Here is a 57,671-nt window from a genome sequence, read left to right on the forward strand (position 1 = left end):
GTCGCCAGAAGCGCCGCCCCCTCTCGTTCGGTGAGGCGGGTTCTAGTCCCACTCTAAACTCAAGTCAACATGGCTCGTGTCAAAAAACTGTCGTTTTTCTTATCTTATTGAAATATAATCGTTAAATTGAAAAAATCGACCGATCGGCCTTTCCGGCAGCTGGCGGGACTGCCTGTCCGACATCGATGCAGAAGCTTTACCGCCCGCGCTCGCCAGCAGATTGACGCCCATCGGCTCCGTACCCGCAAACGCCACCCAAGTGATCCGCAGCGTTGGTGTCTGCGATACGGTCTGGGGCGCAGGCGGGCGTGCCTTATATATACATATATACCAATCGGCGGCGCATTCAGCCTGGGCTTCGCGCACGAGCCCTCAGGCAAGACTCGCTTTGGGACAAAGGCGGCAACACGCAATTTCCATTTGTCTCCACAGCAGAGCTTGTCTATCACTAAGGCGTCTGCATCGGATGAAGTCCGCGACCCGGCGTCATCGGAAGCAGACGCCTCTATCACGCGACGGTTCCGCCCGACCCAATCGGGAAGGCGGATGAAAAGGGAATACGGTGAGGACGACCCAACAGGGGCCGAAACCGTGGCTGCCCCCGCAACTGTGAGCGGCGAGCGACGTCCAAAATGCCATTGGTTCGACAGAACTGATAAGGCGGACCAAGCTTTGACCCGCAAGCCAGGAGACCTGCCGTCGCTTCCGCCACAAGACCCTGTGGCCATTCACCAGAACCCGCGCGGTGGGCGCGGACGGAAGGAAACGACAATGCATATTGAACCCGGCATCGTGGACGGTGCCAAGATCGCCCTGAGCTTCGCAACGGCTGCGGCCTCTTTCGGGCTTGTAGCGAAGATGTCCCTGGACACGATCCGCAAGGACGGCGGCGTGACGGCCTTTGCCACACGCAGCCTGATCTCCGCCGCACTTGTTTTCAGCTTTTTTGAAGTGTTGCCGCACTATCCGGTCGGTGTGTCGGAAGTGCACCTGATCCTTGGCTCCACCTTATACCTGATCTTTGGTGCGGGCCCGGCGGCATTGGGCCTGGCTGCAGGTCTTTTGACCCAGGGGCTGTTTTTCGCCCCCTTCGACCTGCCGCAATATGGCATCAACGTCACCACGCTGATTGTCCCGCTTTGGGCTGTCAGCCAATTGGCCAGGCGGATCATTGCCCCGCAGACACCCTATGTCGACGTCACATATTGGCAGGCTTTGTCGCTGTCGACAGCCTATCAGGGCGGAATTGTCGCGTGGGTGGCCTTCTGGGCATTATACGGACAGGGTTTCGGCGCCGATAACATCGCCAGCGTCTTTTCCTTTGGCGGCGCCTATATGACTGTGATCATTCTGGAACCGCTTGTGGATCTGGCCGTATTGGCGATTGCAAAGACGTTCGCCAACCAAACGAAAAATCCGGTCTTCAACAGCCGACTGCATAGCGCAGCCAGCTGACCAGGTTCACGCCTCAATCGAGAAGACAGGGCGCGCGGCTTCAGTCGGGCGCCCTGTTTTTTGAACAGCATCTGCGACGCAACAGTTGACGCGACGCACAGCGCTGCTATCGGAGGGGACTTGGTGATCACATGCCGGGACCGTCAGGAACCGCCTTTGCTGGAAAGGACATGCCTTGCGCATTCTGCCCGAAGCTCATTTCCCCGAACTGCCCAATTACTATCATGGCAAGGTCAGGGACAATTATGATCTGCCCGACGGTCGACGCATCATCATTTCCAGTGATCGGTTGTCGGCGTTTGATCGCATCCTCACCTGTATTCCATATAAGGGAGAGGTGTTGACCCAGACGGCCCGCTACTGGTTCGAGGCAACAAGCGATATCTGCCCCAACCACGTGCTGGAATATCCCGATCCCAATGTTGTTGTCGGTACACGACTTGATATCTTGCCGGTCGAAGTGATCGTGCGCGGATACCTTGCCGGAACCACGGGCACATCGATCCTGACCCTCTACAAGGCAGGCCAGCGTGACATGTACGGCTTCAGTTTTGCCGACGGCATGCAGGACAACCAGAAGCTCGATCAACCGATCATCACCCCCACCAGCAAGGCCTTCGATGCCGGTCACGATGAGCCCTTGACGGCTGCCGAAATCGTTTCAACGAATTTGCTGACAGCCAAGCAGTGGGAGACAGTTTCAAGCTATGCCCTCGCTCTGTTTGCCCGCGGCCAGAAAATGGCGGCCGAGAAAGGCCTCATTCTGGCAGACACGAAATATGAGTTTGGGACGGATAAAGACGGCAACATTCTTCTGGCCGATGAAATTCATACGCCTGATAGCAGCCGCTACTGGATGGCCGACAGCTACGAGCAGTGCGTCGCAGAGGGAAAACGGCCCAAGAGCTTCGACAAGGACTTTGTCCGCTCATGGGTTGCCGAGCGCTGCGACCCTTACAAGGATGATATCCCTGACATCCCGGCCTCGCTCATCGAAGAGACCTCTCATGTCTATCGCAAAGCCTATGAAATGATCACGGGAAAACCGTTCACTCCAGACGAAAGCGGGGCAACTGTCCTCGACAGAATCCGCAAGAATTTGTCAACTTACTTTGCCTAGGCTTTCTACAGAGTGTGGATGATTCGCAACGCTGCCCGGGAATGTGAATTTGGTGGCTGTTTTCTTTTGGAACGAATTGCTAGTTTACCATATGAAAAAAGAGCGATTCCGGGCTTCCAGCCGGATACTCAGGCAAGCCGCCGGTCAATCTGACATGGCGGCAATTGTATGAATACAGGATTATATGATGATATCCCGTCAAGCTGCCCCCATACTTGGACTGCTCTTCCTTGCAGGCTGTGTCTCCGGTCCCGACCATGTCGCACCGGAAACGGTGTTGCCCGCGAAATTCAGTGAAGGCGGCTCGGCGAGCGCCGGCGATGTGTCACTGGTTGCCTGGTGGACAGCCTTTAATGACAAGCGGCTGACCGGCCTGGTCGATCAGGGGATATCGCAAAACCTGTCCGTGCTTCAGGCGATGGAGCGCATTACCTCTGCGCAAGCCAATGTCGTGAGCGCCGGTGCAGGTTCGCTGCCCAGCCTGACGGCCTCTGCTTCCGAATCGGTGAGCGGAACGGACGGAAGTGGCGACTTCGGCACCAGTTCTCAGGATACAAGGTCGACGTCTGCAGGTGGCCTGAACGTCTCCTGGTTGCTTGACCTTTTCGGACAATATCGCCGTGCGAAAGAAAGTGCGAATGCATCCCTCGATGCCGCCTATTCGAGTGTAGACGTCGCCAAGCTTTCCTTCATTTCGGATCTGACGACATCCTATATCAATGCGCGCTATTATCAGGCCCGCATCGCCATCGCGCGCCAGAACCTCAAATCGCGTCGCGAGACACTTGATTTGACCAAGCTGCAGCTCGACGCCGGTGCTGCATCGCGTCTTGACGTTGTGCAGTCTGAAGGCTTGGTAAACTCGACGCTCGCTGATCTCCCGGGTTTTGAGACAAACTTCCGCAAGAGCGCACATCATATCGCGACGCTTCTGGGTCTGCCGGCATCGACCTTGATTGCGGATCTGCAAAAAGGTGCCCCGCAGCCGGTTGCACGTCGCAGCGTAAAGACCGGCGTTCCTGCGGACCTCATCCGCAATCGTCCCGACATCAAGGTTGCGGAACGCAACCTGGCAGCAGCCGTCGCCGAGATCGGCGTTGCCGAAGCACAACTTTATCCATCGATCACGCTGAGCGGTTCGATTTCGCCTTCCTTTATTTCGACGAGCGGCGCGAATGGCGGTGTCACATCTTGGTCGTTCGGGCCGAGCCTTTCGCTGCCAATTCTCGATGGCGGCAGGCTGCGGGCGAACGTGACCTCATCCGAGTCCGAAGCTCGCCGGCTTCAACTTGTCTGGAAGCAGACAGTTCTCGATGCCGTAGAAGAAGTTGAAAACGCTCTGGCTGCTTATAATCGCGATAGCCAGACGGTGAACGCATTGCGGGCAACCGTTCAGTCCTACAATGAGGCGCTGGAGCTTTCCACGGCAAGTTACAAGGACGGCGCGTCTTCCCTGCTCGACGTGCTGGATGCGCAGCGGTCCGTGTCGACGGCACAGGCGAGCTTGGCTGCCGCCGTGCAGCAGATGGCAACCGACTTCGTTGCGCTCAACATCGCCATCGGCGGTGGCTACGACTTCGACAAGAGATAAGCCGGCAATTCAATTGTCGAAGATCAAAGGCCTTCCCGCGGGAAGGCCTTTTTTGTTTGTCGAGAGACCGATCAGAACGACGCCGGTGTATTGATCCAGATAAGGACCGTCTCGCCATCCGAACGGTTTTGCCAGGAATGCGGGCGTCGACTCTCGAAATAGAAGCTGTCACCCGTGCCGAGTTGAAAAAACTGGTCGCCGTCGAGAATGATTTCCAGACTGCCGGAGAGCACAAAAATGAACTCCTCGCCTTCGTGCTGGTAGGCACCCTCGCTCGAGGCTCCCGGAGCGAGCTGAAAGCGATTGCATTCCATCTGGTTGCGGCCTTCGGCGAGAACCTGAATTGCCACGCCGGATGAGCTCGTTGGCCATTCCGGCCACTTGCCGTCTCTTATCAGCGATTCTGCTCCCGCGCTTAGTTCCTGGCCGCTGAGCGATGCAATCGTGGTGCCCAGAAAATTGGCAACCAGATGCAATGCCGTAAAGGACAGTCCCTGCGACGTGCGCTCGAATGTGGAAAGCTGCGAAATGGCCACGCCGGTGGCCTGTGCTACGGCGTCAAGCGTGTGCCCGGCATCACGTCTCAATTTGCGGATTTTCAACCCGACGGGTAGTTCGCCCGGATAGCCACTTTCGTCTCCTGTGCTATCCTCACCCGATCCGACCCCGTCCACGCCTTCGTCGCGCAGGTTTTCGCGTATGGCAGCCGGGTTCAGGCCTTTTTCGCTGCGCAGCCAGGCAATGGTCTGCAATTTGTCGACAAGCGCTCGATCATACAGTCGCTGACCGGACGCGGTTCGGATTGGCTGCACCAGTTCCTGTGCTTCCCAAAGCCGGAGAGTCGATGGCGAAACGCCGGCCATCCTGGCGGCTTCTCCGATCTTGAAGAGGATTTCGTCCATCGGGACAGTGCCTTTCCGCCATTCGCCTTTGCCACGACTGATAAATGCGACAAAGCATATTGCAAGTCTACTGAAAAAATGTAGGAAATATATACGCCTTGTGCTCGCCGCGAATGGGACGCCGAGGGCCAACCAATCATCAAGGGAATTTCCGCAATGAAGAACTCCGAAATTGCAGTTCGCAAGAACGATGCCATCTCCCGTGGCGTCGGCATGACGACGCAAATCTATGCAGAGAAGGCCGAGAATTCGGAGATCTGGGACGTTGAGGGTAACCGCTACATCGATTTCGCAGGCGGCATCGCGGTTCTCAATACAGGCCATCGACACCCGAAAGTCATCGATGCGGTCAAGAAGCAGCTCGATAGTTTCACACACACCTGCCACCAGGTCGTGCCATACGAAAACTACGTCTACCTCGCTGAGCGCCTGAACAAGCTGGTTCCCGGCGATTTCAAGAAGAAGACGATCTTCGCGACCACGGGTGCCGAGGCCGTTGAAAATGCGGTCAAGATCGCACGCGCCGCAACTGGCCGCTCTGCCGTGATCGCCTTCACCGGAGCGTTTCATGGACGTACATTCATGGGCATGACGCTGACCGGCAAGGTTGTCCCCTACAAAGTTGGCTTCGGCCAGATGATGGGCGATGTCTTCCATGTCCCCTTCCCGCTCGAGCTCCACGGCATCAGCGTTGAGGAATCGCTCGATGTGCTCGACAAGCTGTTCAAGGCCGATGTTGATCCTGCGCGCGTCGCCGCCATCATCATCGAGCCCGTACAGGGCGAAGGCGGATTCTATCCGGTTCCGCGCACACTGATGAAGGCTCTGCGCGACATCTGCGACCAGCACGGCATCCTCTTGATTGCCGATGAGGTGCAGACGGGCTTTGCCCGTACGGGCAAGATGTTCGGCATGGAGCATTACGATGTTGCAGCCGATCTCGTGACCATGGCCAAGAGCCTTGCCGGCGGCTTCCCGCTATCCGCGGTCACTGGCCGCGCAGAGTTGATGGATGCGCCCGGCCCCGGCGGCCTCGGTGGCACCTATGCCGGCAATCCGCTCGCCGTCGCAGCCGCCAATGCCGTGCTGGACGTGATTGAGGAAGAAGATCTGATCAATCGCGCCAATCAACTCGGTGGCCGACTCAGGCAACGCCTTGAGGCCCTTCGCGCCGATGTAGCGGAAATTTCCGATATTCGCGGACCGGGCTTCATGATGGCGGTCGAATTCGGCGAACCCGGCTCCACCAAGCCAAATGCGGAATTCACGAACAATGTTCGCCTCAAGGCGTTGGAAAAGGGACTCATCCTGCTCACCTGCGGTGTCTACGGCAACGTTGTTCGCTTTTTGGCACCGATCACCATCCAGGATGACGTCTTCAACGAGGCGCTCGACATCATCGAGCAGTCGATCAAGGAATGCAGCGCAGAGGCGAAGTAATGACGATTTCCAAGACACTCACCGCGAAACTGAAGGATCCAGGCCTTGCGACCGACAAGGCGCTGGTTGGGTCCGACTGGATTGCCAAAAGCGACACTGGCGCAACATTCGAGGTCACAAACCCGGCCAATGGCGACGTCATCGCCACGCTCCCAGATCTCGGCAAGGCCGAGGTCTCCCGTGCGATTGATGCGGCAGAGATTGCCCAGAAGGCATGGGCGAAGAAGACCGGCAAGGAACGCGCCGGAATACTGCGCAAACTCTATGACCTGATGGTCGAGAATGCAGATGATCTTGCCACCATCCTCACCATGGAGATGGGCAAGCCCTGGGCAGAAGCACGCGGTGAAATCCTTTACGGTGCCTCTTATGTCGAGTGGTTTGGCGAAGAAGCCAAGCGCGTCTATGGTGACACCATTCCCGGTCACCAGCCAGACAAGCGCATTCTCGTCATCAAGCAGCCGATCGGTGTTGTCGGTGCCATCACGCCGTGGAACTTCCCCAACGCCATGCTTGCCCGCAAGATGGCACCGGCTATTGCCGCTGGTTGCGCAATGGTTGCCAAGCCTGCAGCGCAGACCCCGCTTTCCGCATTGGCCATTGGAATTCTTGCCGAACGCGCTGGCTTGCCCTCAGGGGTCTATTCTGTGCTCACAAGCACGGATGCCGCAATGGTCGGCAAGGAATTCTGCGACAATGACAAGGTTCGCAAGCTGACATTTACCGGCTCCACCAATGTCGGTCGCATCCTGATGCGTCAGGGCGCGGACCAGATTATGAAGCTTGGCCTGGAACTCGGTGGCAACGCACCCTTCATCGTCTTCGATGACGCAGATCTCGATGCGGCTGTCGAAGGTGCGATGATCTCGAAATATCGCAATGCCGGCCAGACATGCGTCTGCGCCAACCGTCTCTACATTCAGTCTGGAGTTTACGACGCCTTTGCCGCCAAGCTGGCAGAGAAGGTCAAGCAAATGAAGGTCGGCGACGGCTTTGGAGAAGGCGTGACAACCGGTCCTCTGATCGACGCAAACGCCTTGAAAAAGGTGAAGGAGCATGTCTCCGATGCCACGTCCAAGGGTGCAAAAATCGAAGTGGGGGGCGGCGAATCGGATCTTGGCGGTCTGTTTTTCCAGCCAACCATCCTGACCGGCGTCACTTCGGAGATGAAGGTTGCAACCGAAGAAACCTTCGGTCCTGTCGCCCCGCTCTTCAAGTTCGAAACCGAGGAGGATGTGATTGCCATGGCCAACAATACTGAATTTGGCCTTGCCTCATACTTCTACTCCAGGGACCTTTCGAAGGTGTTCCGGGTGGCGGAAGCACTCGAATACGGCATGGTCGGCGTCAACACCGGTTTGATCTCCACCGAAGTCGCCCCCTTCGGCGGCATCAAGCAATCCGGCCTCGGCCGCGAAGGCTCGAAATACGGTATCGATGACTATGTCGAGATGAAGTATCTCTGCCTCAGCATCGACAGCTGATAGCTGAAACGAAAAGGCCCCGGAAACGGAAGTTTCCGGGGCCTTTTTGCGTATTACGGTCTCAAATCAGCTCTTGGCGCGCTCGACATAGGAATTGTCTTCGGTCGCGATGACGACGCGAATACCGGCATCCACATGCGGTGGCACCATGGTGCGCAGGCCATTGGAGAGGATTGCCGGCTTGTAGGAGGACGACGCCGTCTGGCCCTTGACGACCGGCTCGGTCTCAACGATTTCGAGCGTGACATGGCGCGGCAACTGCACAGCAAGCGGAATACCTTCGTGCATCGACAAGACGCAGGTCATCGCTTCCTGAAGATAGGCCTTCTGATCGCCCATGGTCTCAATGTCCACGACAACCTGGTCGTAGTTTTCTGGGTTCATGAAGTGGAACCCTTCGCCGTCTTCATAGAGAAACTGGAAGTTCAGGTCTTCGACGAATGCGCGCTCGACCTGCTCGGTCGTACGCCAGCGTTCGGAAACCTTAACGCCGTCGGAGATCCGGCGCATGTCGACCTGGGTAACAGGCGTACCCTTGCCCGGGTGGAAATTCTGGGCGGTAAGCACAACGTATAGCTTGCCGTCGACATCGATAACATTGCCCTTGCGGACAGACGAAGCGATCACCTTGACCATTGGATTTCCTTGTAACTGCGAGTGACACGTCGTAAAGGACGACCCCAATCGTCCCGGACGTATCTCAATTATTCTGGGGCGCAACTAACCTAAATTTGGCCAATTGGCCAGCCCTGTTGCGTAAACGCCGGAGAATGCGCCTCTTGCCGGATCAATATCCGCCCAGTGCCAGATGGTGGACACCGTCAAACCACACCGATCGCAGACCGTTCCTGATCGGCCGCAATGCGATTCAGTCCGCCATGCGTGCCTTCTTCGCAAAGAATAACTTCATCGAAGTCGATACGGCAACGCTGCAAATCTCACCGGGAAATGAAGCGCACCTGCATGCCTTCACCACCGAAGCGATCGGCAATGACGGCGCTCGCCATCCTCTCTACCTGCACACCTCACCCGAATTCGCCTGCAAGAAACTGCTGGCCGCCGGCGAGCCGCGCATCAGCTGTTTCGCACATGTCTATCGCAACAGAGAGCGCGGCCCGCTGCATCATCCCGAATTCACCATGCTGGAATGGTACCGCTCGGGTGAAACCTATGAAACACTGATGCGCGACTGTGCTGATCTTCTGGCGCTTTCGGCGGAAACCACCAAAACGAAGCAATTCACCTATCGTGATATGACGGTTGATCCTTTTGCCGCGCCGGAGCGCCTGAGCGTTGCGGACGCTTTCCAGCGCTATGCAGATATCGATCTGCTTGCCTCGGTATCTGCTGACGGATCGACGGACGAGAGGCATCTGCGCGCGGAACTGGACAAGGCCCGGATCAAGACGGCAACGGACGATACATGGGCGGATATGTTCAGCCGGGTTCTGGTGGAAAGGATCGAGCCGGAACTGGGCCGGGGCCGTGCCACGATCCTGGATCGCTATCCCGTCTGCGAAGCCGCACTCGCACGACCGGCGGCGGATGATCCAAGGGTCGCCGAACGCTTCGAGCTTTATGCCTGTGGCGTGGAACTCGCCAATGCCTTTGGCGAACTCACCAATGCCACCGAACAGCGCCGCCGCTTCGAGATCGAGATGGCAGAGAAACAGCGCGTCTATGGCGAGACCTATCCTCTGGACGAAGATTTTCTGGCAGCGCTCGACGATATGCCCGAGGCCAGCGGTATTGCTCTTGGTTTTGACCGCCTGGTGATGCTGGCGACCGGAGCACTGCGCATCGATCAGGTCATGTGGGCGCCGGTGGCAGAGGTCGCCAATTGACGGATCGCGACATCCGATCCGTCGACGCGCTGGTTAAAGCGGGTTTGACAAGCAAAGCCAGCGGTGACGTGCTGGGCACGGTTGCAGCGCGCTATGCTGTGGCGATCACACCGGCCATGATTGAGCTGATAGACAAATCTGCGCCCGACGATCCTATCGCCGCACAATTCGTGCCCACAGCTGCGGAACTGCTCACAACGCCCGACGAACTGGCCGACCCGATTGGCGACGAGGCACACAGTCCGGTCAAATGTATCGTCCATCGCTATCCAGATCGCGTGTTGCTGAAAGCCGTCGGCGTCTGCCCGGTCTATTGCCGCTTTTGTTTCCGCCGCGAGATGGTGGGTCCTGATGGAGATGGAAATCCGACTGCAGACGAGCTTGAGAGCGCATTGGCCTATATCGCCAGCCACGACGAAATCTGGGAGGTCATCCTGACTGGCGGAGACCCTCTCGTTCTGTCGCCTCGACGCATGCGCCAGATCACCCACGCGCTCGCCGCAATCCCCCATGTGAAAATTCTGCGCATTCACAGCCGTGTGCCGGTGGTTTCACCCGACAAGGTCACCGACGAACTTGTAGATGCACTCAACGCCTCTGGCAAAACTGTCTACCTGGCCCTGCATGCCAATCACGCACGGGAAATGACGGAACAGGCGCGCGCCGCCTGTGCCCGCCTCATTGACGGAGGCGTTGTCATGGTCAGCCAAAGCGTGTTGCTGAAGGGTATTAACGACAATGTCGAGGCGCTCGCCTCCCTGATGCGCGCCTTCGTCGAGACCCGCGTCAAACCCTACTATCTTCATCACCCGGATTTAGCGCCCGGAACCAGCCATTTCCGACTGACAATCGCTGAAGGCCAGACGTTGATGCGCGCCCTGCGCGCCCGTGTGTCCGGTCTATGCCTGCCGGCCTATATCCTCGATCTCCCTGGCGGATACGGTAAAGTTGCGATCGGCGAGGGCAATTTGTCTGCCACCGAAAGCGGCAATTATTCAGTGATCGACCGCGAAGGGCGAACACGGTCTTATCCTTGAGAAGGCCGGCGATTGCCTAGTCGCATGTAAATGCTTTCGCTCAAATTGTCGCGGTGCCGGTAGGTTAGATTTATTTAACTACGGCATTTAGCGGAATCTTATGCTTTCCCAGATAGAAATCCGTCCCAACAAGGAACAAAAATGACGTTCGGGAAGGATAAACCATGAACGAGACTATTCGTGCCCTGCTCTCCAAGCTTGGCGGTTTGCCCGTATCGGTAGAGACCCTCGATAATACAAGTGATCTCTACGCAGCTGGCCTGTCATCATTCGCCTCGGTTCAACTTATGCTTGGAATCGAAGATGCGTTCGATATCGAATTTCCAGATCACATGCTGAACCGCAAGTCTTTCCAGAGCGTTGCGGCCATTGAGCAGACGGTCAAGACGATTCTTGAGGACAGGAAGGTCGCCTGATGGACCTTTCAGCCAACGCCCTCGACCAATCCGTAAAGGCACGGGCAGCGCGCGTTGCAAGTGTCGCCGCAGCCCATGCCGATGATGTTGATCGTGGTGGCCGCTTCCCCAGGGAAGCTGTCGCGGCCATGAAGTCGGAAAGGCTGCTCGCGCTGATGATCCCGGCGGAATTTGGCGGCGAAGCTTTGTCCTATGCCGAGATCGCAGAGGTCTGCACCACGTTGGGACAGGCTTGCGCCTCCAGCGCAATGATCTTCGCCATGCATCAGATCAAGACATCCAGCCTGATCGAGCATGGACGCGGCGCGACCTGGCATGAAGGCTTGATGGCGCGGCTTGCGGCCGAGCAGCTTCTGCTCGCGTCCGCGACGACCGAGGGCGGTATCGGCGGCAATCTGCGCAATTCGATCTGCGCGATTGACGTCAAGGACGGTCGTTGCAGCCTCGAAAAGGACGCGACCGTCATTTCCTATGCCAAGCATGCCGACGCCATTCTGGTGACGTCGCGCAGCAACAAGGACGCGGCGCCATCCGATCAGGTGATGACGGTTTTTCTCAAAGACCAGTATACGCTTGAGCAGACCCACACCTGGGATACGCTTGGCATGCGGGGAACCTGCTCCGATGGATTCCTGTTTCGGGGGGAAGCGTCGGCCGAGCAGATCTTGCCGCATCACTTTGCGGAAATCGCCGCACAATCCATGCTCGCCGCGTCGCATCTGTTATGGAGTTCCGTCTGGTACGGCATTGCACTGGATGCATTCGTGCGCGCGCAGAGCTTCCTTCGCGCCGCAGCCCGCAAGGCGCCCGGCAGCCAGCCGCCCGGTCTGGTTCAACTCGCAGAAATGTCGGCTTCGCTTCAAACAATCCGTTCGACGGTTGTTGCCGGCCTCTCGACGTTTGAAAAAGCGCATCATGACGCCGACCGCTTGTCTTCAATGGCATTCGCCGTTGCCATGAACAATGTGAAGATCGCAGCCTCAGAGGGAATTCTGCCAATCATCCATCAGGCCATGCGCATCTGCGGCATCCTTGGCTACAAGAATGGCACGCCTTTCAGCCTCGGACGGCATCTGCGCGATGCACATTCTGCCGAGTTGATGATCTCCAATGACCGCATTCTCGGAAACACGTCGCAGATGCTCCTGGTACAGAAGCAAGACACAAGCTTATTGGGGTAAGCCATATGGATATGCAGACAACATTTCTCGACCGCCTCTTCGATGCCGGTCTTCTGATCGATACCGGGGTGGATGGTCTATATGGTCGAAGCGGCCAGTTCGAAGACGTCATTGCCGCGTTCGAGCGCCTTGTCGATCGCTTTGGCGGCGATGATGGCGCTGAAGCCATTCGCTTTCCACCGGGCATGAACCGCGCCTTTTTCGAAAAGAGCGGCTACATGAAAAGCTTCCCGCAGCTTGCTGGCACCGTGCACAGCTTCTGCGGGTGCGAACTTGACCATGTCAGCCTGCTGAAGTGCATGGATGAGGGAGGCGATTGGACCGGCGAGCAGAAGGCAACCGATATCGTGCTGACACCAGCCGCCTGCTACCCGCTCTATCCAACGGTCGCAAAGCGCGGAAACCTGCCTCAAGCCGGCGGCCTCTACGATCTGCAATCCTACTGCTTCCGCCACGAACCATCCCAGGATCCGGCGCGCCAGCAGCTCTTCCGTATGCGTGAATATGTCCGCATGGGTACGCAGGCAGACGTCACCGAGTTCCGTCAATTGTGGATGGATCGCGGCGTCAAGATGATGGAAGAGGTCGCCCTTCCGGTCGAAATCGACGTCGCCAACGACCCGTTCTTCGGGCGCGCCGGCAAGATGCTCGCCAACAACCAGCGTGACCAGAACCTGAAGTTCGAATTGCTCATTCCGATCACCTCGACAGCCAATCCAACGGCCTGCATGAGCTTCAACTATCATCAGGATGCGTTTGGCACCAAATGGGACCTGAACCTTGCAGACGGCTCGGTCGCCCATACCGCTTGTGTCGGCTTCGGCCTCGAACGCATCGCGCTTGCGCTGTTCCATCATCACGGTCTGGACGTGAAGGACTGGCCGGAGAAAGTGCGCAAGGCACTCTGGGGCTGATGAGGGAATGACAGCTGTTTTTGCCGGCCTCGATCCGGACACATACCGTCCGCATGCGCTCCATTCAGCCGAGCGTATGTGGCCCGAGACCAATTGCTATGTCGATTTGTGGATAGAGGTCCTGGCAACCCATGGCGTTGCCCCTGAAGCCATGCTCGGCTTCACCTTGACCCAGGACTTCGAGGGCGACCAGTTCACTTTCTTCAAGGTGCCGCTGGAAGACCTGGAAGCGCTTTATGGTGTGGTCTCGACCGAGCTTGCCATCTTTGACAATGTCGAACATCACGTCCTCACGCAGATCGAACGCGGTCGGCTGTGCCTTGTCGAAATGGACAGCTTCTACCTGCCGGACACGCGCGGCATCGGCTACCGGCAGGAGCACGGCAAGACGACCGTCGCGATCAATCGTCTCGATATTGATAATCACCAGATGGACTACTTCCACAATGGTGGCTATTTCCATCTGGAAGGCGAAGATTTCGACGGCATTTTCCAGCGCAATCTTGCCGAAGGCGCCCTGCCCTTCCTGCCCTATACGGAATTCGCCAAGTTTCCAGCAGCGACTGCCACATTAGATCATCAACGCGACATTGCCTCGGCATTGCTCACGCGCCACTTCAATCGCCGCCCCAAGACCAATCCCATCGCAGCATTTTCGGCCGTTTTTCCGACACAAGTGGAAGCCGTCGCCGAACGTCCCTTTGGTTTCTTCCACAAATATGCCTTCAATACGCTTCGCCAGTTCGGTGCCAATTTCGAACTGCTGGCAAGCCATCTTGAGTGGCTCGATCGCGGTGATCAATACGGATCCGCCCGCAGCCATGCCCTGAAGATTTCAGAAGCGGCGAAGTCGGTGCAGTTCCAGCTTGCACGTGCTGTCACACGCAAGAAATTCGACGCATTGAAATCAGCACTGGACCCGGCAGCCGAAGCTTGGGACAAGCTGATGGATGAACTTAGCCAGACAATTTCCTGAGGCGACACCATGAGCGCCTCCATCCGCTATTTGGACGCAGATACCCGACCTCTGGAGGCAGGCTGGACACTGCTGGTGACGGAGGCTGGACGCTATGCGTCACCAAAGGACGTACACCGCCCCGCGGCCAGAATACCGGCCATGGTACCTGGAACGGTCGCCGGTGCGCTGACAGCCGCGGGCTTGTTTGATCCGAAGCACCCGCACCCTCTTCATGACAGGGACGCCTGGTATTTTCGCTCGCTTGAGGGCGAAAAGTCCGGGCATGCGATTCTGCGCATGGAGGGGCTCTCGACCTTTGCCGAAGTCTATATCAATGGCGAATTGCGGCTCTCGTCCGACAGCATGTTCCACAGCCACGATGTGGATCTGGTCCTGAGCGGCCACGACGAAATCGCGATCTGCTTTCGCGCGCTTGAACCGCATCTTTCAAGAAAAGGCCCCAGAGCACGCTGGCGCCCGCAAATGATGGATCATCAAGGGTTGCGGCTGGTGCGCACAACGCCACTCGGTCACATGCCGGGCTGGTGTCCCGAAATCCACCCCGTCGGACCGTTTCGCCCCATCAGCCTGATCCGCAGCACAGGCATTGCGCTGTCAAACCTCGATCTGATTGCAGACCTCGATGAGCAAGGCACCGGCCTGTTGAAGCTCGCCTTTTCGATCGACCGGTCCGAAAGCGATATGGCACTCCAATGTGGAGTTCATAGCGCTCCATTGATCGCCAACGCCGATGGCATCTGGCAAGCGTCGCTCGACATTCCCGATGTCGCGCCGTGGTGGCCACATACGCATGGCAAACCTGATCTCCACGAAGCAAAGCTGGTGATCGACGGCAAGCCATACACGCTCGGACTTGTCGGATTTCGTCGTCTAACAATCGATCGCGGGTCCGATGGTCAGAACTTTGCGCTACACGTGAATGGCGAAAAAATCTTCTGCCGCGGGGCCGTCTGGACGAATGCCGACATCCTCAAATTGTCGGGCCAGGCTGAAGACTATGCCCCCTGGCTTTCCCATGCCGTGAACGCCGGCATGAACATGATCCGCATCGGCGGCACCATGACCTACGAAAGCGCAGACTTCTTCAGGCTCTGCGACCGCTTGGGCATCATGGTCTGGCAAGACCTGATCTTTGCCAATTTCGATTATCCGATTGCCGAAGAACCATTTATCCAATCGGTTCGACGCGAGATAAAACAGAGACTTGGCGACACCAACGGCTCTCCCTCTCTCGCCGTCCTTTGCGGCGGCAGCGAAGTCTACCAGCAAGGCGCGATGCTGGGTCTGCCGGAGCGGATCTGGAAAACCTCGCTGTTCGACGACACGCTGCAACATCTGTGCGCAGAAGAACGCCCGGACGTGCCGTTTGTGGAGAATTCGCCATCGGGTGGAGCAATGCCGTTTTCACCCGATAGCGGCGTCACCCATTACTACGGAGTCGGCGCCTATTGCCGGCCACTCGAAGATGCCCGTCGCGCCAATGTCCGATTTGCGGCAGAATGCCTGGCCTTCGCCAATGTCCCCGAACAACGCACCCTGGATGAACACCTACCCGTCGCCGCTGTCCATCATCCGGACTGGAAGGCGCGTGTGCCCCGGGATCGTGGCGCGTCCTGGGATTTCGAGGACATTCGCGACCATTATATTCACACGCTCTACGATGTTGACCCGGCGCGCCTGCGCCGCGAGGATCCGGGTCGATACCTTCAGTTATCCCGTGCCGTGACGGCAGAGGTGGTGACGGACACCTATGCCGAATGGCGACGGCACGGCTCCAGTTGCAATGGTGCGCTCGTCTGGACGTTTCAGGATCTCCAACCCGGCCCAGGCTGGGGCGTGATCGATTCGACCGGGGAACCCAAATCGATCTGGTACGCGCTTAAGCGCGCGTTCAGACCCATTCAGGTTCTGCTGACGGATGAAGGCACCAATGGGCTCGACGTGCATGTATTGAACGAAACGCCGGTGGCCATAGAGGCCGAGCTGGACATCATCTGCCTGCGTGATGGTCGCCAGCGGGTCATCTCCGGCAAGCGCTCGATCACCATTGCACCCCGCAGCAGCCAGTCAATTCCAGCCACGGATCTGTTCGGGGCCTTCTTCGATACGCCCTACGCCTTCCGCTTCGGCCCGCCATCCCATGAGGTAACGATCGCCAGCCTTCGACATGCTGGCGAAGACGCGCTGCTGGCGGAGGCATTTCACTTTCCCCGCGGCCGAAAGACTGCAGCCTTCCCGGCACTGGTGACGGCTGAACTGATGGAAAAAAAAGGACAGTGGTTCCTCGACATTGAAAGCGAGTGCTTTGCCCAGTCGGTGCACATTGCATCCGACCAGGTGCGTGCAGCTGACAACTGGTTTCATCTGGCCCCCGCACGCAAAAGGCGTATCCGTCTGATCTCCAGAGACGGACAGGCTGGCAAACCCGAAGGCGAAATTACAGCCGTCGGCAGCGGACAGATAATTCGCTTTTGACGTGATTACGGTGCGGCATTCAAGGCCACATCGCGAACGGCCTCGATATAGCGCCGGCGAGCGCTTTCCGGCGTTAAATTGTGATCGCTGCCGGGAATAAAGCCCAGCTCCACATTGGGATATTTCCGCAATCCTGCACCATCCTTGCCGAAATGGCGGATGAGATGATCGCAGCCGACATCATTCTCGCTATAAAGCAGGGTCAGTTTCACATCGCGATCGGCGAGCGTCCGAAACGAAGAACTGACGCGGCGATGCTCGTCGCCATAGCCCGGAAGAAGGTCCAGCAATGGGCGCGCGACATGAGACAACCGCTTGCCGACTGCCTTCATGATATTGACCAAGGCCTGGCCGACATCGATCCGCCCGCTGATCAATCGCCGAAACGTCTCCGCCTGAAACAGCCTCTGCTTGTAGGTATCAAGCGAACGTGGCGGTGCGGTCAGAGCCTCATCGACATTTCTGCCGGGATCCCACTCAAACACATAGGGATTGACCAGGACGGCGCCCCGAAATTTCTCGTCGCCAACAGCCGCCCTGAAGGCTTGATATCCGGCACTGCAACGGCCCGCCAACACGGACGGACCAGGCAGTTTGTCGTCAAGAAATTCCTTGGCCTCGCGAATATCCAGGAGTTGAGACGCGTTATAGAGAACCTGCTCGCTTTCGCCTTCGCAAGGCGGGCTGTCAGCAATATTGGCTGCATCGAAACGCAAGGAGGCAATGCCATCGCATGCCAATTGCCGCGCCATAGTTACACCCATTCGCCCCCAGCCGGCACTGCGATCATAGGCTGTTCCAAGCAGAATCGCAGTCGCGCCGCGTCTTTCGCCACGCGGTTCACACAGCACGCCAAAAAGGCGATTGTTTCTGCCAAATGTGACCGGCGTTTCCCGATACGTATCGTCGCCCACTGGCAGCGCGATCGGAACGCTTGAAACTGCGTGCTTGCCGGCTGCCTCCTGCTCTCCCGCAATCGCGGCAGTCCAGGCGACAACGTCTTCGACGATCTGCAAGGGCACCCTGGACACAGAGGGATTGGAAACCATGGCGTCATAGCCGCCATATTCGATTTCCTCGACTGTCGATCCCAGCGCCCTTAACTGTCCGGCAAACGCTATGTCGGCAGGACGATCGCCACGGCAGCCAACAAGGCATTTCGGCACGGCAAATTCAGCCAGCGTCGTCAGATTGATCTTGCGCACATCGGCCGCGATTTCGGCAGGAATGGTGAGGCCGGCAATCGATACGCCGTCCGTTTGGCGCTGATCATCGGTAAGCCCGAGCCCGTCGTCGATCATTCTCGACCAGAATTGCAGCTCTCGAACATAGGCGCGACCAGAGATGACCGGCGCGAGAAAGGCGATGGCCTCGACACCCTTGAGGCGTTTTGCGATGAGGGTCGCAATGGCTGCTCCCAGGCCTTGAGAGATAAGGACGATCCGCGTGCATCCCGAGAGGGTTTTCAGTTGATCGCCAGCGGCCACCGCGCTCTTCGCCCAGGTCTCAATACCCTCTGGATAGTCTGGCAGATCCAGTGCATCGCCGGTGCCGGGATAGTCAAAACGCAGGCTGGCAATACCCTGGTCGGCAAGCGCTTCCGCCATTGTCCGCCACACCTTGCGCGTAAACATCTCCTCCAGCCCCCATGGGCTTAGAAAAAGAACAGCAACAGAGGCGGATGATAAGGTAGATGGCTGAAAAAGCCCGATAGTGTTGTCGAAGGTCACCGGATGGGCCGCTGACCTCGCCTTTGCCATGTGATCGATCGTCTTCAACTCAATCCCCCTCCCCCGACTTAGCCTCTTTCGTCCTGACTGCCCGGTTTGGCCACCAGAAAGCGAAGGAGGACAAGGGCTGGCCGCGGCAAACGCCTGGCAATCTTTTCGAAACTCTCAAGGTCTTCCCGCGCGATCGCACGCACCACCCGCAGCGCAATGAGGTAGGTGATGGCACCGGCGATGATTGCCAGTATCAGTCCGCCAAGACCCGACACCAGTTCAAGCACGACATAGGCACTGCCCGCACAGGATGCCGCAGCAACAGCCACCCGTCCAAGCGACAGAAACATCGGGATCATCGAACCATCGAATTCTATCTTTCGGAAGATGAGAATGGTCATCGCAAGGAAAACGATAAAGCGAACGATGGCCGCACCTTCACCGCCCAACAATGGTACGAGAACGAAGCTTCCCGCGATCATCAGCGCTGCGCCGACGATACCGACAACGAGCCGTTGGCGGACAAAGTCGAGCGAGAACATATACTGCGTGCCGAGCAGGCAGAACACAAATATGGGTGCACCAAGCGCCAGAACGGTCAGGATACTGCCCGCCGGCTCAAAGGCTTCACCGAAAACTGTTGTCACAAGGCGTGGTGCGATGACGGCAAGACCGAAGCTGAGCGGCATGGTGATATAGGCAAGGTTGCGCGCAACGCTCTCGAAGACAGACACAGCCAGGCGGCCACCGCCCTGCGATTGGAGCGTTTCCGAATAGTAGGGCAAGAGGCTGCCCGTAAGCTGCACCGGGAGCTGAAGTGCCAGATTGGCAAGCGACAGCGCCGCCGCATAATAGCCAACCACTTCGACGCCATTATATTGCTGAATGAACAGAAGTTCGATGCGGTTCAGAAAGACCGAATCGATCAGGAACTGAATGGAAAGCAGTAACGACGAGTTCACAAGATATCGGTTGGATATCCCGCAGTCATTGCCGCGGCGAAACAGAATGCCGAGCGCGTATAAAAACTGAACGACAAACCCTGGAACATAGCCTGCCACCGCACCGGGGATACCGAAAAAGACAGCCCCCGCGATCACGCCTGAAAATTGCAGCAGACCGGCGACCGTCGACATCTTGAAGAATGTGCCGACACGTTGCTCACCAATCAGATAGTTCTTGGAAAATGATCCGATCGATTGAATGACGATCAGGATCGCGGTGACATGCACCACGCTGGGTGAAGTGCTCGCCCAATGGTGTTCGTCTGCTTCTGCGAAGAATAACAGATAGAATGCGAGAAACACCAGGGTCGCGACCGATACCGGTCGCAGCATCCGCGCCGCAAATCCTCGGCGCGCCTCGGCATCAAAGCCGTCGCCTTTGAGCTTGGGCAGGATCCGCAGCAGGGTTACGCCGGTTCCAAGTTCAGCGAGAAGCGATGAGGTCACCGCAATCCAGAGCGAAAAAGCTATGATCCCGTTTGCTTCCGGCCCCAGAAGACGGGCAGTGACGATCGAGCATGCGAAACCAAACAGCAACAGCGACATACCTGCGGCTGCATTCAAGACGGAATTGGTAACAATGCGATTGGCCATGAAAGATGTTTGCTCGACTGTGACGCGGCTATGGGAAACCGCGCATCGGCAGGCTTCCTTTCGTTGATAGACCGAAATCCTTAAGATTCAGACGGCCCTTTGACTGTCGTTCACACCGTATCAGCAGAATATTCGATCAACCGCCTGGTCCCAACTGTGGATTGACTGGGGATCGATGCTCTGCCTGTCGAATGCGGCGGCAGCGTCGAACGCGCCCAATAGCGAAGCCTCGTCGTCGGCGTCGTATCCCAGAACATGGTCTCGGCCGGCGGCCGCAAAACGAGGCGCCACGATTGGAAGACGGCAGTAGCTGTACTGAATCATCTTCAGGCTCGACTGGCTCAGATAGTCCGCGCCCTCGCCCGAACGGTACAAAGCAAGCCCAATATCGGCGAACTTGATAAAGGGTACGATTGTCTCGAACGGCACTTCGCCATGGACCACGATATTTCCGCGTTCGACCTCAGGCCGTGCCTTCTTGCCGAAGAGATGAAATGTCCAGTCAGGCTTAGCCTCTGCCAATATATCCAGGCGTTTCGCGTCAAACAGCATGTCGCCGACGCTGACAGCATTTGGCGCGGAGCCGTAGGGACTGATGACCGCTCGATCGAAAACAGATTTGCTGATGCCGTGCGGTAGATAAAGGACAGGGGCATCGGCCGGAAAGTCTTCTCGCATGGCCTCCGCCATGATGTGCACCAGATCATAAGCACCAATATCCCGGTTGAGGGCATCCTCGACCACCGGGTGAACATTGATCGTCTTCAGCCGGTCGGCAGCGTGATAGATGATCTTCGCAGACGGTGCGTGGCGCCTGATCCTGCGCGCCAGCAGTGGCGATGGACCACTTTCAATCAGCACATCAGTATATTCGGAGAGGCGGTCAACGACTGTCCCTGGCAGCAATCCGGCGTAGCGACGAAAGAGCGGCGTGGTCAAAGCGTTGGCGAAGGGCTGCCGCAAATTCATTGGATGAAAGGGCGCATACCAGATGAACTCGTCCAGGCCATCTGCAATGCGTCGCCACTGGTTGAGCGGCTTCTGTTTCGCATAGTCCCATCTTCCGTCCTTCAGGAACCGGCTGACGAAGCTGAGGCGGCACACAAGAAAGTCGACATGGTGACCGCTCGCGCGCAGGGAATCGGCAATGAAGTGCAAGTCGACCTTGCGCGGCGCATCTGCAAAATGCTGCCCTGTCACGATCAGCACTCTCTTCCGTTCAGACGTCATCAATGGTCCGCCTTCCCACCTGAAGCTGTGCCAAGCAGTTGTTGATACACATCCGCATAACGATGGATCACATGATCCCATGCATAATGCTCGGCATATTCCATCATCTGCCGGCGCAGACCCTCAGGATCATGCACAAGAGATGCATATGCCCGTTCGATCTCGTATGCGGCATGCGCGGGTTTGCTGAAATCTGCCAGATGGATCTGAGAATGGGTGTTCGCCAGTTGACGATAGGCCTCGTTGGTATGAAGGACGGGAACAAGTCCCGCACTCATGGCCTCCACGGCGACAAGGCCAAACCCCTCATAGTCTGAGGCAGAGACAAACAACGACGCTTTGGCAATGCGCTCCTTGATAATTTCCAGAGGAGCCGACAAAAAGAGCGCGACCCGGTTCTGCAGACCACGCTCAGCGATTGCACGCCGAACATCCTCTTCGCGCCAGTCCGAAGGGCCTCCAATAATGTCCAGCGACCATTCCGGCGAAAGCGCCGCCACGGTGTCCAGCAGGCGGTCCAGACGCTTGTTGGATGAAAAACGGCCGATTGTCAGAAGATGGCGCTGGGGCACATTTGAAGCAAGGTCTGCAAACTTCCGCGTATCCACGCCGTTCTCGATCAAGACCGACCGGCGCGCAGAAATTTTCGCAAAAAGCTGTTTGTCTGCCGCACTACAGCAGATGAGAGCGGCATAGGCGCTGGCAGATAACCGTGTCGCGGTGCTGAACCAGATCTTCTTCAGCAGTGCAAATTTCGGCGTGTGAAAGAAGCCGCCATGCGTGGTAGCCACCAGCCTCTTGCCATGGAACGGTTTTGCAAGCGCCAGTGCATCGAAGAAAAAATCGATGGCGTGGACATGGACAATGTCGGCGTCTTCAATGTGGCGAAGCACCTGAGGGGCAAGCGGATACCGGCTGCTCCCTCGCCAGGGAATACGGATTACCTCGACGTCGTCGACGATTTCGCGGTGCGGCAGCAAGGTGGATCGATCTGTGAACAAGCGGTCAAGGGTGACGACACGCACGCGAAACCCCTGGGCTGGCAGCGTGCCACACAGATTGGCGACAACATCTTCCAATCCGCCCCGGCTTGGTGCGTATTGGCGAACGACGTGGACCACAAGCGGGCGCTGATCATCGCTGGACGCGCCGAACGCGCGCGCTGCATCATTGGGCTTCATGCCGCACCTCTCCCACCGACCCTCAAAGGCCGATTTTCAACACCTACGAAAAGCCATGTAATGATTAAGATCGCGTGCAGATAGCTGGGCCGTTCGGTATGTGGCTGATGTTTCGTAAACGACGACAAGCCCGGTCGTCTATTTACGGGCATGGCGCGCATTCATTCCATCTCATTCAAGAAATATTTCCCTTCAGGAAATTTAATTTCCCTTTGTTGATCAAGTCTTTGTTCTCTGCTAATTCGATACTGCTCTAAACAATGACAGGGATGAAATTGATGTGCGGCATCGTGGGACTGTTCCTGAAAGACAGGACGCTGGAGCCAAGACTGGGCGAGATGCTGTCCGAGATGCTGATCACCATGACGGACCGTGGTCCGGATTCCGCTGGAATCGCAATCTACGGAAACCCACGCAGCGGGCAGATGAAATTCACCGTGCAATCGGGGGATCCGGATCGTGACTTCCCCGCACTTTCCACGCGGATTGAACAGGAGATCGGATCGAACGCCTCTGTCGAAATCAAAAGCAGCCATTGCGTGATCGGCGTCGACAAGGCGCAAGCAGACCAACTTCGTACCATCCTTCAGCACTTTGGACCGAGTGTTCGCCTGATGTCGAGTGGAGAAGCAATCGAGATCTACAAGGAAACCGGACTGCCAAAACACGTGGTTGAGCGTTTCTCGGTCAAGGCGATGTCAGGCTCGCACGGCATCGGCCACACTCGTATGGCAACAGAATCGGCCGTCACCACCCTGGGGGCCCATCCCTTCTCGACGGGCGCAGACCAGTGCCTTGTGCACAATGGCTCCCTGTCCAACCACAACAATATGCGCCGGGAACTCAAGCGCCAGGGCATGGCCTTCGAGACGGAAAACGATTCCGAGGTCGCCGCCGCCTATCTCACGGCGGAAATGGCTGAAGGCAACAATCTCGGAAAGGCACTCAACAACGCCATCCAGGATCTGGACGGGTTCTTTACATTCGTGGTGGGCACGAAATCCGGCTTTGGCGTTCTGCGGGACCCGATTGCCTGCAAGCCCGCGGTCATGGCCGAAACGGACCGCTATGTGGCCTTTGGTTCTGAATACCGCGCTCTCGTCAATCTTCCGGATATCGAGAACGCGCACGTCTGGGAGCCGGAACCGGCCACCGTCTATTTCTGGGACCATGCGACTGCTGCCTGACAGGACAAAGCCAATGCCGACCTTCGATCTTGCCAATGTTCCTCTACGCGATCTCAATCAAGCGCTGCATGCCATTCCCGCAGGCAGTAACGACAAGGATTTCGAAGTCCTCAATCCAAGAGGAGCCCATGCCGTCGCTGTCGGCATCGATGCTCCTGTCATTGTCGAGGTGCGGGGGAATGTCGGTTATTATTGCGGCGGCATGAATGCCGAAGGCAAGATCACCGTTCATGGATCGGCTGGGCCGGGCGTCGGCGAAAACATGATGTCCGGTTCCATATTCGTCAAAGGGGATGCCAGCCAGTATGCGGGCGCCACAGGACATGGGGGCCTGCTGGTGATCGACGGCAATGCCTCCTCGCGTTGCGGCATCTCGATGAAAGGCATCGACATCGTCGTCAAGGGCTCGATCGGCCACATGTCAGCATTCATGGCCCAGTCCGGCAATCTCGTTGTGCTGGGCGATGCCGGCGATGCACTCGGAGACAGCCTTTACGAGGCGAGGCTGTTTGTGCGGGGCGAGGTGAAGAGCCTTGGCGCCGACTGCATCGAAAAGGAGATGCGGTCCGAGCATCTGGATATTCTGACTGACCTCCTGAAAAAGGCCGGCGTCGAAGACATAAAGCCTGAAGACTTCAAGCGCTACGGGTCGGCCCGCAAGCTCTACAATTTCCACATCGACAATGTCGACGCCTACTGAGGAAGGGACGGTTCATGTCCTACCAGAATCCACCGACAACACCGCGCAAGTCAGCCACCTTCGATGATTATACGCTCTCGGAAATCCGCCGTGCCGCAACCACCGGCATCTATGACATTCGCGGCGGCGGCGCCAAACGCAAGGTCCCGCATTTCGACGACCTGCTTTTCCTTGGTGCTTCCATTTCCCGTTATCCGCTGGAAGGCTATCGCGAGCGCTGCGATACCAATGTCGTGCTGGGCTCACGCTTTGCAAAAAAGCCGATTGAACTGAAGATCCCGATCACCATTGCCGGAATGAGTTTCGGGTCTCTATCCGGGCAGGCCAAGGAGGCTCTCGGGCGCGGTGCATCTGCGGCCGGCACCTCCACCACGACCGGCGACGGTGGCATGACGGAGGAAGAACGCGGCCACTCATCGATCCTCGTCTATCAGTACCTGCCTTCGCGTTATGGCATGAACCCGCGCGACCTGCGCCGCGCCGACGCCATCGAAGTGGTTGTCGGCCAGGGTGCCAAGCCCGGCGGTGGCGGCATGTTGCTGGGCCAGAAGATCTCCGACCGCGTAGCCGACATGCGCACCCTGCCCAAAGGCATTGACCAGCGCTCGGCCTGCCGCCATCCCGACTGGACCGGCCCGGATGATCTGGAGATCAAGATCCAGGAATTGCGCGAAATCACCGATTGGGAAAAACCCATTTATGTCAAAGTCGGCGGCGCCAGGCCTTATTACGACACAGCGCTTGCGGTGAAATCGGGTGCCGATGTCGTGGTGCTCGACGGCATGCAGGGCGGCACGGCCGCAACGCAGGAAGTCTTCATCGAAAATGTCGGCCTGCCGACGCTTGCCTGCATACGCCCGGCGGTGCAGGCCCTTCAGGACCTCGGTCTTCATCGCAAGGTGCAACTGATCGTCTCCGGCGGCATTCGCTCGGGCGCCGATGTTGCAAAGGCACTGGCACTTGGTGCGGACGCAGTATCGATCGGAAGTGCTGCACTGATCGCCATCGGTGACAACGACCCGCGCCTGGAGGCCGAGTATAACGCTCTGGGCACCACCGCCGGCGCCTATGACGACTGGCATGAAGGCCGCGATCCCGCAGGTATCACCACCCAGGACCCGGACTTGTCGGCGCGCCTCGATCCCGTCGCAGCCGGACGGCGCCTTGCCAATTATCTGAAAGTCATGACGCTGGAGGCGCAAACAATCGCCCGGGCCTGCGGCAAGAACCATGTCCACAATCTCGAGCCGGAAGATCTCTGCGCGCTCACGATCGAGGCATCCGCCATGGCTCAGGTGCCTTTGGCCGGAACCAGCTGGATACCCGGAAAGGGAGGTTTCTGACCACCCGTTTCGACATCGCCAAAGTGTCTCGAAAAAATCCAAAAGGGGAACGACATGACACTGGATCTCGAAAGCTACGCCAAAGAGCGTGGCATCAAGTATTTCATGATCAGCTTCACCGATCTTTTCGGTGGGCAGCGGGCAAAACTCGTCCCCGCTGCAGCGATCAAGGGCATGCAGGAGGATGGAGCCGGCTTTGCCGGTTTTGCCACATGGCTCGACATGACACCGGCGCATCCGGACCTCTTCGCCCTGCCCGATGCGTCCTCCGTCATCCAGTTGCCGTGGAAGAAGGATGTCGCCTGGGTCGCTGCGGATTGCTATATGGAGGGCAAGCCGGTCGAACAGGCACCGCGCAACATTCTGAAAAAACTGCTCTTAGAGGCCCAATCTGAAGGTATGCGTGTGAAGACCGGCATCGAGGCCGAGTTTTTTCTGATCACGTCTGACGGAAGCGCCATTTCGGATAACCGCGATACGGCAGAAAAGCCCTGCTACGACCAACAGGCAGTGATGCGCCGTTATGACGTGATCGCCGAGATCTGCGACTATATGCTCGAGCTGGGCTGGGGCCCCTACCAGAACGACCACGAGGACGCCAACGGCCAGTTTGAAATGAACTGGGAGTTCGACGACGCGTTGAAGACGGCCGACAAGCACTCCTTCTTCAAGTTCATGGTCAAATCCATCGCGGAGAAACATGGCCTGAGAGCCACGTTCATGCCCAAACCCTTCAAGAGCCTGACCGGCAACGGCTGTCATTGCCACATCTCGGTCTGGGATCTGGATGGGAAGACGAACGCCTTTGCCGACGACGACGCCGAGTTCGGCCTCTCCGGCCGCGGCAGAAATTTTCTTGGCGGCATCATGGCCCATGCCTCGGCAATTGCGGCGATTACCAATCCAACAGTCAACTCCTACAAACGCATCAATGCGCCGCGCACGCTATCCGGTGCCACCTGGTCGCCCAACTCAGTGACCTGGACCGGAAATAACCGCACCCACATGGTCCGTGTTCCAGGGCCAGGGCGCTTTGAACTGCGCTTGCCCGATGGTGCAGTGAACCCTTATCTGTTGCAGGCCGTGATCATCGCCTGCGGCATCAACGGCATCCGTTCCAAAGCCGATCCCGGCCCGCACTACGACATCGACATGTATGCAGAAGGCCACACCGTCAAGGACGCGCCGCGTCTTCCACTCAATCTGCTCGATGCCTTGCGCGAATACGACGGGGATACGCTGTTGAAGGGCGCAATGGGAACGGAATTTTCCAAGGCCTATCTTAAGCTCAAGACCGACGAATGGAACGCCTATGCGGCACATTTCACCGAGTGGGAGCGACAGACGACGCTCGACATATAGTGAATGGCCGACACCGCCTCTCCATTTGCGAATTCGCAATCCCTGATTTGGCGCCGGACCTTTCCGGCGCCTTTTGATTGGGATAGATGAAATCGCGTGATCGGACGCGAGGGAGAAGCAAACTGATGACAACTTATGTACTGACGGTAGCATGCAAGTCGACCCGAGGCATCGTCGCCGCCATTTCCGGCTTCCTGGCAGATCAGGGCTGCAACATTATCGATTCCTCGCAGTTCGATGATCTCGATACCGGCATGTTCTTCATGCGCGTAAGTGTCGTGTCGGAAGAAGGCGCAACGCGTGAATCCATGCTACCCAAATTCCAGCCGATTGCAGATCAATTCGGCATGGCGTTCGATGTCCACGATTCCGCACAGCGCATGAAGGTGCTGCTGATGGTGTCGCGCTTCGGGCACTGCCTCAACGACCTGCTGTATCGCTGGAAAATCGGGGCACTGCCGATTGATATTGTCGGCGTCGTGTCGAACCATTTCGAGTACCAGAAGGTTGTCGTCAATCACGACATTCCGTTCCACCACATCAAGGTGACCAAGGAAAACAAGGCCGAAGCCGAAGCCAAGCTTCTGGATCTGGTCGAGCAGACCGGCACCGACCTGATCGTGCTTGCCCGTTACATGCAGGTTTTGTCCGACAGCCTCTGCCGCAAGATGTCTGGCAGGATCATCAACATCCACCATTCCTTCCTGCCCAGTTTCAAGGGTGCAAACCCTTACAAGCAGGCCTATGAGCGCGGTGTTAAGCTGATCGGTGCGACTGCACACTACGTGACCGCCGATCTCGATGAAGGTCCGATCATCGAACAGGACACCGCGCGCGTGACCCATGCCCAGAGCCCGGATGATTACGTCTCGATTGGCCGGGATGTGGAAAGTCAGGTGCTGGCGCGCGCAATCCACGCCCATATCCACCACCGCACCTTCATCAATGGCAACAAGACCATTGTCTTCCCGGCAAGCCCCGGCTCCTACGCTTCCGAGCGCATGGGTTGAGCCCAGACACGTTTTAGCAGATACGAAGCAAGTGGATGCCGCGCGTCACAGGATGGACGCGCGGCTTTCCTTTGCTAAGCTGTGCACACGCCGCCTCTCGGCAGAGATCTGAGGAGACACACATGCCTGACACCACTCTGCTGGAGCGGACCGACCTGCCAAGGCCGGATGTCACCCAGCACCAGGCAGCAGACCTGCTGAAGACCTATTACAAAATTGAGAATGCTGAATTGCGCGAACTGGGGAGCCAGCAGGACCGCAATTATCTGGTCGAGGCCAATGGCGGGCGCTTCGTTCTCAAGGTCTGCCGAGCCGAATATTCAGTGGTGGAGCTTGAGGCACAGAATGCGGCCATGCACCATCTGGCTGGCAAGGAGGGTATGCCGAAGGTTCCCATGCCACTGAGCGGCGCCGGTGATGCAGAGATCATACCCGTTGAGGTGAATGGCCAGTCCTACAATATCAGGCTCCTCACCTTTCTCGACGGCGAACAACTGACCCGCCGCAAACATCTGGCCGAACCCACACTTCGCGCGCTCGGCGAAGTCTCGGCGAAGATGGCTCTCGGCCTTGCAGACTTCAGCCATCCGGGACTGGAACGCGATCTGCAATGGGACCTGCGCAGGGCCGGACCAGTGGCCTTGAAGCTGCTTGCAACGGTTTCCGACAGCAAGAAACGCGACAGCATTGCAAAGGCCATGATTTCTGCAGTTCGCCGTATTCAACCGCTGGCGGCGAGCTTCCGCGTTCAGGCGATCCATCAGGACGTGACAGATGACAATGTCGTCAGCGCCAGTGACGGGGACGGGCACCTGATCCCTTACGGTGTGATCGACTTTGGCGACCTGATCGACGGCTGGCTGGTTGGCGAACTGGCCGTGACCTGCACCGCCCTGCTCCATCATGCCGACGGCGATCCCTTTTATGTTCTGCCGACGATTGAAGCCTTCTGCGAGACCTATCCGCTCAACCCGTCGGAGCTACGCGCACTCTGGCCGCTTATCGTCGCCCGTGCCGGCATCCTTGCCGCCAGCGGCGAGCAGCAATTGTCCATCGATCCGGACAATGAATATGTGATGTCCAACATCGCTCATGAACGGGAGATCTTCGAAACCGCCACATCCGTGCCGCTCTCGCTGATGGAAACGGCCATTCTTCTGGCAACCGGCATGGCGGAGGCGCCCTCTGAACCCTGGATTGGTCGTCTTTTGCCCGAGGTCGAGCCGCAATCCTTCGGTCTCACCGACCTGTCGGTCACCAGTGAGGATTTCGTCGGCGACAACTGGCAGGATCAGGAAATAGACTGGAAGCTGCTCGCCAAGGCAGCAGCCGATACCGGTGCTGCATCCACGCGCTACGGCGAACACCGCCTGTCCTACACCAAGCTTCATTCTGCACGCGAACCTTCAACATTTGCGCTGCATGTGGATATCTGCCTGCCAGCGGGGACCAGGGCCGCGGCACCTTTTGCCGGCACGATCAAGAGGGACGGCCAGCATCTCATGCTGGCAACCGACAACCTGGTTTTGCATATCTACGGCCTCGACTGCCCGTTGGAGACTGGCACTGCAGTGGATGCGGCGGACAGCATCGGCGTGATTGCGGGTGCACAGGGTGCTGTCGGAGGTCTCAGACTGCAATTGTGCCGCGATGCCGATCTGATACCACCATTGTTCGCGCGGCCGTCGCATGCCGACACCTGGTCGAGGCTGTGCCCTGATCCGTCGGCACTGCTTGGTGTGGACCTGGCTGCTCCAGCGCTCGACAGTGCCAAGCTGCTTGAACGCCGCGACGCTCATTTTGCCAAGCCGCAGAAACACTACTATGCGGTTCCACCGGAAATAGAGCGCGGTCGGAAGGAGCATATGTTTGCAACGACCGGACGCGCCTATCTGGATATGGTCAACAATGTCGCCATTGTCGGACATGGCGATGAACGTCTGGCGCGCGCCGCCGGCCACCAATGGCGACTTCTGAATACCAATTCCCGGTTTCATTACGCCGCCGTTGCAGATTACGCGGCCCGTCTCGCCGAACTTGCGCCAGACGGACTGGACACCGTCTATCTGGTCAACAGCGGATCTGAAGCCGTCGACCTCGCCTTGCGGCTTGCCTGGGCGCATACCGGCAAACGCAACATGGTAAGCCTGCTCGAAGCCTATCACGGCTGGACCGTCGCAAGTGACGCCGTCTCAACATCCATCGCCGACAATCCTCTGGCGCGCGAGACACGCCCGGACTGGGTTCATGCGGTCACGGCGCCCAACACCTATCGCGGTCCCTTCCGTGGGAGCAATTCGGTCGCCGGCTATGTCGATGCCGTGAAATCAGCGCTCGACCGTATCGAAGAGGCCGGAACCGGCCTCGCCGGCTTCATCTGCGAAGCGGTTTACGGCAACGCCGGCGGCATTCCCCTGCCGCAAGGCTACCTTCACGACGTCTACGCTCTTATTCGCGCCCGCGGCGGTGTCTGCATCGCCGATGAGGTCCAGGTCGGTTTTGGACGACTGGGCCATCATTTCTGGGGCTTTGAACAACAGGATGTGGTCCCGGATATCATCACGGTCGCCAAGGGCATCGGCAACGGCCAGCCACTGGGCGCCGTCATCACAACGCGCGAAATTGCCGAAAACCTTGAGCGAGAAGGCTATTTCTTCTCCTCATCCGGCGGAAGCCCTGTCAGTTGCGCAGTGGGCATGACTGTCCTCGACATCATGGAAAGCGACAAGCTCCAGGACAATGCACGGATCGTGGGAGATCACTTGAAGTCACGGCTGGAGGCGATCGTCGATCGCTATCCTCTCGCTGGCGCAGTGCATGGAATGGGGCTTTATCTCGGCCTGGAGTTTGTTCGCGACCGGGAAACGCTTGAGCCGGCAATGCAGGAAACCGCCGCCATCTGCGAGCGCCTTCTGTCGCTTGGCGTTATCATGCAACCAACCGGCGACCACTTGAACGTCCTGAAGATCAAGCCGCCGCTCTGCCTCAGTCAGGAAAGCGCGGATTTCTTCGCCGACATGCTGGAAAAGGTCTTGGCCGAAGGGTGGTAACAGGACAAATCTGCGTCGATTGCTGCCTGTCGATTCTATCCCCTGTCACAAATTAGGGCTAAGACTTGCGCATGGCAAAAATCCTGTCCATTGCACTCAATCCCGCCATCGACATCTCCAGCGATGCCGAAGCGGTGCAACATACGCACAAAACGAGGACCCATAGGCAGCAGCAGCATGCCGGCGGTGGCGGCATAAATGTCGCGCGCGTGGTCCAAGAACTCGGCGGTACGTGCGAGCTTGTCTATCTGTCGGGCGGGGACACCGGCACGCTTCTCGAGGCCATGCTTTCACCTTTGGACATGCTTCAGCATGTCGTGACGATCAAAGATCCGGTGCGGGTTGCCTATAATGTCCGCGATCTCTCGACCAATGTCGAATATCGCTTTGTGCCCGAAGGGCCACTGGTGAGTGAGGCAGAACTCGCACCAGTTTTCGATCTGCTTGAACGGACCGACGCGGATTACATCGTCGCCAGCGGCAGCCTGCCACGCGGCGCCCCAGCCGACACCTATGTCCGTATCGCAAAAATCGTTGCCGACCGCAGAAAGCGCCTCGTTCTGGATACGTCGGGCCCGGCACTGCGAACCACTCTGTCGAGTGCCAAGGCATTTCTGATCAAGCCAAGCCTCGGCGAGCTGCAAGGCTTCCTCGGACGAGAACTTGATCACGCAACCGCAGGTCCAGCCGCGCAGGCTTTGATCCGCGACGGTGCGGCAGACCGTATCGCCGTGACAATGGGAGCGGATGGAGCGATCCTTGCAAGCATCGACAACCTCACGCATTCACCCGCAATAACGGTCCCGGTAAAGTCGGCCGTCGGCGCCGGTGACAGCTTCGTCGCGGGCATGGTCTGGTCACTGGCAGAGGGTCGATCCGTGGAAGAAGCCTTCCGGATGGGCCAGGCGGCAGGAGCCGCTGCAGTCATGACGCCTGGAACGGAGCTTTGCCGACGGGCAGATGTGATGACGCTCTACGGCGCGCAGGAAGCATTGACTCGCAATCACTAATCCGACTTTGAACAAGCGGAAGCCCATTGGCTCAGCTCATCAAATGTGAGCGATCTCGCGCGACACTGATTGCCTGAACGACAAAGGCCGCACCCGAACAGGTACGGCCTTCAATGGTTTGGAGATGACCGTGACGATCAATCGATGTCGAACTTGACGCCCTGAGCAAGCGGCAGGGTCTTGCCGTAGTTCACGGTATTGGTTGCGCGGCGCATATAGCCTTTCCACGCATCTGAACCGGATTCGCGACCGCCGCCCGTTTCCTTCTCACCGCCGAAGGCGCCACCGATTTCGGCACCCGAAGGACCGATATTGACGTTGGCAATGCCGCAATCGGAGCCGCAGGCTGAAACGAACATTTCGGCTTCACGCATGTCATTGGTGAAGATCGAGGACGACAGGCCCTGCGGAACCTCATTGTTCATCGCCAGCGCATCTGCAAAGTCGCTATATTTGACGACATAGAGGATCGGCGCGAAGGTCTCGTGAACCATCGGGCCAGACTGCTTGGGCAATTCGACAATCGCCGGACGCACGTAATAGGCATCGGCTGCCTCGTCTGCGAGTGCGCGCTCACCACCCGTGACAGTACCGCCCGCAGCCTTTGCATCCGACAGCGCCTTCTGCATGCCGTCAAAAGCACCCTTGTCGATCAGCGGGCCAACCAGCGTTGATGCTTCCAGCGGATTGCCGATGCTGACAGAGCCGTAAGCCTGGCGCAGACGCGGCACCAGTTCATCATAGACGCTCTCATGAACAAAGAGTCGGCGAAGTGAGGTGCAACGCTGGCCAGCGGTCCCCATGGCGGCAAAGGCAACACCACGAAGGGTGATATCAAGATCGGCGGTCGGGCCGACGATGGCCGCGTTGTTGCCCCCCAGTTCAAGAATGGAGCGGGCAAAGCGCGCAGCAAGCTTCGGTCCAACGATCCGGCCCATGGCGGTCGAACCGGTAGCCGATACCAGTGCAACCTTCGGGTGATCGACCAGAACTTCCCCCACGTCACGCCCACCGATCAGCAGTGCCGAGAGCGCTTCCGGCGCATTTCCACCTTCAGCGTTATAGCGGGCAATCGCCTTTTGCAGGATTGCATGCGACGCCATTGCGGTGAGTGGCGACTTTTCGGACGGTTTCCAGACAATCGGGTTGCCACAGACCAGAGCCAGCGCTGCGTTCCAGGACCAGACGGCAACCGGGAAGTTGAAGGCAGAGATGATGCCGGTAACGCCCAGCGGATGCCAGGTCTCCATCATGCGGTGATCACTGCGCTCGGTGGCAATTGTCAAACCGTAGAGCTGGCGGGAAAGCCCGACCGCGAAATCGCAGATGTCGATCATTTCCTGGACTTCGCCAAGACCTTCCGAAACGATCTTGCCCGCTTCGATGGAAACCACATGGCCAAGGGCCGTCTTGTGCGCACGCAGTTCTTCGCCCAGCAATCGGATCAGTTCGCCACGCTTGGGAGCCGGCACCTGGCGCCATTCAAGGAAAGCCTGATGCGATGCATCGATCGCCTTGCCGGCGTCCGCTGCACTGGTCTCATGGAGTGTCGCCAGCAGTTCGCCATTTATTGGCGAATGAACGGCAAGGCTGCCGCCCTTGAAAGCCTGAACGGAAACATCGAGACTTGCGAAAATCGCTTGAATTTCCGCAGAAAGGTTGAGTTTGGCAAGGGTCATGGTGTTCCTATTGTCTGGACTTTTGGTGTTTCGGCGTACGCGATTATACTGTTTCGGTCAAAAGCGCGCGCCAGCGAAATGGGCGATTTGAGCACCGGCTTCGTAGTAGTAGCCCTTCAGCGTCCTCAGCGACGCCGGGCGGACATCCGAGACCGGCAGCGGAAGATCCTCTTGTGAAATCTCTCCCGTGATATGGTGCGCCAGGGTCTTTCCGAACACCGTGCCGGGTGCGATACCGCGCCCGTTATATCCGGAAAAACCGATCACATTCGGCGCAAAGCGATGAAAACGCGGCAGTGCGTCAGACGTCATGCCGATGCGGCCATGCCACTCTGCTTCGAACTCGACATCGCCCAGGCCTGGAAACAACTTTTTCAGCGACCGCTTGGCCCAGGCACGATGGACAGAAAGACCGGTGTTGCGCAGCGCTCCGACACTGCCGAACACCAGCCGGCCGGCGCGGTCCATCCGGAAGGAAGACAGAACCTCCTTGGTATCCCAGCACCCTTCGCGCCCCGGCAATATCTGCGTCAGCTGCCGCGCATCGAGCGGACGCGTGGCGAAATTGAAATAGGGAAGCGAGACCTGCTCATTGCGCACGCATTCCCAGGGACCGCTGGAATAGAACTCCGAGGCAACGATGATCCAGTCTGCAGTCACACTGCCGCCTGCCGTCGTCACGATCCATTGGTTGCCTGCACGCTCGACACCGACAGCGGCGCTGCGTGTAAACACCTGGGCGCCAGCGGAAATCGCCGCCTGCGCAAGCCCACGGACATAGGCAAGAGGCTGCAAAGTGCCAGCGCGTCTGTCGAGAAGAGAACCGGCATAGGCCGTGGTTCCAATGCGCTTTGCGGTCTCCTCAGCTGAAAGCAGGCTCACATCCGCACCCCGTGCTGCCCATTCGGCACAACGCTGCCGGATCTCCGCCAATCCGTCTTCGCCGACAGCGCAGTGCAGGGTCCCGTTCGTTTCGAGCTCGCAGTCGATCTGGTGCTTTTCGACGATCGAACGCACCAGGTAAGGCGCATTTCCCAGGAGATCGAGAAGACGCTCGCCGTGAACGGGGCCAAGGACACCGGGGATATCGGAGGGTAAAACCCACATTCCCGCATTGATCAGGCCGACATTGCGTCCGGCACCGCCAAAGCCAATTTCATTGGCCTCCAGCACGGCCACAGACTTGCCGGCTTCGGCCAGATGAAGTGCTGCCGAAAGGCCCGTATAGCCGCCACCGACCACGACGACGTCCGCTCGCAACTGATGACGCAACGCTTCACATTCGGGTGCCACCGGTGCGGTCATTTCCCAAAGCCCGTGAGAACGAGCGTCATTCAGCATGGCGGTCTTCCTAGAGTTCGACGTCGGCTGACGAGAGCGCTGCAATCCTGCCTCGGCTGCACTTTCAAGAGCCATTCCGACAGAGGATGGCAGATCATTCCCCATAGCCCTCGAAAAATATTCAGCCTTTTGAAATTAGGGGAGGATTTTCCGGCGCTCCAGCGATATTTTCTCCAGAGTTCATTCCCTCGAGGTATAACATGCTGCCTTCACGGCGTTTCCTGCCTTCCCTGTCATTGCTGTCAGCCTTCGAGGCCGCCGCCCGCGCCGGAAGCGTGACCGCCGCTGCGCGCGAGCTCGATCTCACCCAGAGTGCCGTCAGTCGCCAGATCAAGGCACTGGAAAGCCAACTTGGCGTTGAACTGTTCCTGCGGGAGCGTCAAACCATACGACTGACCGTCGCAGGCGAGAGCTATGCACGCGAAGTACGAGAGGCTTTGCGGCGCATTTCCAGCGCTTCGCTTGCGCTGCGTGCCAACCCGCATGGCGGCACCCTCAACCTTGCCATTCTTCCGACATTCGGCGCGCGCTGGCTGGCACCACGGCTGGGAAAATTTCTGTCGAGCAATCCGGGGATCACGATCAACCTGGTGACCCGCATCGCGCCCTTCGATTTTCGTCTCGATTCCATCGATGCGGCCATTCACTTTGGCCAACCCATGTGGCCAGGCGGCGAGCTGACCTTTCTGATGAAAGAGACAACCATGCCTGCCTGCAGTCCGGAGTTCAAAGCAACGCATGATCTCACCGAGCCTGCCGATGTGCTGAAGTTCCCGCTATTGCACCTCACCACCAGACCCGACGCGTGGGAGCGATGGCTGACCCATTGCGACGTGTCCCACGAGACGGTGAACGGCATGCTCTTCGATCAGTTTGCCACAGCAGCGCAGGCCGCAAAGGCGGGCATCGGCGTGGCGCTCCTTCCGGTCTTTCTCATTCAGGACGAGTTGCGACGCGGTGAACTGGTGCCCGCCATAGACCGGGCAATCGAAAGCAACGAGCGCTATTATCTGGCTTTCCCCAAGGAGCGCGCGGACTACCCGCCTCTTGCAGCATTTCGCAAATGGATTACCAAAGAGATCGAGGCCGATGCAAATGCGCAGCTCGGGTGACAGTGAGGGAACGATGGATAGCAAAGGATCCCATGAGCGATCCGTCTAGCGGTCCACGAACACACCGCAGGTTCCATCATGCGAGGCTTGCCCTCGCCTTGTTGCTGATCTTCATCTCAGCCGTGACCATTTATGCCACCGCCAAATTTTCCGGGAACCAGGCCGCCGACGAAATCCGCCGGAAGTCCTTGGAGACCCTTGGGGTTCAGGCCGAAACCCTGTCGGGGGTCCTGGAGAAATACCGTCTCCTGCCGCCACTGTTATCGCGCCAGAATGACATCGGACTTCTTTTCGATAGATCCGAGACGTTGGAGAGCCCGGCTGCGCGCGCGGCAGCCAAGGCGGAGGAAATCACCGGCATGTCCGGGGCGCAGGAAGTTGTCTTCATCCGCGCGGATGGCAGTGTGCTTGCATCCGCGCGAGGACTCTTTTCCGGAGAGCCGCCCGGTAAGGCCACTCTGCTTGAAACTGCACGCCAGGGGCGCCTTGGCCGCGCCGCGGTGTCGATGGAATCCGGAAACCGTGCCTATGCTTTCAGTTCCGGCATTCGCCGCGACGGTCGCTTCGTCGGAATCGTCGCAATCTACGTCGAGTTCGACAGCATCGAGGCCACGTGGTCCCTCTCGACCGATCCGATCTTCGTCAGCGATGAGCGCGGCATTATCTTTCTGACCAACCGAACTGCCTGGCGATTGAAAAAAGTGGAAGACGTTCTCGACCGCGATGAACGCACGGGCTTCATGAAATTGCGTGAAACAACTCTGGTTCATACCGACTTGGTGCGGGACCTTCCGCTTCTGGGCTGGCAGCTTCATGTGCTCGGCGATATCCGCCCGGTTGAAAGTGCTGCCTATACCGGCGCTATCATCGCTTTCCTGGCATGCCTGTCGCTGGCGCTGATGGCAGCGTTCGTTCTGCATCGCCGCGAACTCTCCGTGATGCGCAGGCGCCGTGATCGGGCCACCGCATTGCGACTTGAGCGCATCATAAGAGACCGCACCAAGGCGTTGAGCGACAGCAACCTTTCCCTGTCCAGGGAGGTGGAGGAGCGCCTGCTCGCCGAAGAAAAGCTCATGAAGACCCAGATGGATCTCATTCAGGCTGCCAAGCTCGCGGTTATCGGGCAGATGTCGACCACCCTCAGCCATGAGATCAACCAACCTCTGGCAGCCCTGAAGACCTATGCAGACAATACCAAACGCCAGCTGGACAAGGGACGCATAGACCATGCGGTCGAAAATCTCGGGCGCATCAGCGCCATGGTCGACCGCATGGCCGAGCTGTCAAGCGCACTCTTGTCTTTCTCCCGCAAGCCCGAAACAACCAAGGGTGCGATCGGCCTGGGTCAGGTCCTCGATGAGGCCCTGATCCTCGTCACACCCCGCGCGCGCAAGTGCGGCGTTGCCATAGAGCTCGATCCCCGATTGCGCGATGTCTCTGTGATTGGCGGTCGCGTTCGGCTCTCACAGGTCTTCGTCAACCTCATCACCAATTCCATCGATGTGCTGCAAGGCGCACGCGGCGGAAGAATAAAGCTTGTGCTCGAACAGGCCGGAGAGAGGATTTCCATACTTGTGACCGACAATGGACCCGGCATCTCGCCAGAATTGAGACCGTCCATTTTCGATCCATTTTTCACCACGAAGGAAGTCGGTTCCGGCATCGGCATCGGTTTGTCCATTGCCTACAATATCGTCCATGATTTCGGTGGCGCTATTGATCTCGTCGACCGTGACGATCAAGGTTGCTCCTTTCTCGTAACGCTCGTTGCCGCATGACCGCGCTTGAAACGGATCGCCCCATGATTAACTCTTCCGGCTCGGCGCAGCCAATTGTGCACCTCCTCGACGATGACGACGATTTGCGCCACGCCCTGGCCCAGGGCCTTGAGCTGGAAGGTCTGCCGGTTTCTGTTCATGAAAGGGCCGAGAGTGTCCTCAGCAGGTTGGGTCAGGAGGCCTATGCCGTCGTTGTCACAGATATCCGCATGCCCGGCATCGACGGACTGGAAGTGCTCAAATCCGCCCTTGCCATCGATCCAACCCTGCCGGTCATCCTGATCACCGGCCATGGTGACGTGCAGATGGCCGTCGATGCCATGCGGGCCGGCGCCTATGATTTTATCGAAAAGCCCTTTCAGGTCTCACGCCTCTATACCGTGATCGAGCGTGCACTGGAAAAGCGACGGCTGGTACTTGAAAACAGGACGCTTCGCTCCGAGCTCGAAGGTCGCGATGAATTCGCGCTTCGGCTGATCGGACGGACACCCGAGATCACCAAGCTGCGCGAACAGATCGTCATGCTGGCAGACACCGATGTCGACATTCTGATCACCGGGGAAACGGGTTCCGGAAAAGAGGTGGTGGCCCGCGCACTTCACGATTTCGGCGGCAGGGTGAAGGGTAATTTCGTGGCAATCAACTGTGCCGCCATGCCTGCGGATATCATCGAAGCAGAATTGTTCGGCCATGAAGCCGGCGCCTTTACCGGCGCCCAGAAACAGCGCATCGGCAAGCTGGAACACGCCAATGGCGGGACGATCTTCCTTGATGAAATCGAATCGATGCCGCTTGATCTTCAGGCCAAACTCTTGCGGGCCATCGAGACCAGAACCGTCGAGCGGTTGGGGTCCAACAAACCGATCGCGCTCGACATCCGCTTTCTGGCCGCGACCAAGACAGATCTCGGTGACGCCGGAAAGCGTGGCGATTTCAGGTCCGATCTCTACTACCGATTGAATGTCGTAACCTTGTCGATCCCGCCCTTGCGGGAGCGGCGGGAAGACATTCCCCTTCTTTTCTTTCATCTCGCACGCGAGGCGCGCGCGCGCTTTCGCAGGGAGATACCGCATCTGCCACCGTCACTGGAAATGCAGCTGATGGCCCATGATTGGCCAGGAAACGTGCGCGAACTTCGAAACTATGCCGATCGGTTCGTGCTGGGCATGTGGACTGGCTTTCCCAACGAAGGCGATGGTCCCGACGACGGTTCTGAAATCCATGGCGCCTTGGCCGACCGTCTGCAACGGATGGAAAAGGCAATTATTCTGGCGGAACTCACGCGCAATGATGGGGCATTGAAGCCCACCTACGAAGCGCTGCAGATTTCGCGCAAGGGTCTCTACGACAAGATGAAACGACTGGGCATCGAATATGACGAGCAGACTGACTGATGTTGGGTACCAAAATACCCATTCGCCTCAATTTCGTGTGTAGCCAACGACACATTGACAGCCCCCGCTGAAGGCCATCAAATCCGCCTCTCAAAGCCAACAGTCTGTTTCCATAAGTTTTTTCCGTTTCCCCCGAAACTGGCACGCCGCTTGCGAGCTAATATACAGCTTGGAGGTTGGGAGATCATCAGCGACATCAGCAGAACAATGGGGCCTTTTGGCCTCATCTCGCATGTGCGCTTCATTTTCCCCGACAGCTGGGTGAAGGCGACCGGAAGGTCTCCTGATACATCGAATGGGCATCATCGCCCCTGTGGAGGACAGATACAGATGAAAACACTTCTTTTGGCAGCCGTTTCGGCTTTGACAATCACCGCCGCAAGCTCGGTCGCACAGGCGAGCGAATGTGATCCCGGCGAAATGGTGATCAAGTTCAGCCACGTGGTCGCGGCAACCGGACATCCAAAGGGTGACGCGGCAACGCTTCTGGCAGAGCGAGTCAACAAGGAAATGAACGGCAAGGCCTGCATGGAGGTCTTCCCGAACTCGACACTCTTCGACGACGACAAGGTGCTCGAAGCCCTGCTGCTCGGCGACGTGCAACTGGCAGCCCCCTCGCTGTCCAAGTTCGAAGCCTATACTCTGAAATATCGTCTCTTTGACCTGCCCTTCCTGTTCAAGGATCTCGCCTCCGTCGATCGCTTCATCAATAGCGAAGACGGCAAGAGCATCCTCAAGGTCATGGAGCCGAATGGCTATACCGGCCTCGGTTACTGGTCGTCCGGCCTCAAGCAGTTTTCGGCCAACAAGCCTTTGCTGATGCCGAGCGATGCCGACGGCCTGAAATTCCGTATCCAGACCTCCGACGTGGCCGAAGCCATGATCGAGGCCATGGGCGGTTCGGCCCAGAAGCTCGCCTTCAAGGAAGTCTACGGCGCGCTGCAGACCGGCGTTGTCGACGGTCAGGAAAACAGCTGGTCCAACATCTACACCCAGAAGTTCTTCGAAGTGCAGGATGGTATCACGGAAACAAACCATCAGCTTCTCGCCTATCTACTGGTGACCTCGACGGACTGGCTGGAAGGCCTGGAGCCGGATTTCCGCGATCAGTTCATCAAGCTTTGCGAGGAAGCAACGCTAGCAGCCAACGCGTCCGTGGCTGATACCGAAGCCAAGAACCGTCAGAACATCATCGATGCCGGCGGCGTGGTTCGCGAGCTGACACCTGAGCAGCGCAAGGCATGGGTCGACACCATGAAGCCTGTATGGGCCCAGTTTGAAGGCGATATCGGCAACGACCTGATCGATGCCGCCGTCGCTGCAAACGACGCTTCCTGATCCCACAATCAGTCTCACCCGGCCAGTCGGTCCGGGTGAGGCTTTCCGGTTTCGAATTCTGCGGTTCGTAAGCGACCGCCGGGGGACATCATGGCTGCCTACTGGCCTTATTTCGCAATTCTTTTCATGATCGGCGGGCTATATCTCATCGAGCGACGTCATCCTGAAGCCGTAACCCGCTTCGAGGAAAACGTGCTCGCGGTGCTGATTGCCTCGATCACCATCATCTCCTTCGTTCAGGTGGTTGCCCGCTACGGCTTCAACAGCGGTTGGGGCGGAGCCTTGGAACTGACGCGGATCCTGTTTGCCTGGCTCATTCTCTTCGGCATGGGCTACGGCATCAAACAGGGCCTTCACCTTGGAGTTGATGCAGCAATCCGGCTCTTGCCGGCACGCGGTTTCCGCATTGCCGCATTGTTCGGTGCTCTGACCGGTGTCTTCTATGCCCTGATCCTGCTGTCATCCGACTGGCTCACCTGGTTCGGTGCTGACACCAAGGGAGGCGCAATCTTCTACTGGGCGCGCTTCTTCAAGGCCGGCATCGGTCTCGACGATCTGCGCTACCCGGTTTTCATTCAGGACATGTTCGGGCTCCAGGAACGCGTACAGCGCTGGATCGCCTATCTGATCCTTCCCATCGGTCTTGGGCTTCTGGGTTACCGTTCCCTGCAGGCCTTCGTTCAGGTCTGGCGCGGCGAACGTGAGTTGATGATCGCAAGCCATGAGGCTGAAGATCTTGTCGCTGAAAACAAAGATGCGCTGAAGGACTGACCGCGATGGAAATGATCGTACTTTTCTGCCTGTTGTTCGGGCTTCTCTTTCTCGGCGCCCCCGTCGCAATCGCACTTGGTCTGTCGTCGATCGTCACGATCGCCTTCTTTTCCAGCGATTCCATGTCGTCGATCGCGCTTCAACTTTTCACAGCCGCACAGAATTACACGCTGCTGGCAATTCCATTCTTCGTGCTGGCCTCTGTCTTCATGTCGACCGGTGGTGTTGCAAAGCGACTGATCCGCTTTGCCATCGCAACCGTTGGCCATTTGCGCGGTGGTCTCGCTATGGCCTCGGTCCTCTCCTGCATGCTGTTCGCAGCATTGTCCGGGTCGTCTCCGGCAACTGTAGTCGCCATCGGCACGATCGCCATCGCCGGCATGAGACAGGTGGGTTATTCCAAGGAATTTGCAGCCGGCATCATCGCCAATGCAGGAACGCTCGGCATTCTCATTCCACCGTCCATCGTGATGGTCGTCTATTCGGCCGCCACGGACGTATCCGTCGGGCGCATGTTCCTGGCAGGCGTGGTGCCTGGCATCATCGCCGGGCTCATGCTGATGATCGCGATCTACGTGTTTGCCCGCATACGCAACCTTCCGGCCGAACCCTGGAGGGGTTTCGGAGAGCTCCTGAATGGCGGCAAGGAGGCTGGCTGGGGTCTGTTCCTGATCATCATCATTCTGGGCGGCATCTACGGTGGTGTCTTCACGCCAACAGAGGCAGCCTCCGTCGCTGCGGTCTATTCCTTCTTCATCGCCCTCTTCATTTACCGCGATATGGGCCCGATGAAGAACATTCCATGGGTCAGCGAAACCGATAGCCGCAAGGCCAAGGTGGGGTTCTCAGCCCTCGTCTATGCCGTGTCGTTCTTCTTCGTCTGGATGATTTTGTCCTTCTTTGCGACGGACGGCGTAGACAGTGTTTATGTCACGTTCCACTTCAGGGCACTGATTGGCCTTATCGCAGCAATCGCAATTGCAATTTCCTATACCCTTTGGCGTGGAGACAACGCCGGCCTGGGCGCTTTGCCCGGATATCTTCTCGCCAGCCTGCCGATCTGGGGACGCAATTTGAGCCTGATGGGGCGGAACTTCTTCCGTGCCTTCTTCAACGACGAAACACGCAAGGCCACCGTGGATGCCGCGCGAACAACAGTGATGCTGATGTTCATCATCGTCAACGCGCTGCTCTTTGCCCATGTTCTCACCTCGGAACGCATTCCGCAGGTGATCACCGAAGTGATGGTGAATGCAGGCTTTACCTGGTTTACCTTCCTGATCGCCGTCAACGTTCTGCTTCTCATCGGCGGTCAGTTCATGGAGCCGTCGGGGCTGTTGCTGATCGTCGCTCCGGTGGTGTTCCCGATCGCAATGGAACTGGGTGTGGATCCGGTGCATCTCGGCATCATCATGGTGGTCAACATGGAAATCGGCATGATCACGCCACCGATCGGCCTGAACCTCTTCGTGACATCCGGCATCACCGGCATGAGCCTCGTTCAGGTGGTCAAGGCGGCCATGCCATTTGTCGCGGTGCTCTTCGCCTTCCTGATCCTTGTCACCTATGTGCCGGTGATTTCGACCTGGCTGCCATATGCCATGATGGGCCCGGAGATCGTCACGCGGTAGGGTCGTCTGGAGGGCTGAGATGAAAGCGAAATCGGGCCGCAAATCTGCGGCCCCTTTTTTATGAGCGCTGCGCGGACAGCCGACGCAGCATTCCCCGAGCGGCGGCACGGCCGCTGGCAAGACATGCTGTCAGCAGATATCCACCTGTGGGCGCCTCCCAATCGATCATCTCGCCGGCGACAAATACGCCGGGTAACTCTCTCAGCATATAGTCCTGATCGACCGCGCTCCAGCACACGCCGCCGGCAGAGGAAATGGCTTCCGCGATCGGACGCGGCGCGTCGACTGGTATGGAAAGCGCCTTGATCCGGGCCGCAAGAATGGACTGATCGCTGCGCTCCGCCTCCGTCAACAGCTCACGTAGCAAGGCGACCTTGACCCCGCCGAGCCCGGCTGCTTTTTTCAGTCTCGTGGCAAAGCTGGCCTTGGAGCTCTGGCGTTCAAGGTCATGTTTTAGACGCTCGATGGAGCGCCCGGGTGTCAGGTCCACCACCATCGCTGCCTCACCCTTTGATCTCAGCCTGTCGCGCAGCGCAGAGGAATGGGCGTAGACAAGGCTTCCCTCGATACCGTGCTGCGTGGCGACGAACTCGCCCGGGAAATGGCCTGCATCAGAACGCGCCTCCACCGATTTGATCGGCGCACCGGCAAACTTCTCCCGGAAGAGCGGGCTCCAGCTGACATCGAATCCGCAATTGGCAGGCTCAAAAGCCTGCACTGCAACGCCCTTGCCGCGCAACCAGGGGATCCATGACGCGTCCGAACCCAGACGCGGCCAACTGGCACCACCAAGTGCCAGCAATGTGCTGCCGGCTGAAACCACACGGACACCTTCCATCGTGTCAAAAGCCAGTCCGCCCTCGCAGAAACCTGTCCACCGATGGCGCGTGCGGATTGCCACGCCTTGGTCCTTCAACCGACCGAGCCAGGCGCGCAACAAGGGCGATGCTTTCATGGCCCTCGGGAAAACACGACCGGATGAGCCGACGAATGTCTCTGTCCCGAGGTCAGCCGCCCATTGGCGAATATTATCAGGTGTAAAATTCCGGATCGCGGGCGCCAGATGCTCTTCGCACGCAGAAAACCGCTGGAGAAATCGCGGCAATTCTTCGGAATGGGTAATGTTGAGACCGGACTTGCCGGCAAGCAGGAATTTGCGCGCCACGCTGGGCATGGCGTCATAGACCGTCACTTGGCGACCTGCCGATGACAGGACCTCCGCTGCGGCAAGACCCGCTGGTCCACCGCCAACGATTGCAATCTCGTCTGTTGGCATTTCACTATCGCCGATTTACACGTTGCGAGGACGTTGCCTTAAACTATCCGCCATGCGTGCGATAGTGCAGCACTCAAGGCGTGACAGAAGCTCGGCGAGATCAATGCGAGCGAGATCTGGACCCGTTTCGCATCCAGAATTGTTTGAAGACAATGGGATGGGCATTCAGTGCAGCGTATCGCCTGCAATTTCGTCCTTCAGGATACGCAGCGCTTCGTAAAGCGCTTCCACCAGATGGTCGGTCAATTGGTCGGCGTCAAAATCGCCAATCTGTGCAAGTAGCGCGAATTCGCGGTCCGCAACGCCCTGTTCGCTTTCAATCGACATATCATTGTCCCTCTCGTCTGTCCCGCATCATTCGGTAATGGCGAAACGATATCGTCGCCGGCTTGCCTATAGCTTGCGGGATGGCTACTCCCTGACACGCGAAGAAAACGACACGCCAAGACAGCGGATGCCGAAACGAACATGCCCAAGAAAAAGAAGAAGTCGCCCTTGGAAAAACTGACCCAGGCCTGGACAAAGGCAAGCTCCGATGAACGCCAGCAGTTTCTCGACTTTCTGTCCGGGCAGGATAATGGCAATGGCCTTGTCGGCAGCAATCCAAAAACCGCCGCTCCAATCGCAACCGGGCGCTATCTGACCCGCGAGACGATTGCGGAAACAGAATACCTGATGCGAGAACGCAATCTCGATATCGCCACCCTCTCCGCAGAGTTCGGCCTTGACGAAAATGACCATGCCCTGCACCGAGCCCTGAAACACGGCTATCCCTTGAGACTGGTGGTCGTGAAAACCCTGCAACTCTGGCTGACAAAGAACACCCGATCGCGACCGCCATTCCCGTGATGCGGCGCCCCATCCCTCTTGATCTGCGCGACCGGGACCAGGTTCAAAAACGCGCATCTCCCGTCGACATGTTGCGACAAAAATAATAACTTGACGCAATTAGTCATCTATAAATATATAGCACCGCTATCTTTATTCGTATCATACCGGGGCTCTATAATGCGTTTCAGTTCATTTCATTGGCGATTCAGGACATTTTCCACTCTCTTGGCGGTGACGACCGCGATGACAAGCCCTGTGCTTGCTCAGGAAGCCAACAACGATGAGACTGTACTGCAGACCATTCTCGTCAACGGCAAGGCGGCGGAGAAGAAGGGATTCGTCGCCAGGACCGCCAACAGCGCGACGAAGACGACGACCGACATCGATCGGGTGCCGCAGTCCGTTTCGGTGGTCACCCGCGATCAGATGGATGCCCAGGGTGCCGACAGTGTTGGTGCAGCCCTTCGCTATACGCCGGGCGTCAGAAGCGAGGCCTATGGGGTCGATACGCGCTATGACTGGTTCTTCATGCGCGGCTTTAGCGCTCAGGATAACGGCCTCTATCTGGATGGCCTGCAGCTGCATTCGCAATCTTACGCCAATTTCCGCGTCGATCCATACGGTCTGGAACGCGAGGAGGTACTGCTGGGGCCAAGCTCATCGCTGTTTGGTGCCGGCAGCCCGGGCGGGTTGATCAACCTCGTGTCCAAGAAGCCGGAAGACGAGGACTTTACCGAGCTGTCGTTTATCGGCGGCGTGCCGCAAAGCGGCAGCGTTGCAATCGATGTCAATCGGGTCCTCAACGAAGACGGAACACTGCTCGGTCGACTGACGGCCCTTGGCCGGCTCGGCGAGACACAGGTCGACAATGTCGACGACGACCACGTCTTCATCGCACCGTCGCTGACCGTCAAGCCGGACGAGGACACCCGGATCACGATCATGGCCAAGGTGCAAAAAGACAAGACCGGCACAGCGACCAGCTTCCTGCCCTATGGTGCGTCGGTCGGTTCGGCCTCCTTCGGACGCATCCCCACGGACTTCTTCACCGGCGACACCGATTTCGACAGCTATGAGCGCGACCAGCTGATGCTTGGCTACGAGATCGAGCACACATTTGACAATGGTCTGAAATTTTCACAGAACACGCGCTATTCCCGTGTCTCTACCGATTACGAAACGCTCTATGGCGTGGGTCTCGCCAGCAGCTATTTTTCCACCTATCCGGACACGCTGTTGCTTCGTCAGGCTCTGGTCGCCGATCAGACTGTGGGGACCTTCCAGACGGACAACCATCTCGAAGGCAACTTCAACACCGGGACGATGCATCACCATGTTCTGGCGGGTCTCGACTATAGCTACGAGGATTTCGATAACAAATATGGCTTCGGAAACGATCCAAGCGGCAATTATTATGCTCTGGACCTGACCAACCCGGTTTACGGCATCAGTGTCACCACACCGGATTACACGACAAATGCTCGCACCAGAACCCACAGGCTGGGACTTTATATTCAGGACCAGGTCGACGTGACCGACAAGCTCGACCTGACAGCCGGCCTGCGTCAGGACTGGGTTTACCAAGAGACGGAAGATCGAATTGCGAACACGGAGTCTTCCAACCACGACTCCGCGCTGACGGGGCGCATCGGGGCCAGCTATGAGCTGTTTTCAGGTTTCCGTCCCTATGTGAGCTATTCGACATCCTTCAATCCGCTCACCGGGACAGATGTCAACCGCAATGCATTCGACCCGGAGACCGGCAAGCAATATGAAATTGGTGCCAAATATCAGGATCCGGAAGGGCGCTTCCGCCTGACCGCTGCCTGGTTCGACCTGACGCGCCAAAACGTGCTGACAACTGATCCAAACAACACGGCCTACAAGATCCAGACGGGTGAAGTCGAATCTCGCGGCATTGAGTTGCAGGGCACGGTAAGTGTCGTTGACGGCTGGGACATCTTGGCTTCTTTCACCAATTACGACTTGGAGATTACTCGATCTGAAAATGACGACCAGGGCATGACGCCGATCGGCGTGCCCGAGCGCATGGCCTCGCTTTGGGTCAGCCATAGTTTCACTGACAAGCTGGAAGGATTGCGCATAGGCGCGGGCGCCCGCTATGTCGGCAGGTCCTATGCAAATGGAGCCAATACGCTTGTCGTGCCAAGCTATGTGGTTGCCGATGCCGGTATCGGTTACACCTACAAGAACGCGGATATTTCCCTTAATGTGAGCAACCTGTTCGACAAGCACTACGTCGCTGCCTGTGCCGGTGATAAGGCTTGCTACTACGGAGAACGGCGGTCGCTACAGGCGAAGCTGACATTCAAATGGTAACACTGGCTTCATTTGCGAAGACGGCAGCCCAGGGCAAGGGGGTATCCCCCGGCACCCTGGGTTTTGCCGTCGATGGCCTGCACTATGTCCGCGACGGCCGGACGATCCTCAGGGATATCAGCTTCGGCGTTGAGCCGGGCCAGGTTCTTGGCATTATCGGGCCAAACGGAGCCGGCAAAAGCACGTTGATGAAAATGCTCGCCGGCGAAATCCGACCGGATCAAGGTCGTGTAGACTTTCTGGGAAAACCACTGAGCCACTGGCGTGGCCGGGGTTTTGCCCGCGAAGTGGCCTATCTGCCGCAAACCCTGCCCGCAAGCGACAACCATTCGGTGCGTGAACTGGTCGCGCTGGGGCGTTATCCCTGGCACGGCCCGTTGCGACGCATGTCGCCTGACGATCGTCAGGCGGTCACGCTCGCACTGGAAGAAACCGATTCCATGCGTCATGCCGACCGGCTGGTCTCAACTCTTTCCGGCGGGGAAAAGCAGCGCGTCTGGATTGCCATGGTGCTGGCGCAGGCCCGACGTTTTCTGCTGCTCGATGAACCGACATCGGCACTGGACATGGCACATCAGGCCAGGACATTGGAACTCTTGAGGCGGATCGCCCATCAGCACGGCATCGGCGTCGTTTTGATCGTTCACGACCTCAATATCGCAGCCCGTTTCTGCGACCGCCTGATGGCTTTGCGCGACGGCCAGCTTGCCGCCATCGATACGCCACAGCAGGTCATGTCTGCGGCGACGCTGACGAAAGTATACGACATTCCCATCGAGGTGTTTACGCATCCCGCAGATGGACGACCTGTTGGATATATCGCGTGATCAGACGTCTTCTATCTACGATTTTGTGTTGGCTCTGTCTGAATATTGCGTTCGACGCCGTTGCGGGTGCGCGAGAGTCGTTGCGCGTCGTGCCCCTGGATTGGGGTCTGGCATCCACGCTGTTTGCACTGGGCGTGGATGTGCCGGCGCTTGCGGAGAAAAAGGGCTATGCAGACTGGGTTGGACAGGAGAACCTCTCTGACGACATCGTGGATCTTGGGCTGCGGCTGGCACCCGATATGGAGCGATTAGGCGGCATAGACCCCGATCTGATCCTGATCTCGCCGCAATTTTCCAGCATCGCCCCCCGGCTCGAGACAGTGGCGAAAACAAAGGTCTTTGCCACCTTTACACCCGACAAGACGCCTTTGGACAATTCGATCCGCATCACGCGCGAACTCGGCAGTCTTCTGAATACCGGCGCGCGCGCCGAACGCCTTGTTGGCAGCACCGAAAAGGCATTGGAAGATTTGCGCCAAAGCCGGCTGAACGCATCAGCCACCTGCGCCGTGCTGATCGTGAACTTCGTCGACGAACGGCATATCCGTGTCTTTGCAGATGGCAGCCTCTACGGAGATGTGCTGAAGGCCGGCAATATCGACAATGCCTGGAAACGCCCGACCAATTACTGGGGCTTCAGCACAGCACCGGCAAGCGCATTGCTTGATTATCCCGACGCAACGCTGATTGCCGTGGGGCCGACCCCGTTGCCAGTCGCGCGCATTCTGGACGACGCGGACGGCAGTCATGCCCGCAACAATCTACTCGATCATTTACCCTCAGTGGCGAAAGGGCGCTTGCGGATGCTTCCGCCGATCTGGTCCTTCGGTGGTTTGCCCGAAGCGAAAATCCTGGCCGAAGCGCTGACTGCGGCAACCCTGCCGGATTGCCCTCATGAATAGTTCGAAGCACACGATCCTGCAGGCCTGGCCGCTGCTGGTCCTTTTGGTACTGCTGGTTTTTCTGGTCGATGCCAATGCAAAGGCAATCGGCGGCGCAGCTTTATGGATGCCCTTCGGTTCGGGCGATGCGGCCGAGACAGCATCCTCGATCCGGATGAGCTATGTCTATTTGCCGCAATTGGTGATGGCGCTGATAGCCGGTGCGGGATTGGGATTTGCAGGTGGTGTTTTCCAGCTCAGCCTTCTCAATCCACTGGCCTCGCCTTCCACATTGGGGGTCTCGGCCGGAGCGCAACTGGCACTCACCCTTGCCTTGTTGCTCGCACCGGAACTGCATGCCGATCATGCCTTTGCAATCTCGCTTATGGGCTCATTCCTTGCCTGGGGACTGGTCGCTTTGATCAGCGGACGCAAACTCGAAGATCCGCTGACGCTGCTGCTGAGCGGTATGGCCGTCAGTTTCACACTCGCCGCCGTCACCACATGCCTGTTCATTCTCAAGGATCACTATCTCAACAGCATGTTCATCTGGGGCGCCGGCGATCTGGCACAAAACGGCTGGGACGGTGTGCGCTTTCTGGCACCGAAGCTGCTGGTTGGTGCGGCAATTGTGCTGGCAATGGCGCGGCCCTTGTCCCTGCTCGGTCTCGGCAGCGGTGTTGCCCGTTCCGCCGGAGTGTCCGTCGGCTGGTCGCGCGCCATTCTGCTGAGCGCTGCCATCCTCATCACCGCCGCCATCACGGCGACGATCGGCATCATCGCCTTCGTCGGACTGGCAGCACCGCATATTGCGCGGATGATCGGCGCGCGTCGGGTGGTCCCGCAGCTCCTGCTCGCAGCCCTCATGGGAGCTTTGCTTCTGGGCGTCACCGATCAGGCACTGCAGTTCCTGCTGAAATCTCTGGCCGCCTTCCTGCCAGCAGGTGCCCTTGCCGGACTGCTGGGCGCACCCTTGATCCTCTACCTCTTGCGCAAGGTCACGGGGTCGCCCTTGCAGTCGGAGCATTCGCTTTGGTTGCGCAGCCGTGTAAATCGCGACAGGGCTGGCCAATGGGCAATTGTCGCCGCCTGCGGTCTGGTCCTTCTTGCCTGTATGGCCGTCGCACTGTTCGTTCCCAGACTGGAGATGTCGCTGGTTTTCGACTGGCGCGCGCCTCGCGTCCTGACGGCTCTGCTCGCGGGCTGCGCACTTGGATGTGCCGGCTGCCTTGGGCAGCGGCTGCTGGCCAATCCCATGGCAAGCCCGGAAAGCATGGGCATATCCGCCGGTGCCATCATGGGAACGATCATCGTCATGCTGATCCTGCCAACCGCCGGCACCGCCGGCCAGACGGCCGGCGCCCTTACCGGAGCCATCATCGTATTGCTCGCCGTTTTGACCTATGGTCGCCGACAGGATTTCGATCCTCGCCGCCTCATCCTGGTCGGTATCGCCATCACGGCGATTGCCGATGCCACGATCTTGATTTTCTTCGCCACAGGCGATCCAAGGGTCAGTCAGATCCTGGCTCTGATGTCAGGCTCGACCTATCGGGCCTCCTATACGCTGCTCAGCATTCCAGCTGTTCTCGGAATTGTTGGCGCATTGATGGTCTTGCCGGCGCTGCGCTGGCTGGACATCCTGCCGCTTGGCAATGCCACCGGGCGTGCTCTGGGCATGCCCTTGGCACGTGCCCGCATCGTCATCATTCTGGCGATGGCCTTGTTGACGGTGGCGGCAACGCTGTTGGTCGGTCCCATTACCTTCGTCGGTCTGGCCGCGCCGCAAATCGCCCGCGTGATCGGCTTGCGCTCAGTCGGCACCCATCTTGTCGGATCCACGGTTCTGGGTGGCAGCGTGATTGTGGCAAGCGATCTTGTCGGTCGCCAGCTGTTCACACCTTATGAGTTGCCAGCCGGGCTCCTGGCTATCCTGATCGGGGCACTAAGTCTTGCGCTTGCCCTGACGATCATGCGCTTGTCCGGCGCGCGACAGATAAAAATCACAAATGCTGCGGATCAGAAAAGGCTGGCGGCTTGACCAGCCCTGCCGGTAACTGCGATTTGAAGGCGGATTTGGCAAACGGGTGGAGAAAAAGACGGATGGTCGCGCAAAAGGCGAACAATGATGATGAGCTTGGCACCACACGCCATGCCGCGCTGGCGCTGGAGCGACTGGCCGTCGAACTTTTGCAGTACCGTCCCAGCGAAGCGCGAACGCATGATCTGAGCGTACAGCAAATCATCATCATGGCGGCCATTGCCGACCAGCCCGGATGCGGCGTCAAGGCATTGTCGGAACAGACCGGCATTTTTCAATCGACCATCAGTCGCAGCCTTTCGGGCATTATGAAAAAGGGGCTGGTCCGGCGCGAAAAGTCTTTGGCGGACACTCGTGCAGTCGAGCTTTTCCTGAGCGAGGAAGGACTTCGGATCATCCATGGCACGCGCCAGGAATGGCGCGATCGTGTGTCACTCATGCTCGCCGATCTGCCTGCAAGCGACAAAGCAACCATGTTGGCCGGGCTCGATCTGCTGATCGGTGTCATTCATCGCCTGTCGGATGAGGACTGTCCGTGACACGGTCACGTTTCCGCAGCCAGTTGGCAGACGAGCGACGAGCGTCGCCATCGTCACGCCCTGCCGACGCTGCCTATCTCTCGCTCGGCGCGAAGTAATCGGGATGACGGGACTTGATCTCTTTCATCTGCGAAAGGGTCCCCGATAAATGCGCCCTGACGGCGGCTTCGGCAGCAGACATGTCGCCGGCTTCGAGTGCTTTCAAAATAAGCCCGTGATAGTGGATAATGTTCGCAGGCTTGCCGGGATCAGGCAAATTGAGGTTGCGAAGCCTGTCGATGTGTCCCGACCGCGAGGTGATCAGCTCCCAAAGATTTGCGGCTCCTGCCGCCCCGCAGAGAGCCTGATGGAAAAGGTGGTCAAGCCGTGCAAAGCGGCCGATATCACCAGCACCGATAGCGGCGTGCTGCAGTGACAAGGCCTCGCGTGCCGTAGAAAGGCAACTCTTGTCCGCCATTGCAGCGATCGTTCTCGCGACCTCCAGTTCCACAGACAGGCGCAGGAATTGTGTCTCGCGCGCATGGGCGACATTGATCTTCGATACCTCCGTCTTCGATTGAGGAAAGATCAGCAGCAGGCCCTCTTCTTCCAGTTTCAGCATCGCGTCGCGCACCGGTGTCTGGCTGACACCGTAATGGGTGGCGATCTCCTGGCGCGAGAGGTTGCGACCCGGTTCCAGTTCCAGCGAAATGATCCGCTCTCTGAGGGCGCTGTGGATCTGTTCGCTTGCCGAACTCCTTTTGATCCGCCCGACCGACGCTCCGTCGGGGCGATTGCTGTCGGCAAACAGGGTCAGTTCCGGCGCTATCATAATGGGATGCTCATCTTTCTGCTTGTGAAACATGGCACAGCATAAATCACTATTGACGGTTATGCACTAATATATTAGTACATCAATCAACGGGATACGAGGAACCCGTATTGGAGCAATGGGAGGACAATATGAAACTGTTCACAACAGCGGTTTTGGCCGCGTCCGTATCGGCGGTGGCGAGCATCGCCCAGGCTGAGCAACTGAACATCCAGACTTCGTTCAACGCCGGAGATTTCTCGACCCAGTTCATTACCGATAACTGGCTGCCGAAGATCAAGGACATGACCGAAGGGCGGATCGAAATCGTCCTGACGCCGAATGGATCAGTCGTTCCGGCCAAGGAAACGCCGGATGCGGTTGCTGCCGGTGTGCTTGATGGTGACTTCACCTCAGTCAATTACTTCGCAGGTCGCGAACCAGCCTTTGCCGTTCTGGGTGATTTGATCTCGGGTTACGACACGCCGGAACAGATGATCGGCTTTTGTCGTGATGGCGGCGGCGAAGCCGTGATGCAAAAAGCAGCGGACGCAATCAGCGATGGCGAAGTTCATGTTGTCGCCTGCGGTCCGTATTCGCGTGAGTCACTTCCTGCGCGCGTGCCGATCCGCACATTCGAAGACCTGGCCGGCAAGAAGATCCGTTCGCCGGAAGGTCTGGCGGCTGCCGTATTCCAGGCAGCCGGCGCATCGCCCGTCTCAATTCCCTTCTCTGAAGTCTATGGCGCTCTTGAAAAGGGTATCGTCGACGCAGCCGATGCTTCTGCCTACGTGAACAACGATGCGACCGGCCTGCATGACGTTGCACCATACCCGCTTTATCCGGGCATCCACTCGATGCCTTCGATGCAGTTCACCATCAACAAGGAAAAATGGGACAGCTTTTCCGAGGCGGACCAGAAGGCGTTGCGGGACTGGTGGTATGAAGCCATGTACGCCATGACGGCTGAAGTGGCCAAGGCCGATGCAGCCCTTGCAGCACGCGACAATGCCGGCGGAAAGATCGAAGTGATCGACTGGGCGCAGGCCGATCGCGACAAGATGCGTGAAGTCGCTCGCAAACAGTGGGAAATCTTCGCCGAGAAGTCGCCGCTGGCCAAGGAAGCACTGGACGCCAATCTTGCCTACATGACCGAAATCGGTCTCTTCAAGAAATAGAGATCCTCCCTGAAGGGGCGTCTTATCCCTTGGATGCGACGCCCCTTGTCGATGCCTGCCACCTCGGGGAAACGCGATGAAACGCCTTCTTGCCCGCTATGCCGACGTGATGGACGCGATCAGCGTCTTCATCGGTCATGGCTGTTCTGTTCTTTTCTTTGCCTGCATTGTCGTTTCCGCGCTTGAAGTTGTCATGCGCTATGGCTTCGACAGCCCAACGGTCTGGTCGACCGAGCTTGCGATGACGCTTTGTGCCTCTGCCTGGGTGCTCGCCGTTGGCTACGTCACCCAGCGCAATCGCCACATATCCATCACCATGGTTGAAGTTCTGGTCAGCAAGCGCGTCTGGCGCTTCATGCGCCTTATCCAGATGCTGATCGCCTCGGGTGCCGTGCTGATGCTGACGATCGCCTTGTGGGGACCGGCTGTGAAGGCGTTGAACCGCGTCGAACATTCGGGCTCGGCCCTGAATTCGATACAGCCAACCTATCTCAAATCACTACTTGTCGCCGGCTGCATTCTCTACCTGCTGCAATTGGTTGCCAACATCATTCGCTGGGCGCAGCACACAGAGGGAGAGACCGTCAATGGGCATTGAAGTCATCACCCTGCTGATCGTTTGCTCGCTGCTGGCATTGATGGCGGTGGGCGTACCGCTCGGCATCACCACGCTGACAGTTTCTCTTGGAACGGCACTACTCTATTTCGGCGAGCGCGCTGGCTATTTCATCGTCGCCGCCAATGTCGGCGAAGTGCTTCACAAGTATGAGCTGATTGCCGTGCCCTTCTTCGTCTTCATGGCGAATGTTCTTGAACGTTCCGGCATCGCCAAGACTCTGTTTGATTCCATGGCCATCATGGGCGGACGTTTTCGCGGATCGGTCGCAGTGCAGACCTGCATCGTCGCCGTCGTGCTTGCTGCCATGTCTGGAATCATGGGCGGTGAAATCGTCATGCTCGGCCTCATCGCCTTGCCGCAAATGCTGCGGCTGGGCTATGATCGCAAGCTGTCGATCGGCATCATCTGCGCAGCAGGCGCACTTGCGACCCTCATACCGCCCTCCGTCGTGCTGATCGTCTACGGTCTGGCTGCACAGGTTTCGATTACAAAGCTGTTTGCTGCATCGGCGGTACCGGGCCTGATACTGGCGTCGCTGTACATTACTTATATTCTCGTGCGCGTTCGCCTGAATCCGTCCATGGCGCCTATCTACGATATCCCGGAAACGGGGCTGCCCTTCGTCAAGCGTCTGAAGTTCCTGAGAGGCGTCATTCTCCCGGGCATATTGATCGGTGCAGTGCTCGGCGTCATCTACTCCGGCATCGCCACTGTCACCGAGGCTGCGGCCGTTGGCGCGGTCGGCGCCTTGGTGGTCGCCGGCATACGCCGCGAATTGACCTGGACAATGGCGCGCGACGCCATGCGCCAGACGGTGCTCACGGTCGGGTCGATCATCTGGCTTGTGCTGGGTGCCGTCTCGTTGATCGGTATCTATAACCGGATCGGTGGCGGTGAATTCCTGCGTGGCGTGCTGACATCCTTGGATATCGCCCCGATCTGGTTCGGCGTTCTTTTTGCCATGAACATCCAGATCTACTATCTCTCTCCGCCCTTCGGCCCAGCCTGCTTCTTCCTCAAATCGGTGGCGCCCAAGGATATTGAACTCCAGGAAATCTTCGCCGCGGTTCTACCGTTCATCGCCCTTCAAGCGGTGGGTCTACTCCTGGTCCTGTTCTTCCCGGACCTGGCTTTGTGGCTGCCGGCGATGCTCAATTAAGGAGACCCAGATGAAAATCAGTGATCAGGACCTGACCCGACAGGACGAGGACATCTCGAGCTCCGAATTCGGCGCGGAGGAAACAAAGGATATGCATGATTTCGGCAATTGGCCGGAAGTCGCAGGCCTTGTCTTCACGCTCTTCGCCATCTGGCTGACCTTCGCCTTTACTGGATAACATCATGACAAAAAAGAAACTCTCGGACCTTCGTTCCGCGCGATGGTTCGCGCCAGACGACCTCAGAAGCTTCGGCCATCGTTCGCGCATGATGCAGCTCGGCTATGGCGAGGAAGACTTCGTCGACAAGCCCCTGATCGGAGTTCTCAATACCTGGTCCGAGCTCAACACCTGCCACTCCCACTTCAAGGAGCGGGTGCAGGATGTGAAACGCGGAATCGCCCAAGCCGGCGGCTTCGGTGTGGAGATGCCGTCGCTTTCGGTGGATGAAAGTTTCACCAAACCCACCTCCATGCTCTATCGCAACATGCTGGCGATGGAGACGGAAGAAATGATCCGTTCGCACCCGCTGGATGGTGTGGTGCTGATGGGTGGCTGCGACAAGACCACCCCCGGTCTCGTCATGGGTGCCATCTCGGCGGGTGTGCCGATGATCTACCTGCCGGCTGGTCCGATGTTGCGCGGCAACTATGCCGGCAAGATCCTCGGTTCGGGATCGGATGCCTGGAAATACTGGGATGAACGCCGTGCCGGCAATATCTCGGATGAGGAGTGGCTGGGCGTGCAAGGCGGCATTGCCCGCTCGGCCGGCACCTGCATGACCATGGGCACCGCCTCTACCATGACGGCAATCGCCGATGCGATGGGGCTCACTCTGCCCGGCGCCTCGTCGATCCCGGCCGTCGATTCCAACCATCAACGCATGGGCGCGTCCTGCGGTCGCCGAATCGTCGACATGGTCTGGGAAGATCTGACACCGGACAAGATTATTACCGAGGCAGCGTGTCGCAATGCCGCCGTCGTTGCGATGGCAACCGGTTGTTCCACCAATGCGGTCGTACACCTGATCGCGATGGCAAGACGCGCGGGCGTCAATCTGACACTCGACGATCTGGATGCTCTGGGCCGGACAACACCGCTCATTGCCAATGTCCGACCATCGGGCAAGGACTATCTGATGGAGGACTTCTATTATGCTGGTGGCCTGCGCGCACTGATGAAGCAGATTGAGGATCGCCTCGATTGCTCGGCCCTCACCGTGACGGGCAAAACCATGGGCGAGAATCTGCAGGGTGCCGAAGTCTACAACGACGACGTCATTCGCCCGCTCTCAAATCCGGTCTATCAAGAAGGTTCGCTTGCCGTCGTGCGTGGTAATCTTTGCCCCGACGGTGCAGTGATCAAACCCGCTGCCTGCGATCCGAAGTTCCACGTGCACGAAGGCCCGGCGCTGGTATTCGACAGCTACCCGGACATGAAGAAGGCAGTCGACGACGAGAACCTGGACATCACCCCCGATCATGTGATGGTGCTGCGCAATGCGGGTCCGCTCGGTGGGCCGGGCTTCCCCGAATGGGGCATGCTGCCGATCCCGAAAGCACTGATCAAGCAGGGCCACCGCGACATGCTGCGGATCTCGGACGCGCGCATGTCCGGCACTTCTTATGGGGCCTGTGTGCTGCATGTCGCACCCGAAAGCTATGTTGGCGGTCCATTGGCGCTTTTGAAGACCGGCGACATCGTTCGCCTCGACCTGCCCAACCGGACGCTCGACATGCTGGTGGACGAAGACGAGCTTGCCAACCGCCGGGCTGCACTAAAGCCGCCGGAACCGCGCTTCGAACGCGGCTGGGGCTGGATGTTCTCGCGCCATGTCACGCAGGCCGACCAGGGCTGCGATTTCGACTTCCTGCAATCCGACTTCGGCCGCACTGCGGGCGAGCCCGACATTTTCTGA

General features: G+C 58.2%; 47 protein-coding genes and 1 riboswitch. Of the genes, 36 read left to right on the top strand and 11 right to left on the bottom strand.

All coding sequences use genetic code 11. The annotated features are described in order from the left end of the window. Positions 1-499: 499 nt before the first annotated feature. Positions 500-715, top strand: a riboswitch (cobalamin riboswitch). 56 nt (positions 716-771) lie between these two features. From ACWPM9_RS22155 to ACWPM9_RS22165, 3 genes are all read left to right on the top strand, one after another. Beyond that, the gene (locus ACWPM9_RS22155; RefSeq protein WP_428189099.1) at positions 772-1,455 is read left to right on the top strand and encodes an energy-coupling factor ABC transporter permease; all 684 of its coding nucleotides are present in this window, start codon (positions 772-774) and stop codon (positions 1,453-1,455) included. A 175-nt stretch (positions 1,456-1,630) separates the two neighbouring features. Beyond that, positions 1,631-2,575 carry a phosphoribosylaminoimidazolesuccinocarboxamide synthase gene (locus tag ACWPM9_RS22160; protein ID WP_484758021.1) on the top strand — a complete coding sequence of 315 codons (945 nt, stop codon included), beginning with the start codon at positions 1,631-1,633 and terminating at the stop codon, positions 2,573-2,575. Positions 2,576-2,762: 187 nt separating this feature from the next. Continuing rightward, the gene (locus ACWPM9_RS22165) at positions 2,763-4,166 is read left to right on the top strand and encodes an efflux transporter outer membrane subunit (protein ID WP_484758155.1); all 1,404 of its coding nucleotides are present in this window, start codon (positions 2,763-2,765) and stop codon (positions 4,164-4,166) included. Positions 4,167-4,237: 71 nt separating this feature from the next. Here the strand turns inward: ACWPM9_RS22165 and ACWPM9_RS22170 are convergent, their stop codons facing one another. Then, positions 4,238-5,068, bottom strand: coding sequence for a cupin domain-containing protein (locus ACWPM9_RS22170; protein ID WP_484758022.1), 831 nt, complete (start codon positions 5,066-5,068; stop codon positions 4,238-4,240). A 156-nt stretch (positions 5,069-5,224) separates the two neighbouring features. Here ACWPM9_RS22170 and ACWPM9_RS22175 point away from each other — a divergent pair, with 156 nt between their 5' ends. Together ACWPM9_RS22175 and ACWPM9_RS22180 are read left to right on the top strand one after the other, a co-directional pair. Beyond that, positions 5,225-6,508 (top strand): 4-aminobutyrate--2-oxoglutarate transaminase, encoded by a 1,284-nt coding sequence (locus tag ACWPM9_RS22175; RefSeq protein ID WP_484758023.1) that lies wholly within the window; start codon positions 5,225-5,227, stop codon positions 6,506-6,508. Continuing rightward, positions 6,508-7,992 carry an NAD-dependent succinate-semialdehyde dehydrogenase gene (locus ACWPM9_RS22180; RefSeq protein ID WP_484758024.1) on the top strand — a complete coding sequence of 495 codons (1,485 nt, stop codon included), beginning with the start codon at positions 6,508-6,510 and terminating at the stop codon, positions 7,990-7,992. Before ACWPM9_RS22175 ends, ACWPM9_RS22180 begins: the two co-directional genes overlap by 1 nt. Before the next feature lie 66 nt (positions 7,993-8,058). On the opposite strand, the gene efp is transcribed toward ACWPM9_RS22180, so the two are convergent. Further along, complete coding sequence (efp, locus tag ACWPM9_RS22185; RefSeq protein WP_428189093.1) at positions 8,059-8,628, bottom strand: elongation factor P; 570 nt, start codon at positions 8,626-8,628, stop codon at positions 8,059-8,061. A 134-nt stretch (positions 8,629-8,762) separates the two neighbouring features. On the opposite strand from efp, the gene epmA reads away from it, so the two are divergent. From epmA to ACWPM9_RS22220, 7 genes are all read left to right on the top strand, one after another. Further along, entirely contained in the window at positions 8,763-9,836 is a 1,074-nt protein-coding gene (gene epmA, locus ACWPM9_RS22190) for an EF-P lysine aminoacylase EpmA (RefSeq protein WP_484758025.1), read from the top strand. Next, positions 9,833-10,873, top strand: coding sequence for a lysine-2,3-aminomutase-like protein (locus tag ACWPM9_RS22195; RefSeq protein WP_484758026.1), 1,041 nt, complete (start codon positions 9,833-9,835; stop codon positions 10,871-10,873). The genes epmA and ACWPM9_RS22195 overlap by 4 nt, the downstream gene beginning before the upstream one ends. Positions 10,874-11,037: 164 nt before the next feature. Further along, positions 11,038-11,289, top strand: coding sequence for an acyl carrier protein (locus ACWPM9_RS22200; protein ID WP_428189090.1), 252 nt, complete (start codon positions 11,038-11,040; stop codon positions 11,287-11,289). Beyond that, positions 11,289-12,470: an acyl-CoA dehydrogenase family protein gene (locus tag ACWPM9_RS22205; protein ID WP_484758027.1), complete on the top strand. Its 1,182-nt coding sequence runs from the start codon at positions 11,289-11,291 to the stop codon at positions 12,468-12,470. The genes ACWPM9_RS22200 and ACWPM9_RS22205 overlap by 1 nt, the downstream gene beginning before the upstream one ends. Before the next feature lie 5 nt (positions 12,471-12,475). Next, positions 12,476-13,384 carry an amino acid--[acyl-carrier-protein] ligase gene (locus ACWPM9_RS22210; RefSeq protein WP_428189088.1) on the top strand — a complete coding sequence of 303 codons (909 nt, stop codon included), beginning with the start codon at positions 12,476-12,478 and terminating at the stop codon, positions 13,382-13,384. Positions 13,385-13,391: 7 nt separating this feature from the next. Then, positions 13,392-14,360: a DUF1839 family protein gene (locus ACWPM9_RS22215; RefSeq protein WP_484758028.1), complete on the top strand. Its 969-nt coding sequence runs from the start codon at positions 13,392-13,394 to the stop codon at positions 14,358-14,360. Positions 14,361-14,369: 9 nt separating this feature from the next. Beyond that, positions 14,370-16,838 (top strand): glycosyl hydrolase 2 galactose-binding domain-containing protein, encoded by a 2,469-nt coding sequence (locus tag ACWPM9_RS22220; RefSeq protein ID WP_484758029.1) that lies wholly within the window; start codon positions 14,370-14,372, stop codon positions 16,836-16,838. A 5-nt stretch (positions 16,839-16,843) separates the two neighbouring features. Here ACWPM9_RS22220 and ACWPM9_RS22225 read toward each other — a convergent pair whose 3' ends face one another. From ACWPM9_RS22225 to ACWPM9_RS22240, 4 genes are all read right to left on the bottom strand, one after another. Beyond that, entirely contained in the window at positions 16,844-18,616 is a 1,773-nt protein-coding gene (locus ACWPM9_RS22225; protein ID WP_484758030.1) for an alpha/beta fold hydrolase, read from the bottom strand. 20 nt (positions 18,617-18,636) lie between these two features. After that, positions 18,637-20,157 (bottom strand): lipopolysaccharide biosynthesis protein, encoded by a 1,521-nt coding sequence (locus ACWPM9_RS22230; protein WP_484758031.1) that lies wholly within the window; start codon positions 20,155-20,157, stop codon positions 18,637-18,639. 120 nt (positions 20,158-20,277) lie between these two features. Further along, complete coding sequence (locus tag ACWPM9_RS22235) at positions 20,278-21,387, bottom strand: GumK N-terminal domain-containing glycosyltransferase (RefSeq protein ID WP_484758032.1); 1,110 nt, start codon at positions 21,385-21,387, stop codon at positions 20,278-20,280. Continuing rightward, positions 21,387-22,568 (bottom strand): glycosyltransferase family 4 protein, encoded by a 1,182-nt coding sequence (locus tag ACWPM9_RS22240; protein ID WP_484758033.1) that lies wholly within the window; start codon positions 22,566-22,568, stop codon positions 21,387-21,389. Before ACWPM9_RS22240 ends, ACWPM9_RS22235 begins: the two co-directional genes overlap by 1 nt. Before the next feature lie 278 nt (positions 22,569-22,846). On the opposite strand from ACWPM9_RS22240, the gene ACWPM9_RS22245 reads away from it, so the two are divergent. From ACWPM9_RS22245 to ACWPM9_RS22275, 7 genes are all read left to right on the top strand, one after another. Beyond that, positions 22,847-23,755 (top strand): class II glutamine amidotransferase, encoded by a 909-nt coding sequence (locus ACWPM9_RS22245; protein ID WP_484758156.1) that lies wholly within the window; start codon positions 22,847-22,849, stop codon positions 23,753-23,755. Positions 23,756-23,768: 13 nt separating this feature from the next. Then, positions 23,769-24,455: a protein GlxC gene (locus ACWPM9_RS22250; protein ID WP_484758034.1), complete on the top strand. Its 687-nt coding sequence runs from the start codon at positions 23,769-23,771 to the stop codon at positions 24,453-24,455. Positions 24,456-24,469: 14 nt separating this feature from the next. After that, positions 24,470-25,798, top strand: coding sequence for an FMN-binding glutamate synthase family protein (locus ACWPM9_RS22255; RefSeq protein ID WP_484758035.1), 1,329 nt, complete (start codon positions 24,470-24,472; stop codon positions 25,796-25,798). A gap of 54 nt (positions 25,799-25,852) precedes the next feature. Further along, positions 25,853-27,160, top strand: coding sequence for a type III glutamate--ammonia ligase (glnT, locus tag ACWPM9_RS22260; RefSeq protein WP_484758036.1), 1,308 nt, complete (start codon positions 25,853-25,855; stop codon positions 27,158-27,160). A gap of 125 nt (positions 27,161-27,285) precedes the next feature. After that, positions 27,286-28,170, top strand: coding sequence for a formyltetrahydrofolate deformylase (gene purU, locus ACWPM9_RS22265; RefSeq protein ID WP_428189077.1), 885 nt, complete (start codon positions 27,286-27,288; stop codon positions 28,168-28,170). Between the two features lie 122 nt (positions 28,171-28,292). After that, complete coding sequence (locus tag ACWPM9_RS22270; protein ID WP_484758037.1) at positions 28,293-31,220, top strand: aminotransferase; 2,928 nt, start codon at positions 28,293-28,295, stop codon at positions 31,218-31,220. Between the two features lie 71 nt (positions 31,221-31,291). Beyond that, the gene (locus tag ACWPM9_RS22275) at positions 31,292-32,230 is read left to right on the top strand and encodes a 1-phosphofructokinase family hexose kinase (protein WP_484758038.1); all 939 of its coding nucleotides are present in this window, start codon (positions 31,292-31,294) and stop codon (positions 32,228-32,230) included. Between the two features lie 137 nt (positions 32,231-32,367). On the opposite strand, the gene amaB is transcribed toward ACWPM9_RS22275, so the two are convergent. Both amaB and ACWPM9_RS22285 read right to left on the bottom strand, forming a co-directional pair. Continuing rightward, positions 32,368-33,909, bottom strand: coding sequence for an L-piperidine-6-carboxylate dehydrogenase (gene amaB, locus ACWPM9_RS22280; protein WP_484758039.1), 1,542 nt, complete (start codon positions 33,907-33,909; stop codon positions 32,368-32,370). A 57-nt stretch (positions 33,910-33,966) separates the two neighbouring features. Then, positions 33,967-35,250: an NAD(P)/FAD-dependent oxidoreductase gene (locus ACWPM9_RS22285; RefSeq protein ID WP_484758040.1), complete on the bottom strand. Its 1,284-nt coding sequence runs from the start codon at positions 35,248-35,250 to the stop codon at positions 33,967-33,969. A gap of 200 nt (positions 35,251-35,450) precedes the next feature. Between ACWPM9_RS22285 and ACWPM9_RS22290 the strand changes: the two genes are divergently transcribed. The 6 genes from ACWPM9_RS22290 to ACWPM9_RS22315 all read left to right on the top strand — a co-directional run bounded on the left by ACWPM9_RS22290 (position 35,451) and on the right by ACWPM9_RS22315 (position 43,274). Continuing rightward, a complete protein-coding gene (locus ACWPM9_RS22290) occupies positions 35,451-36,362 on the top strand; it encodes a LysR family transcriptional regulator (RefSeq protein WP_428189072.1) in 912 nt (303 codons plus the stop codon). 32 nt (positions 36,363-36,394) lie between these two features. Then, entirely contained in the window at positions 36,395-38,140 is a 1,746-nt protein-coding gene (locus tag ACWPM9_RS22295; RefSeq protein WP_484758041.1) for a sensor histidine kinase, read from the top strand. A gap of 23 nt (positions 38,141-38,163) precedes the next feature. After that, a complete protein-coding gene (locus ACWPM9_RS22300) occupies positions 38,164-39,534 on the top strand; it encodes a sigma-54-dependent transcriptional regulator (RefSeq protein WP_484758042.1) in 1,371 nt (456 codons plus the stop codon). A 330-nt stretch (positions 39,535-39,864) separates the two neighbouring features. Further along, the gene (locus ACWPM9_RS22305) at positions 39,865-40,872 is read left to right on the top strand and encodes a DctP family TRAP transporter solute-binding subunit (RefSeq protein WP_484758043.1); all 1,008 of its coding nucleotides are present in this window, start codon (positions 39,865-39,867) and stop codon (positions 40,870-40,872) included. A 90-nt stretch (positions 40,873-40,962) separates the two neighbouring features. Next, a complete protein-coding gene (locus ACWPM9_RS22310; protein WP_428189068.1) occupies positions 40,963-41,643 on the top strand; it encodes a TRAP transporter small permease in 681 nt (226 codons plus the stop codon). A gap of 5 nt (positions 41,644-41,648) precedes the next feature. Further along, positions 41,649-43,274, top strand: a complete 1,626-nt coding sequence (locus ACWPM9_RS22315) for a TRAP transporter large permease (protein ID WP_484758044.1) — start codon at positions 41,649-41,651, stop codon at positions 43,272-43,274. A 58-nt stretch (positions 43,275-43,332) separates the two neighbouring features. Here the strand turns inward: ACWPM9_RS22315 and ACWPM9_RS22320 are convergent, their stop codons facing one another. Beyond that, positions 43,333-44,550 (bottom strand): TIGR03862 family flavoprotein, encoded by a 1,218-nt coding sequence (locus ACWPM9_RS22320; RefSeq protein WP_484758045.1) that lies wholly within the window; start codon positions 44,548-44,550, stop codon positions 43,333-43,335. A gap of 165 nt (positions 44,551-44,715) precedes the next feature. After that, positions 44,716-44,877, bottom strand: a complete 162-nt coding sequence (locus ACWPM9_RS22325; protein WP_484758046.1) for a hypothetical protein — start codon at positions 44,875-44,877, stop codon at positions 44,716-44,718. A gap of 141 nt (positions 44,878-45,018) precedes the next feature. Here ACWPM9_RS22325 and ACWPM9_RS22330 point away from each other — a divergent pair, with 141 nt between their 5' ends. The 6 genes from ACWPM9_RS22330 to ACWPM9_RS22355 all read left to right on the top strand — a co-directional run bounded on the left by ACWPM9_RS22330 (position 45,019) and on the right by ACWPM9_RS22355 (position 52,009). Next, positions 45,019-45,399, top strand: coding sequence for a hypothetical protein (locus ACWPM9_RS22330; protein WP_428189064.1), 381 nt, complete (start codon positions 45,019-45,021; stop codon positions 45,397-45,399). 225 nt (positions 45,400-45,624) lie between these two features. After that, positions 45,625-47,721: a TonB-dependent siderophore receptor gene (locus tag ACWPM9_RS22335; RefSeq protein WP_484758047.1), complete on the top strand. Its 2,097-nt coding sequence runs from the start codon at positions 45,625-45,627 to the stop codon at positions 47,719-47,721. Next, entirely contained in the window at positions 47,715-48,548 is an 834-nt protein-coding gene (locus ACWPM9_RS22340) for a heme ABC transporter ATP-binding protein (RefSeq protein ID WP_484758048.1), read from the top strand. The genes ACWPM9_RS22335 and ACWPM9_RS22340 overlap by 7 nt, the downstream gene beginning before the upstream one ends. Positions 48,549-48,637: 89 nt before the next feature. Further along, positions 48,638-49,450 (top strand): ABC transporter substrate-binding protein, encoded by an 813-nt coding sequence (locus ACWPM9_RS22345; RefSeq protein ID WP_484758157.1) that lies wholly within the window; start codon positions 48,638-48,640, stop codon positions 49,448-49,450. Then, complete coding sequence (fhuB, locus tag ACWPM9_RS22350) at positions 49,443-51,470, top strand: Fe(3+)-hydroxamate ABC transporter permease FhuB (RefSeq protein WP_484758049.1); 2,028 nt, start codon at positions 49,443-49,445, stop codon at positions 51,468-51,470. The genes ACWPM9_RS22345 and fhuB overlap by 8 nt, the downstream gene beginning before the upstream one ends. Before the next feature lie 62 nt (positions 51,471-51,532). Continuing rightward, on the top strand, positions 51,533-52,009 hold the full coding sequence (locus ACWPM9_RS22355) for a MarR family winged helix-turn-helix transcriptional regulator (protein ID WP_428189059.1): 477 nt from the start codon (positions 51,533-51,535) through the stop codon (positions 52,007-52,009). A gap of 73 nt (positions 52,010-52,082) precedes the next feature. Here ACWPM9_RS22355 and ACWPM9_RS22360 read toward each other — a convergent pair whose 3' ends face one another. Further along, entirely contained in the window at positions 52,083-52,820 is a 738-nt protein-coding gene (locus ACWPM9_RS22360) for a GntR family transcriptional regulator (RefSeq protein WP_428189058.1), read from the bottom strand. 131 nt (positions 52,821-52,951) lie between these two features. Between ACWPM9_RS22360 and dctP the strand changes: the two genes are divergently transcribed. From dctP to araD, 5 genes are all read left to right on the top strand, one after another. Next, on the top strand, positions 52,952-53,977 hold the full coding sequence (gene dctP / locus ACWPM9_RS22365) for a TRAP transporter substrate-binding protein DctP (protein ID WP_484758050.1): 1,026 nt from the start codon (positions 52,952-52,954) through the stop codon (positions 53,975-53,977). Between the two features lie 76 nt (positions 53,978-54,053). Then, positions 54,054-54,575, top strand: a complete 522-nt coding sequence (locus tag ACWPM9_RS22370) for a TRAP transporter small permease subunit (RefSeq protein WP_484758051.1) — start codon at positions 54,054-54,056, stop codon at positions 54,573-54,575. Beyond that, positions 54,565-55,755, top strand: a complete 1,191-nt coding sequence (locus ACWPM9_RS22375) for a TRAP transporter large permease (RefSeq protein WP_484758052.1) — start codon at positions 54,565-54,567, stop codon at positions 55,753-55,755. Before ACWPM9_RS22370 ends, ACWPM9_RS22375 begins: the two co-directional genes overlap by 11 nt. A gap of 10 nt (positions 55,756-55,765) precedes the next feature. After that, a complete protein-coding gene (locus ACWPM9_RS22380) occupies positions 55,766-55,933 on the top strand; it encodes a hypothetical protein (RefSeq protein WP_428189054.1) in 168 nt (55 codons plus the stop codon). Between the two features lie 4 nt (positions 55,934-55,937). Continuing rightward, entirely contained in the window at positions 55,938-57,671 is a 1,734-nt protein-coding gene (gene araD, locus ACWPM9_RS22385) for an L-arabinonate dehydratase (RefSeq protein WP_484758053.1), read from the top strand.

Source organism: Agrobacterium sp. H141 (assembly GCF_057158725.1).

What these genes read in the sequence shown, in the direction of transcription:
- efp (WP_428189093.1), bottom strand. Translation starts at nt 8,628, where the DNA reads ATGGTCAAGGTGATCGCTTCGTCTGTCCGCAAGGGCAATGTTATCGAT.
- ACWPM9_RS22250 (WP_484758034.1), top strand. Translation starts at nt 23,769, where the DNA reads ATGCCGACCTTCGATCTTGCCAATGTTCCTCTACGCGATCTCAATCAA.
- ACWPM9_RS22245 (WP_484758156.1), top strand. Translation starts at nt 22,847, where the DNA reads ATGTGCGGCATCGTGGGACTGTTCCTGAAAGACAGGACGCTGGAGCCA.
- ACWPM9_RS22240 (WP_484758033.1), bottom strand. Translation starts at nt 22,568, where the DNA reads ATGAAGCCCAATGATGCAGCGCGCGCGTTCGGCGCGTCCAGCGATGAT.
- ACWPM9_RS22370 (WP_484758051.1), top strand. Translation starts at nt 54,054, where the DNA reads ATGAAACGCCTTCTTGCCCGCTATGCCGACGTGATGGACGCGATCAGC.
- ACWPM9_RS22170 (WP_484758022.1), bottom strand. Translation starts at nt 5,068, where the DNA reads ATGGACGAAATCCTCTTCAAGATCGGAGAAGCCGCCAGGATGGCCGGC.
- ACWPM9_RS22270 (WP_484758037.1), top strand. Translation starts at nt 28,293, where the DNA reads ATGCCTGACACCACTCTGCTGGAGCGGACCGACCTGCCAAGGCCGGAT.
- ACWPM9_RS22290 (WP_428189072.1), top strand. Translation starts at nt 35,451, where the DNA reads ATGCTGCCTTCACGGCGTTTCCTGCCTTCCCTGTCATTGCTGTCAGCC.
- araD (WP_484758053.1), top strand. Translation starts at nt 55,938, where the DNA reads ATGACAAAAAAGAAACTCTCGGACCTTCGTTCCGCGCGATGGTTCGCG.
- amaB (WP_484758039.1), bottom strand. Translation starts at nt 33,909, where the DNA reads ATGACCCTTGCCAAACTCAACCTTTCTGCGGAAATTCAAGCGATTTTC.
- ACWPM9_RS22320 (WP_484758045.1), bottom strand. Translation starts at nt 44,550, where the DNA reads ATGCCAACAGACGAGATTGCAATCGTTGGCGGTGGACCAGCGGGTCTT.
- ACWPM9_RS22380 (WP_428189054.1), top strand. Translation starts at nt 55,766, where the DNA reads ATGAAAATCAGTGATCAGGACCTGACCCGACAGGACGAGGACATCTCG.
- ACWPM9_RS22355 (WP_428189059.1), top strand. Translation starts at nt 51,533, where the DNA reads ATGGTCGCGCAAAAGGCGAACAATGATGATGAGCTTGGCACCACACGC.
- ACWPM9_RS22255 (WP_484758035.1), top strand. Translation starts at nt 24,470, where the DNA reads ATGTCCTACCAGAATCCACCGACAACACCGCGCAAGTCAGCCACCTTC.
- ACWPM9_RS22230 (WP_484758031.1), bottom strand. Translation starts at nt 20,157, where the DNA reads ATGGCCAATCGCATTGTTACCAATTCCGTCTTGAATGCAGCCGCAGGT.
- ACWPM9_RS22360 (WP_428189058.1), bottom strand. Translation starts at nt 52,820, where the DNA reads ATGATAGCGCCGGAACTGACCCTGTTTGCCGACAGCAATCGCCCCGAC.
- epmA (WP_484758025.1), top strand. Translation starts at nt 8,763, where the DNA reads ATGCGCCTCTTGCCGGATCAATATCCGCCCAGTGCCAGATGGTGGACA.
- ACWPM9_RS22335 (WP_484758047.1), top strand. Translation starts at nt 45,625, where the DNA reads ATGACAAGCCCTGTGCTTGCTCAGGAAGCCAACAACGATGAGACTGTA.
- ACWPM9_RS22215 (WP_484758028.1), top strand. Translation starts at nt 13,392, where the DNA reads ATGACAGCTGTTTTTGCCGGCCTCGATCCGGACACATACCGTCCGCAT.
- ACWPM9_RS22375 (WP_484758052.1), top strand. Translation starts at nt 54,565, where the DNA reads ATGGGCATTGAAGTCATCACCCTGCTGATCGTTTGCTCGCTGCTGGCA.
- ACWPM9_RS22310 (WP_428189068.1), top strand. Translation starts at nt 40,963, where the DNA reads ATGGCTGCCTACTGGCCTTATTTCGCAATTCTTTTCATGATCGGCGGG.
- ACWPM9_RS22180 (WP_484758024.1), top strand. Translation starts at nt 6,508, where the DNA reads ATGACGATTTCCAAGACACTCACCGCGAAACTGAAGGATCCAGGCCTT.
- ACWPM9_RS22175 (WP_484758023.1), top strand. Translation starts at nt 5,225, where the DNA reads ATGAAGAACTCCGAAATTGCAGTTCGCAAGAACGATGCCATCTCCCGT.
- glnT (WP_484758036.1), top strand. Translation starts at nt 25,853, where the DNA reads ATGACACTGGATCTCGAAAGCTACGCCAAAGAGCGTGGCATCAAGTAT.
- ACWPM9_RS22285 (WP_484758040.1), bottom strand. Translation starts at nt 35,250, where the DNA reads ATGCTGAATGACGCTCGTTCTCACGGGCTTTGGGAAATGACCGCACCG.
- ACWPM9_RS22325 (WP_484758046.1), bottom strand. Translation starts at nt 44,877, where the DNA reads ATGTCGATTGAAAGCGAACAGGGCGTTGCGGACCGCGAATTCGCGCTA.
- ACWPM9_RS22235 (WP_484758032.1), bottom strand. Translation starts at nt 21,387, where the DNA reads ATGACGTCTGAACGGAAGAGAGTGCTGATCGTGACAGGGCAGCATTTT.
- ACWPM9_RS22330 (WP_428189064.1), top strand. Translation starts at nt 45,019, where the DNA reads ATGCCCAAGAAAAAGAAGAAGTCGCCCTTGGAAAAACTGACCCAGGCC.
- ACWPM9_RS22205 (WP_484758027.1), top strand. Translation starts at nt 11,289, where the DNA reads ATGGACCTTTCAGCCAACGCCCTCGACCAATCCGTAAAGGCACGGGCA.
- ACWPM9_RS22315 (WP_484758044.1), top strand. Translation starts at nt 41,649, where the DNA reads ATGGAAATGATCGTACTTTTCTGCCTGTTGTTCGGGCTTCTCTTTCTC.
- ACWPM9_RS22200 (WP_428189090.1), top strand. Translation starts at nt 11,038, where the DNA reads ATGAACGAGACTATTCGTGCCCTGCTCTCCAAGCTTGGCGGTTTGCCC.
- purU (WP_428189077.1), top strand. Translation starts at nt 27,286, where the DNA reads ATGACAACTTATGTACTGACGGTAGCATGCAAGTCGACCCGAGGCATC.
- fhuB (WP_484758049.1), top strand. Translation starts at nt 49,443, where the DNA reads ATGAATAGTTCGAAGCACACGATCCTGCAGGCCTGGCCGCTGCTGGTC.
- ACWPM9_RS22275 (WP_484758038.1), top strand. Translation starts at nt 31,292, where the DNA reads ATGGCAAAAATCCTGTCCATTGCACTCAATCCCGCCATCGACATCTCC.
- ACWPM9_RS22220 (WP_484758029.1), top strand. Translation starts at nt 14,370, where the DNA reads ATGAGCGCCTCCATCCGCTATTTGGACGCAGATACCCGACCTCTGGAG.
- ACWPM9_RS22300 (WP_484758042.1), top strand. Translation starts at nt 38,164, where the DNA reads ATGATTAACTCTTCCGGCTCGGCGCAGCCAATTGTGCACCTCCTCGAC.
- ACWPM9_RS22295 (WP_484758041.1), top strand. Translation starts at nt 36,395, where the DNA reads ATGAGCGATCCGTCTAGCGGTCCACGAACACACCGCAGGTTCCATCAT.
- ACWPM9_RS22165 (WP_484758155.1), top strand. Translation starts at nt 2,763, where the DNA reads ATGATATCCCGTCAAGCTGCCCCCATACTTGGACTGCTCTTCCTTGCA.
- dctP (WP_484758050.1), top strand. Translation starts at nt 52,952, where the DNA reads ATGAAACTGTTCACAACAGCGGTTTTGGCCGCGTCCGTATCGGCGGTG.
- ACWPM9_RS22305 (WP_484758043.1), top strand. Translation starts at nt 39,865, where the DNA reads ATGAAAACACTTCTTTTGGCAGCCGTTTCGGCTTTGACAATCACCGCC.
- ACWPM9_RS22340 (WP_484758048.1), top strand. Translation starts at nt 47,715, where the DNA reads ATGGTAACACTGGCTTCATTTGCGAAGACGGCAGCCCAGGGCAAGGGG.
- ACWPM9_RS22155 (WP_428189099.1), top strand. Translation starts at nt 772, where the DNA reads ATGCATATTGAACCCGGCATCGTGGACGGTGCCAAGATCGCCCTGAGC.
- ACWPM9_RS22210 (WP_428189088.1), top strand. Translation starts at nt 12,476, where the DNA reads ATGGATATGCAGACAACATTTCTCGACCGCCTCTTCGATGCCGGTCTT.